This is a genomic window from Clostridium sp. D53t1_180928_C8 (genome assembly GCF_015667795.1).
Classification (GTDB): domain Bacteria; phylum Bacillota; class Clostridia; order Clostridiales; family Clostridiaceae; genus Clostridium.
Genome location: NZ_JADPEL010000012.1, coordinates 1 through 57,671 on the forward strand (window position 1 = coordinate 1; position 57,671 = coordinate 57,671).

At 28.7% G+C, this 57,671-nt stretch carries 53 protein-coding genes, 2 tRNA genes and 2 rRNA genes (1 of these 57 running past the window's edge); 53 read left to right on the plus strand and 4 right to left on the minus strand.

Annotated features, from left to right (window positions below):
• The 3 genes from I4V51_RS09770 to I4V51_RS09780 form a co-directional block, all read left to right on the plus strand.
• Positions 1–76: ribosomal RNA gene (locus I4V51_RS09770) — 23S ribosomal RNA — on the plus strand; the annotation flags it as partial.
• 117 nt (positions 77–193) lie between these two features.
• A 5S ribosomal RNA gene (gene rrf, locus I4V51_RS09775) occupies positions 194–310 on the plus strand.
• A gap of 5 nt (positions 311–315) precedes the next feature.
• Positions 316–391: transfer RNA gene (locus I4V51_RS09780), tRNA-Phe, on the plus strand.
• Between the two features lie 191 nt (positions 392–582).
• Here I4V51_RS09780 and bcp read toward each other — a convergent pair.
• Positions 583–1,044: a thioredoxin-dependent thiol peroxidase gene (bcp, locus tag I4V51_RS09785; protein ID WP_195988256.1), complete on the minus strand. Its 462-nt coding sequence runs from the start codon at positions 1,042–1,044 to the stop codon at positions 583–585.
• 138 nt (positions 1,045–1,182) lie between these two features.
• Between bcp and I4V51_RS09790 the strand changes: the two genes are divergently transcribed.
• Positions 1,183–1,929: a peptidylprolyl isomerase gene (locus I4V51_RS09790; protein ID WP_195988257.1), complete on the plus strand. Its 747-nt coding sequence runs from the start codon at positions 1,183–1,185 to the stop codon at positions 1,927–1,929.
• A 97-nt stretch (positions 1,930–2,026) separates the two neighbouring features.
• On the opposite strand, the gene I4V51_RS09795 is transcribed toward I4V51_RS09790, so the two are convergent.
• Together I4V51_RS09795 and I4V51_RS09800 are read right to left on the minus strand one after the other, a co-directional pair.
• Complete coding sequence (locus I4V51_RS09795; protein WP_195988258.1) at positions 2,027–2,668, minus strand: HAD family phosphatase; 642 nt, start codon at positions 2,666–2,668, stop codon at positions 2,027–2,029.
• Positions 2,669–2,733: 65 nt separating this feature from the next.
• Positions 2,734–2,809 (minus strand) — tRNA-Pro (locus tag I4V51_RS09800).
• 146 nt (positions 2,810–2,955) lie between these two features.
• Here I4V51_RS09800 and I4V51_RS09805 point away from each other — a divergent pair.
• The 4 genes from I4V51_RS09805 (at position 2,956) to rsmI (ending at position 6,415) form a co-directional block, all read left to right on the plus strand.
• Positions 2,956–3,258, plus strand: a complete 303-nt coding sequence (locus tag I4V51_RS09805; RefSeq protein WP_195988259.1) for a hypothetical protein — start codon at positions 2,956–2,958, stop codon at positions 3,256–3,258.
• Positions 3,259–3,480: 222 nt separating this feature from the next.
• Entirely contained in the window at positions 3,481–4,704 is a 1,224-nt protein-coding gene (locus I4V51_RS09810; protein WP_195988260.1) for a C40 family peptidase, read from the plus strand.
• 120 nt (positions 4,705–4,824) lie between these two features.
• Entirely contained in the window at positions 4,825–5,565 is a 741-nt protein-coding gene (locus I4V51_RS09815) for a tRNA1(Val) (adenine(37)-N6)-methyltransferase (protein ID WP_195988261.1), read from the plus strand.
• A gap of 4 nt (positions 5,566–5,569) precedes the next feature.
• Positions 5,570–6,415: a 16S rRNA (cytidine(1402)-2'-O)-methyltransferase gene (gene rsmI, locus I4V51_RS09820; RefSeq protein WP_195988262.1), complete on the plus strand. Its 846-nt coding sequence runs from the start codon at positions 5,570–5,572 to the stop codon at positions 6,413–6,415.
• 72 nt (positions 6,416–6,487) lie between these two features.
• Here rsmI and I4V51_RS09825 read toward each other — a convergent pair whose 3' ends face one another.
• A complete protein-coding gene (locus I4V51_RS09825; RefSeq protein WP_133015918.1) occupies positions 6,488–6,733 on the minus strand; it encodes an AbrB/MazE/SpoVT family DNA-binding domain-containing protein in 246 nt (81 codons plus the stop codon).
• 454 nt (positions 6,734–7,187) lie between these two features.
• Here I4V51_RS09825 and I4V51_RS09830 point away from each other — a divergent pair, with 454 nt between their 5' ends.
• From I4V51_RS09830 to I4V51_RS10050, 45 genes are all read left to right on the plus strand, one after another.
• Entirely contained in the window at positions 7,188–7,775 is a 588-nt protein-coding gene (locus I4V51_RS09830) for a DUF1836 domain-containing protein (RefSeq protein ID WP_195988263.1), read from the plus strand.
• Positions 7,776–7,961: 186 nt separating this feature from the next.
• Positions 7,962–10,271, plus strand: a complete 2,310-nt coding sequence (locus tag I4V51_RS09835; protein ID WP_195988264.1) for an ATP-dependent DNA helicase — start codon at positions 7,962–7,964, stop codon at positions 10,269–10,271.
• A gap of 66 nt (positions 10,272–10,337) precedes the next feature.
• The gene (locus tag I4V51_RS09840) at positions 10,338–11,189 is read left to right on the plus strand and encodes a YihY/virulence factor BrkB family protein (RefSeq protein ID WP_195988265.1); all 852 of its coding nucleotides are present in this window, start codon (positions 10,338–10,340) and stop codon (positions 11,187–11,189) included.
• 87 nt (positions 11,190–11,276) lie between these two features.
• Complete coding sequence (locus tag I4V51_RS09845) at positions 11,277–11,636, plus strand: single-stranded DNA-binding protein (RefSeq protein WP_195988266.1); 360 nt, start codon at positions 11,277–11,279, stop codon at positions 11,634–11,636.
• Between the two features lie 270 nt (positions 11,637–11,906).
• The gene (locus I4V51_RS09850) at positions 11,907–12,206 is read left to right on the plus strand and encodes a DUF6514 family protein (protein ID WP_195988267.1); all 300 of its coding nucleotides are present in this window, start codon (positions 11,907–11,909) and stop codon (positions 12,204–12,206) included.
• A gap of 82 nt (positions 12,207–12,288) precedes the next feature.
• Complete coding sequence (gene acpS, locus I4V51_RS09855) at positions 12,289–12,669, plus strand: holo-ACP synthase (protein WP_195988268.1); 381 nt, start codon at positions 12,289–12,291, stop codon at positions 12,667–12,669.
• 120 nt (positions 12,670–12,789) lie between these two features.
• Complete coding sequence (locus I4V51_RS09860) at positions 12,790–13,401, plus strand: germination lipoprotein GerS-related protein (RefSeq protein ID WP_195988269.1); 612 nt, start codon at positions 12,790–12,792, stop codon at positions 13,399–13,401.
• A 355-nt stretch (positions 13,402–13,756) separates the two neighbouring features.
• The gene (locus I4V51_RS09865; RefSeq protein ID WP_195988270.1) at positions 13,757–14,017 is read left to right on the plus strand and encodes a hypothetical protein; all 261 of its coding nucleotides are present in this window, start codon (positions 13,757–13,759) and stop codon (positions 14,015–14,017) included.
• 8 nt (positions 14,018–14,025) lie between these two features.
• Positions 14,026–14,379 (plus strand): type II toxin-antitoxin system PemK/MazF family toxin, encoded by a 354-nt coding sequence (locus I4V51_RS09870; protein ID WP_005212255.1) that lies wholly within the window; start codon positions 14,026–14,028, stop codon positions 14,377–14,379.
• Positions 14,380–14,624: 245 nt separating this feature from the next.
• On the plus strand, positions 14,625–15,449 hold the full coding sequence (locus I4V51_RS09875; RefSeq protein WP_195988271.1) for a transketolase: 825 nt from the start codon (positions 14,625–14,627) through the stop codon (positions 15,447–15,449).
• Positions 15,449–16,393 (plus strand): transketolase family protein, encoded by a 945-nt coding sequence (locus tag I4V51_RS09880; protein ID WP_195988272.1) that lies wholly within the window; start codon positions 15,449–15,451, stop codon positions 16,391–16,393. Before I4V51_RS09875 ends, I4V51_RS09880 begins: the two co-directional genes overlap by 1 nt.
• A 175-nt stretch (positions 16,394–16,568) precedes the next feature.
• Positions 16,569–17,420 (plus strand): YitT family protein, encoded by an 852-nt coding sequence (locus I4V51_RS09885; RefSeq protein WP_195988273.1) that lies wholly within the window; start codon positions 16,569–16,571, stop codon positions 17,418–17,420.
• Positions 17,421–17,446: 26 nt separating this feature from the next.
• Complete coding sequence (locus tag I4V51_RS09890; RefSeq protein ID WP_195988274.1) at positions 17,447–18,286, plus strand: YitT family protein; 840 nt, start codon at positions 17,447–17,449, stop codon at positions 18,284–18,286.
• 117 nt (positions 18,287–18,403) lie between these two features.
• Entirely contained in the window at positions 18,404–19,090 is a 687-nt protein-coding gene (gene ftsE / locus I4V51_RS09895) for a cell division ATP-binding protein FtsE (protein WP_195988275.1), read from the plus strand.
• Positions 19,080–19,970: a permease-like cell division protein FtsX gene (ftsX, locus tag I4V51_RS09900; protein ID WP_195988276.1), complete on the plus strand. Its 891-nt coding sequence runs from the start codon at positions 19,080–19,082 to the stop codon at positions 19,968–19,970. Before ftsE ends, ftsX begins: the two co-directional genes overlap by 11 nt.
• 151 nt (positions 19,971–20,121) lie before the next feature.
• A complete protein-coding gene (locus tag I4V51_RS09905) occupies positions 20,122–21,396 on the plus strand; it encodes a S41 family peptidase (protein WP_195988277.1) in 1,275 nt (424 codons plus the stop codon).
• Positions 21,397–21,410: 14 nt separating this feature from the next.
• Complete coding sequence (locus I4V51_RS09910; RefSeq protein WP_195988278.1) at positions 21,411–22,685, plus strand: PDZ domain-containing protein; 1,275 nt, start codon at positions 21,411–21,413, stop codon at positions 22,683–22,685.
• 176 nt (positions 22,686–22,861) lie between these two features.
• On the plus strand, positions 22,862–24,829 hold the full coding sequence (uvrB, locus tag I4V51_RS09915) for an excinuclease ABC subunit UvrB (RefSeq protein ID WP_195988279.1): 1,968 nt from the start codon (positions 22,862–22,864) through the stop codon (positions 24,827–24,829).
• Between the two features lie 336 nt (positions 24,830–25,165).
• Complete coding sequence (locus I4V51_RS09920) at positions 25,166–25,858, plus strand: response regulator transcription factor (protein ID WP_195988280.1); 693 nt, start codon at positions 25,166–25,168, stop codon at positions 25,856–25,858.
• Between the two features lie 199 nt (positions 25,859–26,057).
• On the plus strand, positions 26,058–26,981 hold the full coding sequence (locus I4V51_RS09925; protein ID WP_195988281.1) for an ATP-binding cassette domain-containing protein: 924 nt from the start codon (positions 26,058–26,060) through the stop codon (positions 26,979–26,981).
• Positions 26,974–27,855 carry an ABC transporter permease subunit gene (locus I4V51_RS09930; protein WP_195988282.1) on the plus strand — a complete coding sequence of 294 codons (882 nt, stop codon included), beginning with the start codon at positions 26,974–26,976 and terminating at the stop codon, positions 27,853–27,855. The genes I4V51_RS09925 and I4V51_RS09930 overlap by 8 nt, the downstream gene beginning before the upstream one ends.
• A gap of 76 nt (positions 27,856–27,931) precedes the next feature.
• Positions 27,932–28,645, plus strand: a complete 714-nt coding sequence (locus tag I4V51_RS09935; protein ID WP_195988283.1) for an ABC transporter ATP-binding protein — start codon at positions 27,932–27,934, stop codon at positions 28,643–28,645.
• Positions 28,638–30,254, plus strand: coding sequence for an ABC transporter permease (locus I4V51_RS09940; protein ID WP_195988284.1), 1,617 nt, complete (start codon positions 28,638–28,640; stop codon positions 30,252–30,254). The genes I4V51_RS09935 and I4V51_RS09940 overlap by 8 nt, the downstream gene beginning before the upstream one ends.
• Positions 30,255–30,478: 224 nt before the next feature.
• A complete protein-coding gene (locus I4V51_RS09945; RefSeq protein ID WP_195988285.1) occupies positions 30,479–31,363 on the plus strand; it encodes a HAMP domain-containing sensor histidine kinase in 885 nt (294 codons plus the stop codon).
• Positions 31,364–31,655: 292 nt separating this feature from the next.
• Entirely contained in the window at positions 31,656–32,501 is an 846-nt protein-coding gene (locus I4V51_RS09950) for an HAD hydrolase-like protein (RefSeq protein ID WP_195988286.1), read from the plus strand.
• A gap of 28 nt (positions 32,502–32,529) precedes the next feature.
• A complete protein-coding gene (locus I4V51_RS09955; RefSeq protein WP_195988287.1) occupies positions 32,530–33,555 on the plus strand; it encodes a sugar kinase in 1,026 nt (341 codons plus the stop codon).
• A 63-nt stretch (positions 33,556–33,618) separates the two neighbouring features.
• Positions 33,619–35,418 (plus strand): beta-glucuronidase, encoded by a 1,800-nt coding sequence (gene uidA, locus I4V51_RS09960; RefSeq protein WP_195988288.1) that lies wholly within the window; start codon positions 33,619–33,621, stop codon positions 35,416–35,418.
• A 133-nt stretch (positions 35,419–35,551) separates the two neighbouring features.
• Positions 35,552–36,241: a GntR family transcriptional regulator gene (locus tag I4V51_RS09965; RefSeq protein WP_195988289.1), complete on the plus strand. Its 690-nt coding sequence runs from the start codon at positions 35,552–35,554 to the stop codon at positions 36,239–36,241.
• Positions 36,242–36,446: 205 nt separating this feature from the next.
• Positions 36,447–37,298 (plus strand): SDR family oxidoreductase, encoded by an 852-nt coding sequence (locus tag I4V51_RS09970; RefSeq protein ID WP_195988290.1) that lies wholly within the window; start codon positions 36,447–36,449, stop codon positions 37,296–37,298.
• A gap of 14 nt (positions 37,299–37,312) precedes the next feature.
• Complete coding sequence (locus I4V51_RS09975) at positions 37,313–37,921, plus strand: bifunctional 4-hydroxy-2-oxoglutarate aldolase/2-dehydro-3-deoxy-phosphogluconate aldolase (protein ID WP_195988345.1); 609 nt, start codon at positions 37,313–37,315, stop codon at positions 37,919–37,921.
• Positions 37,922–38,012: 91 nt separating this feature from the next.
• Complete coding sequence (uxuA, locus tag I4V51_RS09980; RefSeq protein ID WP_195988291.1) at positions 38,013–39,065, plus strand: mannonate dehydratase; 1,053 nt, start codon at positions 38,013–38,015, stop codon at positions 39,063–39,065.
• A 19-nt stretch (positions 39,066–39,084) separates the two neighbouring features.
• Entirely contained in the window at positions 39,085–40,482 is a 1,398-nt protein-coding gene (gene uxaC / locus I4V51_RS09985; protein ID WP_195988292.1) for a glucuronate isomerase, read from the plus strand.
• 118 nt (positions 40,483–40,600) lie between these two features.
• Complete coding sequence (locus tag I4V51_RS09990; RefSeq protein WP_195988293.1) at positions 40,601–41,995, plus strand: MFS transporter; 1,395 nt, start codon at positions 40,601–40,603, stop codon at positions 41,993–41,995.
• A gap of 138 nt (positions 41,996–42,133) precedes the next feature.
• Positions 42,134–43,903 carry a glycoside hydrolase family 3 N-terminal domain-containing protein gene (locus I4V51_RS09995; RefSeq protein WP_195988294.1) on the plus strand — a complete coding sequence of 590 codons (1,770 nt, stop codon included), beginning with the start codon at positions 42,134–42,136 and terminating at the stop codon, positions 43,901–43,903.
• Positions 43,904–44,198: 295 nt separating this feature from the next.
• Complete coding sequence (gene uvrA / locus I4V51_RS10000) at positions 44,199–47,024, plus strand: excinuclease ABC subunit UvrA (RefSeq protein WP_195988295.1); 2,826 nt, start codon at positions 44,199–44,201, stop codon at positions 47,022–47,024.
• 74 nt (positions 47,025–47,098) lie between these two features.
• Positions 47,099–47,548, plus strand: a complete 450-nt coding sequence (locus I4V51_RS10005; protein WP_195988296.1) for an FHA domain-containing protein — start codon at positions 47,099–47,101, stop codon at positions 47,546–47,548.
• An 85-nt stretch (positions 47,549–47,633) separates the two neighbouring features.
• Positions 47,634–48,857, plus strand: coding sequence for an FtsW/RodA/SpoVE family cell cycle protein (locus tag I4V51_RS10010; protein WP_195988297.1), 1,224 nt, complete (start codon positions 47,634–47,636; stop codon positions 48,855–48,857).
• A 5-nt stretch (positions 48,858–48,862) separates the two neighbouring features.
• Positions 48,863–50,416, plus strand: a complete 1,554-nt coding sequence (locus tag I4V51_RS10015) for a penicillin-binding transpeptidase domain-containing protein (RefSeq protein WP_195988298.1) — start codon at positions 48,863–48,865, stop codon at positions 50,414–50,416.
• Between the two features lie 196 nt (positions 50,417–50,612).
• On the plus strand, positions 50,613–52,478 hold the full coding sequence (gene uvrC / locus I4V51_RS10020; protein ID WP_195988299.1) for an excinuclease ABC subunit UvrC: 1,866 nt from the start codon (positions 50,613–50,615) through the stop codon (positions 52,476–52,478).
• A 78-nt stretch (positions 52,479–52,556) separates the two neighbouring features.
• Positions 52,557–53,471, plus strand: a complete 915-nt coding sequence (gene murB, locus I4V51_RS10025; RefSeq protein WP_195988300.1) for a UDP-N-acetylmuramate dehydrogenase — start codon at positions 52,557–52,559, stop codon at positions 53,469–53,471.
• Between the two features lie 180 nt (positions 53,472–53,651).
• Positions 53,652–54,371: a protein kinase family protein gene (locus I4V51_RS10030; RefSeq protein ID WP_195988301.1), complete on the plus strand. Its 720-nt coding sequence runs from the start codon at positions 53,652–53,654 to the stop codon at positions 54,369–54,371.
• Between the two features lie 14 nt (positions 54,372–54,385).
• Positions 54,386–54,958, plus strand: a complete 573-nt coding sequence (locus I4V51_RS10035; protein WP_195988302.1) for a hypothetical protein — start codon at positions 54,386–54,388, stop codon at positions 54,956–54,958.
• 116 nt (positions 54,959–55,074) lie between these two features.
• The gene (locus I4V51_RS10040) at positions 55,075–55,497 is read left to right on the plus strand and encodes a hypothetical protein (RefSeq protein ID WP_195988303.1); all 423 of its coding nucleotides are present in this window, start codon (positions 55,075–55,077) and stop codon (positions 55,495–55,497) included.
• Positions 55,498–55,743: 246 nt separating this feature from the next.
• Positions 55,744–56,628, plus strand: coding sequence for an RNase adapter RapZ (rapZ, locus tag I4V51_RS10045; RefSeq protein ID WP_195988304.1), 885 nt, complete (start codon positions 55,744–55,746; stop codon positions 56,626–56,628).
• Positions 56,625–57,671, plus strand: the 5' portion of a protein-coding gene (locus tag I4V51_RS10050; RefSeq protein WP_195988305.1) for a YvcK family protein. 279 nt of this gene lie beyond the right edge of the window; 1,047 of the gene's 1,326 nt are visible here — the first part of the coding sequence; it begins with the start codon at positions 56,625–56,627; its stop codon lies beyond the right edge, outside the window. The genes rapZ and I4V51_RS10050 overlap by 4 nt, the downstream gene beginning before the upstream one ends.

Below are 57,671 nucleotides of genomic sequence, written 5' to 3' on the forward strand. Positions count from 1 at the left end.
AAGGTTGATAGGTCAGAGGTGTAAGTGCGGTAACGTATGTAGCTGACTGATACTAATAGGTCGAGGGCTTGACCAATAAAATAGAATAATTCATGTGCAATTTTGAGATAACAATATCTCTAAAGGAAACTCACTCAAACGAGTTGAGGAGTACAAGGTTTTAACTAAATCGAAGATTTAGAAAACCATAGCATCTGGTGATGATGGCGTAGAGGAAACACTCCTTCCCATTCCGAACAGGAAAGTTAAGCTCTACAGCGTCAATGGTACTGCACGGGTGACTGTGTGGGAGAGTAGAACGTTGCCAGGTAATGTGGCTCGATAGCTCAGTCGGTAGAGCAGAGGACTGAAAATCCTCGTGTCCCTGGTTCGATTCCTGGTCGAGCCACCAGGAAAAAAGCACTAACTTAAGTTAGTGCTTTTTATTTTGCTTTAAATAAATAAATTACAATATAACTAAACTACAAACTAAAGCTTATATGCGGTGATGATGAAAATTAATGATATAAAATTTATTAAGTAATTTAACATCTTCTGGTTATATCATTAATTTTCTGTTTTACTGTAGTTCGAAGTTTTATTCTATAGTTCGTTTAAATCTTGAAGAACAGTATTAACATGTTCTTTAACTTTAACTTTTCTATACTCTTTAACAAGAATACCTTCTTCATTAATTATAAAAGTACTTCTTTCTATCCCCATAACTTTTTTACCATACATGTTTTTCTCTTTAATAACATTAAATAATTTACAAACTTCTTCATTTTCATCACTTAAAAGTATGAATGGAAGATTAAATTTTTCAATAAATTTAGCATGAGATTTTAAAGAATCTCTACTTATACCGATAACAATTGCATTTTTATCAGTAAAGTTAGTAGTATTATCCCTAAAGTCACAAGCTTCAGTTGTGCAACCAGGAGTATTATCTCTTGGATAAAAATAAAGTATTACCTTTTTACCTTTATATTGACTTAATTTATGTTCCTTATCATCAGAACCCATTAGTGAAAAATCAGGAACTAAAGAATTAATTTCTACCATATTGACCTCCTAAATTTTAATAATAATTATTATTATATAATAATAGAAAAATATAATCAATAAAATAATTGTAACTATATACATTGATAAAAATCTGATATAATTATATACATCATATACAAAAAAGGAGAATTTTATATGGAAAACAAAATTTTAGCTACTATTTCAGGTATTGAAATAAGAGAAAATGATTTAAATGCAATAATAATGAGATATCCTGCAGATAAAAGAGGAATGTTTAACTCTGAAATGGGTAAAAAGCAATTATTAGAGCAAATGATTTCATTTGATTTAATGTACAAATTAGGAACTGAAATGAAAATAAATGAAACAGAAGAGTATAAGGCAAACTTAGCTCAAGTTGAAAAAGATTTACTTACACAAGTAACAATTAATAAAGTGCTATCAGAAGTAACTGTTACTGATGAAGATGCTAAGAAATATTATGATGAGCATAAAAATGAATTTGAACAACCAGCAACAGTATCTGCAAAGCATATATTAGTTGATAATGAAGAATTATGCTCTGATGTTAAGAATAAAGTAGAAAATGGAGAGTTATCTTTTGAAGAAGCTGCTAAACAATACTCTACTTGCCCATCTAAAGAACAAGGTGGAAGTCTTGGAGTATTTGGTAGAGGAATGATGGTTCCAGAATTTGAAGAAGCTGCTTTTGCATTAGATTTAGAAAAAGTAAGTGAACCAGTTCAAACTCAATTTGGATATCACTTAATTAAAGTTGATGCTAAAAATGAACCAAAGACTTTAGAATTTGAAGGTGTTAAAAATCAAATTATACAAAAGTTAATTCAAGAAAATCAAGAAAAGAAATATTTAGATTTAATAAAAGAACTTGAAGCTAAATATGATGTTAAGAGATTTTAGTTTAATAGAAATATTAAACTAGCAATAAAAAATCACATGTTAATACAAATGCGTATACATGTGATTTTTTTTGATATTAAGTTTAAATATTTAATGATTAAAGTAATTCTTCATAACTATATATGTACTTGTCGCATTCTTTTTTTAGGATATCAACTTGATGTTTAGCATGTTCATCATATACACCAGTAACTTTCATACCAGCTAATTTAACACCTTCAACAGCAGCGATTATATCTTCATATACCATACATTCAGAAGGCGGTACTCCTAGTTTTTTAGCTGCCAATAGATATATATCAGGATTGCTTTTACTTTTCTTTACTTCATCTGTAATTGTAATAGCATCAAATAAATGAAAAGCATTGTTAGCTTTTAATGTTGCAGTTAATAAAGGCATAGAATTACTAGTAGCTAGTCCTATTTTTATCCCTAAATTTTTTAGTTTTTGTAAATATTCAAGAGAACCATTTTTTAATTTTACGTTATTTTTATAATGATCATATGCCATAGAGTTCCAAGTAGACATTATGTCATCGATTGAATCTTCAATAGAAAATCTATTTTTAAAATATTCAGCAGTTTGAGAAAAACTTAGATGAGTAATTTCATCAGTTAAATTATTCGGAACAGCATGTCCTTTTTTAGATAAATAATCTATATCTATTTGGTGCCATACCCACATAGAATCAACAAGTGTACCATCTAAATCGAATATAGCAGCTTTTATATTATTCAAATAATCATCTCCTAACTTTAGAAAAATATATAACAAAAAAAGAGATAGATCAAAACCTATCTCTTTGGTCGGGGTGACAGGGATCGAACCTGCGACCTCATGGTCCCAAACCACGCGCGCTCCCATCTGCGCCACACCCCGAAGTACATTTAATATTATATTTGTAATTTGTAACTATGTCAACACTTTTATTAAAATATATTTATAAAATTTATTTGGTTGATAAGTTATAGTAATAATTATTGTGTTATAATTTTATATTGTAAATATTTTTGTGAGGTGAGAATATGAATATTACAGTTATAGTAATGTTTCTAGGGAGCTTAGGATTCATTCTATTAGGGGCATTTTTATTGAACAACAAGTATATAAAGAGTATAGATACTACAGATAAAGAAGCCTATAATGAAGTTAAAGCAATGAAGGTTAGTGGATATACTAATTTAGGAATAGGGGGAATAGGGTTAATATGCTCTGTTATATCTTTTATTTCTGGAGCTGTTAGTAAAACAGTTGTTATTATATTTGTTTTGTGTATAGCTTTATTATCTACCACTCAATACATATTAAATAAAAAAATCAGAAAATAAACGATAAATATTATTTATTAATACTTGCTATAAATTAGCAAGTATATTATTTTTATATGGTTAAAAAAGGGTATTGATTTTCCAGGAAATAAAATAATAGTATACATTTACATTGAGTAAATTAGCAGTTTTTAAAATTTACCATTGTCCAAAGTTTCCATAAGTGGTATAATGGTAAGGAAAACAAAGGAGAGGGGGAAGGTCAGAGACCTACGGACAAAAATGAAGAAAAAAATAATATCAGCTTTATTGGCTGCAACTTTAGTTATTACTTCAGCAATGCCTGCCTTTGCAACACCAAATCAAGAAGTAATAGAAAATCAGAAAAAATATGATGAATTAACGAAAAAGATAGAGGATATAAATACTCAAATATATGCTTTAAATGGGGAAATAGAACCTTTAGTACAAACAATTGAATCTAATAATACTCAAATGGAACAAATAAAGGTTGAAGTAGAAAATACAGAAAAAGAAATTGAAACTGCGAAAGAAGAGATTTCTAAGACTGAAGAAGTTTTAGGAAAAAGAATCAGAGAGTTATATAAATCAGGTGGACAAAGTAGCTACATAATGCTATTATTTAGCGCTGATAGTTTTAATGATTTAATTAGCAAGATTGAATCAACTAACAGATTAGTAAACATAGATAAAAAGATGGTTAAAGAATTAGAGGACAAGCAAGATACTCTAAATGAAAAAATTGCATCTTTAGATGAAAAAGATAAAGAGCTTACTAAGGTAAATGAAGAAACTCAAAAGTCTTTAAGCGAATTTGAGTCTAAGAAAGCTGAACAAGAAAAATTAGTTGCACAAGTACAAGCTGAACAAGCAGAATTTGAAAGAGAATTCTTAGCTGTTTCAGAAAGACAATTAGTTACGCCACAATTTGCAGTTATAGAGAATGCATCAAGTTCAATTGCAGATTTAAATAGTGCAATTAGTCAATTAAGAAACATTAGAGATAACCAAATTAAGAGTGGGATTGTTAAAGAAGAAATTAATGCTAAAATAGAAGCAGCACAAAGTAAAGTATCACAACTTCAAGCTGCGATAGATGCTCAAAACTCTTCTAGCAAACCAAATAGAGGAGATTCAACAGTATCTGCAACAGGCAATGCGATAGTTGATTATGCATATCAATTCTTAGGATGTGATTATGTATATGGAGCAACTGGTCCAAATACATTCGACTGTTCTGGATTTACTCAATATGTATTTAGGAATGCAGCAGGTGTAAGCTTACCAAGAACAACATTTGATCAAATAAATGTTGGAACACCTGTTTCTTACAATGATCTTCAACCAGGGGATTTAGTATTCCCACATACTGGACATGTTGGTATATATGTAGGAAATGGACAAATGATACACGCGCCAAGTACTGGTGATGTAGTTAAGGTTTCAAGCGTATATAAATTCTATACAGCAAGAAGAGTATTATAATTTGTATTTATAGGCTAGGATTTTATTAATCCTAGTCTTTTTTGTATATAATATGTATAATAAAAGTACTTAGTTTACAATTGAATAATATTACGAAGCAATTTATTTAAGGAGTGTTTTATGAACGTTAAGATAAACATTGATGAGGGAATAGATGATTTACAGCTAAAAGGATTAAAATTAATTCAAAAGCAACAAGGGTTTAGATTTGGAGTAGATGCAGTTTTATTATCAGATTTTGCAAATATAAAAAATAAGCATAGAGTTGTTGATTTATGTACTGGTACAGGTATTATTCCTTTTTTAGTTTATGGAAAATATAATCCTAAAGAGGTTATAGGATTAGAAATACAAGATGATATGGTTGAAATGGCTAATAGAAGTTCTGAACTTAATGATATAACTGACATAGTGAAATTTGTTCATGGTGATTTAAAAGATAAGAAACTAATAGACTCGTTAGGAAAATTTGATGTAGTAACAGTTAATCCACCATATAAATTAAATAATGCAGGAATAGTTAACCCAAATGATAAATTAGCAATAGCTAGACATGAAGTAATGTGTACATTAGAGGATGTAATTGTATCGGGTAGGAGATTGCTTAAGGATAATGGAAGAATGTTTATAGTACATAGGCCAGAAAGATTAGCTGATATTTTTGGATTGATGAGAAAATATAAAATAGAGCCAAAGAGAGTTAGAATGGTTCAGCCTAATACTAAAAAGGCACCTAACATAGTTTTAGTAGAAGGACAAAGAGACGGTGGAGCATTTTTAAAATGGGAAGAAACATTATATGTATATGATGATAATGGAAATTATAGTGAAGAAATAGATCGTATTTATGGAAGGAAGTAATTATATGGAATATGGAAAGGTATATTTAGTACCTACACCAATAGGTAATTTAAAAGATATAACATTAAGAGCATTAGAAGTGCTAGAAAGTGTAGATGAAATTGCAGCTGAAGACACAAGACAAAGCTTGAAGTTATTAAATCATTTTAATATAAAGAAGCCACTTTTTAGTTATCACCAACATAATGAACAAGGAAAAAGTGATGAAATAATATCTAAGTTAGAATCAGGCAAAAATATAGCAATAGTTACAGATGCAGGTACACCAGGAATATCAGATCCAGGTAGTGTAGTAGTAAGAAAATGTATAGAAAATAATATTTCATTTGAAGTGTTACCAGGGGCTACAGCTATAACAACAGCATTAGTTTATTCAGGGTTAGATACTACAAAATTTATATTTAGAGGATTTATTCCAAGAGAAACTAAAGAGAGAAAGATATTAGCTGAGGAAATAAAAGATAAAAAAGAAACATTAATTTTTTATGAATCACCACATAGACTTATAGACACTTTAGATTACTTAAAGCAAACATTAGGAGATAGAAATATAGCTGTTTGTAGAGAGTTAACAAAATTACATGAAGATATATATAGAGGAACTATTGGAGAAGCATATAATTGGTTTTTAGAAAATAAGCCAAGAGGTGAATTTGTATTAGTTATTTCTGGCAAAAGCGAAAGTGAATTTAGAGCAGAAAAAGAGCAGGAGCTTAGTGGCATAACAGTTGAACAACATTTAATTAACTTAATTAATGAAGGAATAGATAAAAAGGAAGCTATTAAAATAGTTGCAAAAGAAAGAGAAATGCCTAAAAAGGAAGTTTATAAAATAGCAATTGATTTATAAATTAATAGAGAGACTACTATATTAGTAGCCTCTCTTATTTATCTAATAAAAGTATGTATAGTAATAAATTAATTACTTACCAACTTTTAATTCTTCCATACAGTTTTTGCAGATGTTTTTACCTTTGTAATTAACAACATCTCTAGCATCACCACAGAAGATACAAGCTGGTTCATATTTCTTTAATATGATTTGTTCACCATCTACATATATTTCTAAAGCATCTTTTTCAGCGATATCTAAAGTTCTTCTTAATTCTATTGGAATAACAATTCTTCCAAGTTCATCTACTCTTCTAACAACTCCAGTTGATTTCATTTTAAATTCCTCCTTAAACAAGTTTCGACATTTAGCAGATTAATGTTACCAGATATGTAATTAAAAGTCAATAATAAACTTTAAAAAAAAGTTTTAATTACAAAATTCTTGCTAAATTAATTCATAAATAAACTATACTACCATAATTTTGAAAAGTCAATAACATTTTATAAAATAAATGACAAAATAAACACAATAAAACACAGCTTGTACTCTAATATTGTAGAATTACAGTGGACAAGTTTAAAAAAATTAAATATCTTACAATAAAAAAAGAAAAAAAAGTAAAAAATATTAAGAGTGTAAGAATAGTTTTAATAAAAGCTGTTAAAAATTAATATTATACTAACAAAAAAATAACACATAAGATAGACGAAAGTAACTTGTAATAAGTTTATAATTACTATATAATATATATATGATTGAATATAGAAGAAAAATGAGGTGAAATAATATGGTTAATAAGATTGATAATAATTATATAAAAGAGTTAGCAGAAGAAATATCTAATACATCGATGATATCTTATGAAGAGTTACCAAAATATGATCTTTTTTTATCTCAAGTCATAGATTTTTTAAATGATAAGTTCGTTGAAGATAAATATACTAATAATATAGTTCAAAACTATATAAAAAGTGAAGTTATTAGTAAACCAGAAGACGGTAAAAAAAGAGGATATACTAAGATACATTTAGTGCAACTGGTATTATTAAGTTATATGAGACCTATACTTACAACAGAAGAAATTAAGAAGGTTTTCAGTTTAGCTTTTAATGAGATAAATGATAGATCTGATGATATTATAGATTGGGAAACAGCATATAAACTATTCTTCGAAACTCAAGGAGAAAGTTTTGATAAGCAGTTAGATGCTACAGCAATAAATGATGAAAAATTAGAAGATATTATTAAAGAGTTAGAATTAGATGAAAAAGATGAAAACAGTATTAGAACATTTGTTATAGTGTTATCTTTAATTGCTCAGGCTAGTGCTATTAAAAAACTAGTTCAGAAAATAGTAAAAGAATATCATTCTTAAATTGGATTCTAAATCTTTGATTTAGTTAAGTGAGTTTGGATGAAAATTCAACTTTAATTTGATTAGTTGAGGTTACACACAGTACAATTACTTTATTTAAGAATAATGAATTTCTAATATTAAGCTACCGATTAACTTGGTAGCTTTTTTGTTATAATAAAATAGTAAGATAAGAGAGGTCATGTTATGAATGAAAAATTACTATTTAAAGAATCAGTTAGAGGAATAGTTGAATATGTATTAAAAAGTGGTAGCTTAGATGATAGATTTGTATCTAGAGGTCGTGCTGTTGATGGTACAATTGCTCATGGAAAGCTTCAAAAAGATAATGCGTTAGTATATGAAGATTATGAGAAAGAAGTAAAGTTGCAGCATGAATTTAAAAGAGAAAATGTAATTTTATTAGTAGAAGGAAGAGCTGATGGAATTATAAAGGAAAAAGACAATATAATTATAGAAGAGATAAAGTCAACTTATATGGATTTAAGTTATTTATATGAGGATTACAATTTATTACATTGGGCTCAAGGGAAGTTTTATGGCTATATTTATTGTATTAATAACAATATAAAAAATATAACTATAAGATTAAGTTATTTTAACTTAAATACTGATGAAGTGAGATCTTTTGATCATATATATACTGTAGAGGAATTAGAGGTATTTGTATATGAATTAGTAAATAAATATTTAGAAACATTATCTTTAAAGGAAGAGTTTAAAGATAAGAGAGATAAAAGTATAAAGGAGCTAAAATTCCCTTTTAATACTTATAGAAAGGGGCAAAGGGAGTTAGCAGTAAGTTGTTATAGTAATATAAGAAAAAAAGGTATATTATTTGCACAGGCTCCTACAGGAATAGGAAAAACTATATCTACTATTTTTCCAGCAATAAAGGGGATAGGAGAAGGTAGTGGTGAGAAAATAATATACTTAACCGCGAAAACAATAACTAGGACGGTAGCAGAAGAAGCGTATATTAAGTTATTTAAAAAAGACTTAAAGTTTAAGGTAGTTACTATTACTGCTAAGGAAAAAATATGCCTTAATGATGAAGTAAAGTGTAATCCAGATGATTGTATTTATGCAAAAGATTATTTTTCAAAAATAAATAATGTAATAAATATTTTAATAAAAAGTAATAATAAATTTTTTAGAAATGAAATAATTAAATATGCTAAAGAATATAAAGTATGTCCTTTTGAACTTTCTTTGGATTTAAGTAATTGGTGTGATGGAGTAATTTGTGATTATAACTATGCATTTGATCCAAGAGTAAGGTTAAAAAGAATATTTGAGGATAGAAATGAAGATAATATATTATTGATAGATGAGGCCCATAATCTAGTTAATAGGGCTAGGGAAATGTATAGTTGCACTTTAGAAAAAAGTAAGGTTATGGATGTTAATAAGGTCATAAAAGGAAAAGCGCCGAATTTGTATAAAATTTCAAATTCTATAAATAAAGAAATGATAAATATAAGAAGAGAGCTAGAAGAAATAAATAAGCGTTTTAAATATCATAATGAACAGTATAAAGAACTAATAAAGCTTTTAAGAGCCTTTGTTAATGAAGCTGATGGTTATTTAGTTAAAAATAAGGGTACAGATGGATATGAAGAAGTATTAGATTTTTATTATGAGTCAAGAAATTTTATTGCTGCAAGTGAGTTATATGATAAAGAATATACAACTATTTTAAAGAGTGATAAAAATGAGTTTACTATAAAGATATTTTGTATTAATCCAGCAAAAAACTTAAGACAGGTTCTTAAAAGTGCATATTCAAGTATAATATTTTCTGCTACATTATCTCCAGTAAAATATTATGTGGATTTAATAGGTGGAGACGAAGAAAGTTTTAAATTAAGGTTTGATTCACCATTTAATAAAGAAAATTTATCAACATATTTATATCCGTTAGATATGAGATACGTTAATAGAGAAAAAAATATTGATATATTATGTAATGTTATAAATAATTTTATAAATGAAAAAAAAGGAAACTATATGGTGTTTATGCCTTCTTTTGAATATCTAAACAAAGTATATATAAGATATATAGAATTGTATGGAGAAGAGGGTGCTATAGTACAAGAAGAAAATTTGACTGAAATAAAAAAAGAAAAGTTTTTAGATAATTTTAATGAAGGTAATAATATTGCTGGATTTACAGTTGTAGGTGGAATGTTTTCAGAGGGAGTAGATTTACCAGGGGATAAATTAATAGGAGCTGTAATTGTTGGAGTTGGATTTCCTATGGTTTCTATTGAAAACAATATAATATCAGAATATTTTGAAGCAAATGGTTTTGATTATTCTTATACTTATCCAGGAATAAATAAGGTTCTTCAATCAGTAGGAAGAGTAATAAGGACAGAATATGATACCGGAAGAATATTATTAATAGATAGACGATATTCAAGTGCTAAATACAAGTTAATTTTGCCTAAGGAATGGGAAATAAAAGATTATAAATTTAAATGTAAAAAATAGAAATTAACTGTATAATATGGTATAGATTATATTTTTGAAATATTAGAAAGGAAATATGGTGATATTATGTCGAAAAAAGAGACTAACAGAAAAAAAGGTTTCTTTGAGTTTATAATTTATTTCGTAGTAAAAATAAGAGATGATGATATATTTGCCTTGGCTGCACAGTTAGCCTATTATTTAATATTATCATTTTTTCCATTTTTAATTTTCCTGTTAACATTAGTAGGATTTAGCAATTTAGATTCGATGGAGGTATTAGGAGCATTAAGAGCAGTTTTACCAACTAGTGCATTTGAACTTATTTATAACGTAATTATAGAAATTATAGAAAAACAAAACACAGGATTATTAGGAGCATCATTATTGTTAGTTATTTGGTCAGCATCATCTGCTTTTAGAGCAGTAATTAAGGGAATAAATAAAGCTTATGGATTAAAAGAGAACAGATCGTTTATAAGAAGAGCTATAATAGCAATATTATGCACATTTTCATTAGCTTTTGTAATAATGTTGACATTAGTAATGTTAGTATTTGGACGATTAATAGGAGATTTATTAGCTTCATATATACCTTTCCCAGAGGTTGTATATAAAGTATGGAATTTTTTTAGATATGCAATTGGAATATTTATGATGATATTTATATTTGCTAGTATATATAGATATACGCCTTCAAAGAGACTAAAATGGAAGGAAGTTGTTCCAGGGGCTATTTTTTGTACATTAGGATGGTTAGTTGTATCTTTAGGTTTTTCATTTTATATAAATAATTTTAGTAATTACTCGAAGATATATGGGGGATTAGGAGCTGTTATTATATTAATAACTTGGCTATACCTTACTTCAATAATTCTTATTTCTGGTGGCGAGATTAATTCAGTTATAGTTATTAGAAAAACAAACTTATTAAATTAATGATTTATACATTCATTATACTTTCCATGAATAGAAAAATTTTAAGTGGTTATACTCAAAAGTGAAATATTCAGGAGGTGTAATTAAATGAATAAAATAGTATTATTAGGAAAACTTATAAAGGACCCTGAACTAAAGACTATAGATAATGGCGAAAAAGTTTTTACTAGGTTCATAATAGCGGTGGATAGAAATTTCAAATCAGCTGATGGAACTAGAAAAGCGGATTTAATTCCAGTAACTATATGGGGAAGAAAAGCAGAAGTTGTTTGTAAGTATATGACTAAAGGAAGCTATATTAGTCTAAGCGGAAGATTAAAAACAGGAAGTTATGAAGATAAACAAGGAAATAAAAAATATATAGCAGAAGTTGTTGCTGAAGATTTTAAATTTGTTGGAAATAGAAGAGATTTTAGAGAAAATAACGAAGTTAGTGGCGAAGAATAGGGTGTTAAATAGAGATTGTTATAAAACAATCTCTATTTTTTTAAAGAAAATTTCTTATAGTAGTATAACTTTCGACATTTATTATAATAAGAAAAATAATACTAGTAGTAAATAAAGTTATAATATTAAATGAAAAAAGTGTAATAAATTACAATTATGTTGAAAGCTAAGGAAAAATTTATTTTATATGGCACCACCATTTGACATAATTTTAATTCAATGTATGGTATTGTTTTATTATTAAATAATATGTAGAGGGGTAAGGGAATTATGAAGATAAATAAAACATTAAGCACAATAGTAAATATTAATGAAAAAGAAGTTAAGTATATTTATAGAATGATTGAAAAAAGAATAAGAAATAGACAAGTATTTGGAATCGAAATTGAAAGACAAGATTTTAGTGATGGACAAGTAGTAAATCTAGAAAGAGATTATGTAAGTTTAGTAGCAAGTGAAGAAAAAAGAGCTAATGATATATTACTATTATTATTTAATAATTTAGTTTCACCTATACATCTAGTAGATATTGTTGGTGAATATTCTGATTTATGTGCAGCTGAATTTTAAAATTATATTTACATAAAGGATGGTTACAGAAGATAATTAGATTATTCTTATGGATATATAATTTAACAAAAGAGGTGATTTTATGATATTGGGAGTTGGAACAGACATAATAGAAATTGATAGAATAAGTAAAGCAATAAACAATACAACAATGTTTTTAGAGAAGGTATTTACTGAAAGGGAAATTGAACAACTAACTAAGACTAAACTTAGAGTGGAGAGTGTGGCAGGAAACTTTGCAGCAAAGGAAGCGGTAAGTAAAGCATTAGGAACTGGAGTTAGAGGATTCAACCTTAAGGATATAGAAATATTAAGAGATGAATTAGGAAAACCTATAGTAGAGATATCTGATAAAGTAAAAGAACTAATAAAAGTTAATAATTATTTATTTAATGTTTCTATTTCTCATAATAAAACCTGTGCAATTGCATTTGTAGTACTAGAATCGCAACAATCTACATAATATTTATAGGCTTATAATTAACATAAATAATATTTTTTAAGTAACTTAACAATAAATTATGAATAAAATCCATAAGTATTTAATATTAGTAATAATGAAATAGTGATTATGGGAGGATCTATGAGAAAAAAAATTATTATAACATTATTACTTATTATACCTTTTATATCTATTGCTCTTGTTGTTATTTTTAGGGGGGTAATTTCACCAAATAACGAGGAGATAATTAGAGATTTGAAAAATATTAAATGTTATGAAACAAAAGTTGAGTACATAGTGAAGAATAGCAAAGGAGAAGAAAGAGAGGAGACGACGCAGTATTATTCGAAAGATGATGGTGTAAGAATTGAATTTGCCGATGAAAAAGTTAAGATTTATAAATCAGATGGAATTCATGTAAAAGATAATTCATCCACTGGGGAATATATAGTAGATAATGAGATGGATATACTTCATTCCATGGCATTTATGAATAAGATATTATCTTATCCGTTAAAGAGTGAATCTGTAAAAGAGGGACAAGAAGAGTGGGGAGATAAAATATATATACAGGTGGATACAGAATTATTTTTAAATAATGAGCATTTTAATAGTGCTAGAATTTTTATAAATAAAAAAACAAAAACACCTATTGGAATTATAGTTTATGATAAAGATGGTAATGATTCAATGAGAATAATATATGAAGATTTTAAGATTCTTAAAGAAGTTGAAAAAGAGTTATTTAATTAAAGTTTTAAGACAAGTATAGATGAATACTGAATTTAATCTAAAAATTCAGTATTCATAAAACAAACTTAATTTTTAGATAAAATTATAGTAAACCAATGATTAAATATAGAGAAATATTATAAAGAAAATTTAGCCGATGTAGTATTTAGTTAAATCTAGCTGTATTTTTGATAGTGACAATCTAAGTACATAGTAATCATCTTATGAGAAATGATTTTGATATACTTTATAAAATTGAAAAAAATGTAAAAAATTATAAAATTTACGCATATAGTGACATTTCTATTTACAAAATGACATATTTTGAAATATAATTTTCTTATACATAGGAAATAGAACTCCTAGGAGGTCAAATATGTCAAAAAATATAGATAATACAATAATTCGTAAATTTAGAGATGATTTTGAAAAAAGTAGTAAATTTATTAAAGATAGTTTAATAGTATATAGTGAGGAGAATGAAGCAAGTGAGTTCTTTGAATTAATGAAAAATGGATATAAGGAAATGTCGAAAATTAATTTAGAACTTTCATATGATGCTCATTCATCACAAAAGTCACTTAAATACAAGTTCGATGATATAAATGAATATGAGAAATGGCTTTGCGGAGTGTGATATTTTTAATGACGACTATGGTTGTAAAAAGAGGGGATATTTTTTATGCAGATTTAAGTCCTGTTATAGGCTCTGAGCAAGGTGGTATTAGACCTGTAATTATAATACAAAATGATATAGGTAATAAGTATAGCCCTACTGTAATAGTAGCAGCTATAACTTCTCAAATTAATAAGGCCAAGCTTCCGACACATGTTGAGATTTCTTCAGAGGAATATGGATTAAATAGAGATTCTGTTGTGTTATTAGAGCAAATAAGGACTCTAGACAAAAAAAGGCTTAAAGAAAAGATAGGTCATATGACAGAGGCTGATATGAAAAAAGTAGATAAATCATTACTTATTAGTATAAGTCTAGCTTAAATATTTAATTTAACTAACTAAAAAAGACAATACAGTTATGTATTGTCTTATTTTTGTATAAATTTAGTAATAATATATATAAAGCAATATATGTGATATACAATTTAAAAACAATAATGTATACTTTAGTTTAAAATAGTGTATACAAATAGAAAATCATATGTTAAAATAAATTTGGGTAATTTACATAATTAAAGAGTATAATAAAGTATATTAATATAAATTGTTACGACGGAGGCTTTTAAATGGTTAATAATGTAGAAGAATTAAAATCAATATCTAAACTAATCAGAAAAGATATAGTTTCAATGTTAACAGAATCAGCATCAGGACATCCAGGAGGATCTTTATCTTCAGCTGATATTGTGACTACACTTTTCTTTAAGGAAATGAACATAGATCCAAGTAATGCAAAAAATCCAGATAGAGATAGATTCGTATTATCAAAAGGGCATGCGGCACCAGTTTTATATAGTGCTTTAGCAAGAAAAGGATTCTTCCCAGTAGAAGAATTAAGTACTTTAAGAAAATTTGGATCAAGATTACAAGGACATCCAAGTATGAAGTGTTTACCTGGTATTGATATGTCAACAGGTTCTTTAGGTCAAGGAATTTCTTCAGCAGTAGGAATGGCTTTAGCTGGGAAAATAGATAACAAGGCATATAGAGTATATACTATTTTAGGTGATGGTGAATTAGAAGAAGGTCAAGTATGGGAAGCTTCTATGTGTGCTGCACACTATAAATTAGATAACTTAACTGCTTTTATAGATTTTAATGGACTACAAATAGATGGAAATATAGAAGATGTTATGAATCCATCACCAATAGATAAAAAGTTTGAAGCTTTTGGATGGAATGTATTAGTTATAGATGGACATAATTATGATGAAATAATAGATGCTATAGAAAAAGCAAAAGAGTGTAAGGATAAACCAACAGCAGTTATATGTAAAACTGTTAAAGGAAAAGGTGTATCATTCATGGAAAATGAAGCTGCATGGCATGGTACAGCACCAAGTAAAGAGCAATGTGAAAAGGCTTTAGCTGAGATTGGAGGAGAGAGATAATGAGTAAGAAAATCGCTACAAGAGAAGCATATGGAAAAGCATTAGCAGAATTAGCAAAAGAAAATGAAAATGTAATAGTATTAGATGCTGATTTATCTAAGTCTACAAAAACAGCTGACTTTAAAGCAGTTTGCTCAGAAAGATTCTTCAATATGGGAATAGCTGAAGGTAATATGATGGGGGTTGCTGCAGGTTTATCTACTTGTGGAAAGATTCCTTTTGTAAGTACTTTTGCAATGTTTGCTGCAGGTAGAGCTTTTGAACAAATAAGAAACTCAATCTGCTATCCTAAATTAAATGTTAAAGTTTGTGCTACACATGCGGGATTAACAGTTGGAGAAGATGGAGCATCTCACCAAACTGTTGAAGATTTATCATTAATGAGAAGTATACCAAACATGGTAGTTATTTCACCTGCAGATGCAGTTGAGACTATGGCTGCAATTAAGGCTATAGCTAAATATGATGGACCTTGCTATGTAAGATTAGGAAGAGCTGCAGTTAATGTTATAAATGATGAAAACACTTATGAATTTAAATTAGGAAAAGGTGTTGTAGTATCAGAAGGTAAGGATGCTACTATAGTTGCAACTGGAATTATGGTTGATGCTGCTATAGAAGCAAGAGAAATTTTAGCACAAGAAGGAATTGATGCTAAAGTTATAAACATACATACAATCAAACCTTTAGACAATGAATTAATCATTGAATCAGCTAAGGAAACAGGAGTTATAGTAACTGCTGAAGAACATAGCATAATTGGTGGATTAGGGTCTGCTGTTGCAGAAGCTGTTACTGAAAAGTACCCAGTACCAGTTTTAAAGGTTGGAGTTAACGATACTTTTGGAGAAAGTGGTAAGCCAGATGAATTATTAAAGGCTTATAATTTAACTGCACAAGATATAGTTAATAAAGTTAAAGAAGCAATTACTTTAAAAAAATAGATTTATATATACCACAAAACAGTTATTTTACCACTTAAAACTGCGATAAAAAAATCGCAGTTTTTTTATGGTTAAAAAAGGTATATAATTATTAAGGATATTAAATAGATTAGGATAAAAATTATATTTGTGAGGGAAAATAATACAAATAATCTAAGTTTTAAGGAGAATTTATATGAGTAAAGGGAATTTTAAAGATTTTGTGTTAATAACTATTGGAATTCTATTAGTTGCAATATCTGTAGTATATTTTTTTGATCCAAATAATATTGCGGCTGGAGGAATAACTGGTTTAGCTATTGTAATAAATCATTACATACCATTTATATCTATAGGTCCTCTAGTTCTAATGATGGATGGAGTTTTATTTATAATTGCATTAATAGTAATAGGACCTAAGTTTGGAGCTAAAAGTATATATTGTAGTCTTTTATTATCAACCTCTATGTGGGTTATGCAAAAATTTCTACCATTTAATGTTACAGATGATTTGATGTTAGCAACAATATTTGGTACATTAATAGCAGCGGGTGGAATGGCAATTGTATTTAATGCTAATGCTTCAAGTGGAGGAACTGATATAATTGCTAAAATACTTAATAAATTTTTCCATTTTGATATAGGTAAATCATTACTTATGGTAGATTTCTTAGTAACCTTACTTGGTGCTATGACATTTGGTATAAAAATGGGTCTATATGGTTTATTAGCTGTAATAGTTAATGGAGTTGTCATTGATAGAATAATATCAGGATTTAAAGTAAAAAGCGAAATAACTATAATAAGTGAGAAAAATAAAGAGATTAGTAAATATATATTAAAAGATTTAGAAAGAGGATGTACTTTTATCAAAGGTGTTGGTGGATTCACTGGGAAAGATACTGCAATGTTATATACTGTTTTAGATAGAAGTGAATTTATAAAGTTAAAAAAGCATATTAGCGAAATTGATAAATTTGCTTTTATTACAGTTGGGGAAGTACATGAAGTTATGGGTGAAGGATTTAAAGGAATTGATGAGGATTAAAAATTAAATAAAGATAGGAGATACTTATGCAGAAAATTAAAGAATACTTATTAACTACATTAGGAATAGCATTAACAGCAATAGCTCTAGAATACTTTTTCTTTCCATGCGATATTGCAGCTGGAGGAGTATCAGGGATAGGATTAGTTGTTAATAAACTTTTAGGTTTAGACACTAGTATGGTTGTGCTTGTTCTTAATATTGTACTATTTATATTAGCATTTGTTGTTTTAGGTAAATCTTTTGGAGGTAAAAGTATTTATGCAACAATAATGCTTTCAGTATTTATGTGGATAATTGAAAAGTTTTTCACACCAGGAGTTTTAACTGAAAATATGTTTTTAGCTAGCTTCTTTGGGTCAATTATACTTGGTATGGGAGCAGCTATAGTATTTCATCAAGGTGCATCTACAGGTGGAACTAGTATTATAGCCGCAATTATTAGTAAATTTACTCCAATAGGAATAGGAATATCAGTATTACTTACAGATTCATTTGTGTGTATATTAGCTATTAGTGTATTTGGTGTAGATAAAGGATTATTTGGATTCTTTAGTGTAATTTTAATAGGATTAGTTATAGATAAGTTTATAGATGGATTTAACAGATGTAAGCAAGTATTTATAATTACATCAAAAGAAAAAACCATAGTTAATCATATAATAAAAAGTATTGATAGAGGTTGTACAGTTTTAAATGGTCATGGTGGATATACAGGAAGCGATGTAAAAATAATTTACACAGTATTAAGTACAAAAGAATTTATAGCATTAAAAAAATATGTAAAAGAAATAGACCCAGATGCATTTGTAACAGTTAATGAATCAACAGAAGTTCTTGGAAAGGGATTTACTGATTTTCAATAGAAATCTAGTAATATGAGGTAATTGAAGCTGAAGTATTGGTATTATGCCTTTTTGTATGATATAATGGCTTTAGAGTTTTTAAAATTGTTAAACTTAAAGTTGTAAGAGGTGTTATTTATGATAGAATTTAAGGACGTGTCCAAGATATATGATAATAATGTTAAGGCATTATCAAATGTAAATATAAAAATAGATTCAGGAGATTTTGTTTTCTTAGTTGGACCATCTGGTGCTGGTAAATCTACTTTTATAAAAATGTTATTAAAAGAAGTAGATCCAACAATGGGAGATATTATAGTAGCAGATAAGGAATTATCTAAAGTAACTAGAAAACAAATACCGTATTACAGAAGAAAAATCGGAATGGTATTCCAAGACTTTAGATTAATACCTACTTTAAATGTATACGAAAATGTTGCATTTGCAATGAGAGTAGTAGAAGCTTCTCAAAGGGAAATAAGAAGAAGAGTACCTATGGTATTATCACTAGTAGGATTATCTCATAAATATAAAATGTTCCCTAATGAGTTATCAGGTGGAGAACAGCAAAGAGTATCTTTAGCAAGAGCTATAGTTAATAATCCAGCTGTGTTAATAGCCGATGAACCTACAGGAAACTTAGACCCGGAAACAGCAAAAGAAATAATGGGATTATTAGAAGATATAAATAGAGCAGGAACAACTATATTAATGGCAACTCATGCAAAAGACATAGTTGATAATATGCAAAAGAGAGTTATAGCTATTGATAAAGGAACGATAGTAAGAGACGATAGAAAGGGGATGTACGAGAATGAAAATTAGCACGTTAAATTACTTTATAGTAGATGCTTTAAAGAGTATAAAGAGAAATAGGACAATCAGTGTAGCTGCTATGATAACTGTATTAATAACTTTTTTCGTTTTTGGTACATTTACTTTATTAGCATTAAACTTTAATAAAAGTATAGAAGATGTAGCATCTAAAATTCAAATTCAAGTATATTTAAAAGATGACATAAAATTAGTTGATCAAAAAGAGATAGAACTTAAATTGATGGAAGATCCTCAAGTAAGTGAAGTTACATATGAATCTAAAGATGAAGCCTTCTTAAATTTAAAAGAAAACTTAGGAAGCAATGCTGGATTATTAGAAGGATATGATTTAACTAATAACCCATTACCAAGTTCATTTATAGTTAATTTAAAAGATCCTTCATATGCTGGAGAAGTATCAAAATCAGTTGAAAGTATGACTGGTGTTGAAGGTATAGGAAATCAACAAGACGTAATTAACACAATAAGTAAGTTTGTTGATGTAGTTCAAATCGTGGGTATAGGATTATTTGTAGTATTTGTAGGTGTTTCAGTATTCTTAATAATGAATACAATCAAGCTTACAGTTTACTCAAGAAGAAGAGAAGTCGGAATAATGAAGTTTGTTGGTGCAACAGACTGGTTTATTAGATGGCCTTTCGTTATTGAAGGTATAATAATTGGTGCAGTTGGGTCATTGGCATCAAGTATAGTATTATACTTTGCATATAATGGTATATTTAAGTGGATTGTTTCATCTATGTTTATAGTAAACTTAGTACAACCACAATTTGTTTTAACAACTTTATTAGCGTGCTTTGTTGGAGGCGGTATAGTAGTTGGAGCAATAGGAAGTATATTTGCATTAAGAAAATTCTTAGTTGTTTAGTATATAGAATTTGTTAATTAGGCAAAAATAAAGATATATATAGAAATCATATAAAACTACAACTCATTACATTTGTTATGGGTTGTAGTTTTAAGTGAATAAAGGGTAATTTTAGCTAATATAAATTATTTAGAGAAAGGAAAGAAAAATAATGGAGAATTTTAACGGAGAGGAAAATAAACCAAGGAAACCCCAAAAAACTACAAAAAAAATATTTAAATACTTAATTGGAGCAGGAGTTTTATTAATAACATATGGAGGAGTATTTTATTTAGGAAATACATTGGCTACTAAAGGTGTTATTATGGGATCTGTACCAGAAAAAGCGGTTAGTGACCTAGGAGATATTCAAGATACTGAAAAATATTCAAATTTATTTAACCTAAGAAGTATGTTATTTTCTATGTACGATGGAGAAATAGATGATGAGGTGCTTTTAGAAGGGGCTATGAAAGGAATGGCTGAGTCTTTAGGAGATCCATACACTGTATATATGGATAAAGATGAATTCACAACATTTATGGAATCAAGCCAAGGAAGTTTTTATGGAATAGGAGCGCAATTAGGTGTTAGAGATGGTAATGTAAGTATAATATCTCCAGTCGAGGGATCACCAGCAGAAAAAGCAGGTTTAAAGGCCGGAGATATAATATTAAAAGTTGATGATTATGAAGTGGTAGATTTAAACACAGAAGCAGTTGTATCTAGAGTTAGAGGAGAAGAAGGTGTTCCGGTTACTTTAACTATAAAACGTGAAGGTGTAGATGAGCCATTAGAAATAGAAATAGTAAGAGCTGAAATAAAGACTGAATCAGTAAAAGGAGAAATTTTAGAAGATGGAATAGGCTATATTCAAATAACAACTTTTAGTGATGAAGAAGTAAGTGATAAGTTTAATGAAAAATTAAATGAATTAAAACAACAAGGAATGAAAAAACTAATATTAGATTTAAGAGGAAACCCAGGTGGATACTTAAATGAATGTGTTGAAATAGCTTCTAATTTCATTCCTGAAGGAGAAGTTGTTACTTACACTATTGATAAGTATAACAAAAAGGTAATATCAAATTCGATAGGCGGAGATGCAATTGGAATGCCAATGGTTGTACTTGTTGATGGTGGAAGTGCTAGTGCTTCAGAAGTTGTAACTGGTGCTTTAAGAGATCATCAAGCTGCAACAATAATTGGAAAAACAACTTTTGGTAAAGGTATAGTGCAACAACTTAAAGTGTTACCTAATGATATGGGAGGGCTTAAAGTTACAACATCTAAATATTACACACCAAATGGTGAAAATATTCATGGTACAGGAATAGAGCCAGAAATAGTTGTAGAGATTCCACAAGAAATATTACAAAAGGATTATGATAGAAGCATTGATCCACAATTTCAAAAAGCATTAGAGGTAGTAAGAGAGAAGAATTAATTAGGAGGCTCAGAATGGATTTAATAATTCATAGCTTAAAGTCTATAGCAGTAGCAATAATTGAGCCAATGCATTTAGTTATGCTTGTAGTTTTTGGGATAATATTTTATTTTAAAAATGTTAGAATAGTTTCTATTCAAAAAATGACATTAGGAGAGGGGATAAATTCCCCTCTAGAACTTACATTATCTCAAATTGTATTAGGAATATTAGCAGGTGCAATTGGAAGTATAATATTATCTGTACTTGGAGTTACATTTAGTGAGAGCTCAGGAATAGAATTTATATTTATGATATCAATATTATCTTTATTTTATAAAAAGAAATACATATCATATGCCTACTCTTCAGCTATATTAGGTATTATAGGAATTGCTTTAAAGCTTGCCAGTGATTTTACTGGAATGAAGTTGTTTCTAAATGTTGATATATTATCATTGATGACTTTCATAGGAGTTATATATATAATTGAAGGATTTTTAATTATGTTTGATGGAAGTAGAGGAGCAATACCAGTGTTCACAAAAAAAGAGGACAAAATAGTTGGAGGATTTTCATTTAGTAGATATTGGCCAATACCGGTTGCAATACTTATGATTTTTAGTAATAGCATACCTGGAGATGAGTCAGTTTATTCTAATGTGGCTTCATGGTGGCCTATTATAAATAATAAAGCAATATTAGGTTTATTAAGCACTATTATGATAGCAAGTATTCCTTTATACGGAATATTAGGATATAGTAACATTACCTTTACGCAAGAAAAGAAAACTAAGTCCCTTAGATGTGGTACAGTAATTTTAATATATGGTGTATCAGTTGCATTGGTGGCACAATTAGCAGGTATTAATATATTAGGTGAAATAATAGCTGTAATATATGCTCCATTAGCATTTGAGGTAATTATGCGATATGAATACAGAGTTGAAAAGAAAGGTGAATGCTTATATGTTAGTGATGATGAAGGAATAATGGTCCTTGAGGTAACTCCAAATTCACCAGCATACGAAGTAGGAATTAAGCGTGGAGATAAAATAATAGAAATTAATGGACAAAATATTAGCTCAGAAGGAGATATATTCAAGGTTGCTAGAGATAGTATACTTAAGGTTCCAATGAAAGTTAAAAACAATTCGGGACAAGTATTAGAATATATTATACAACCTAGAAATAAAAGGTTAGGAATGCTTTTAGTTCCTAAAATGGTTAAAAAAGAAGATATGTTTGAAATAAAACCAGATGACTTAAAAAATATAATAAATGATCTTAAGAATAAAAATAGAGACTAATATAATTTAGTCTCTATTTTTTCTTAGGAAGCGTTATTGGTTATAAAAGTTTAAAAAATGGTGAATATAAGAAATAAAATCTATTTATATTTTCTTATTTTAAAGGTAATATTATTTTAGATAATTTAAGTTTAAGGTATATTTAAATTAATAAATAATAATTTGGAGGTGAGTATATGGGAGAATTTAAAATTCATTCTAAATTTAAACCAACAGGAGATCAACCAGCAGCTATTAAAAGTTTAGCTAATGGAATAAAAGATAATGAAAAATATCAAACTCTTTTAGGAGTTACAGGATCAGGTAAGACATATACAATGGCAAATATAATAGAAAAAGTTCAAAAGCCAACAATAGTTTTAGCACATAATAAAACATTAGCAGCTCAATTATGTTCAGAATTTAAAGAGTTTTTTCCAGATAATATAGTTGAATATTTTGTTTCTTATTATGATTATTATCAACCAGAAGCATATGTTCCACAAACAGATACATTTATTGAAAAAGATGCATCTATAAATGATGAAATAGATAAATTAAGGCATTCAGCTACATCGGCATTATTTGAAAGAAAAGATGTTATAATAGTAGCTTCAGTTTCATGTATTTATGGATTAGGTAATCCAGATGAATATAAAAAACTTACTATATCTTTAAGAGTAGGAATGGAAAAGGATAGGGATGAGATAATAAAGAAGCTTATAGAAATTCAATATGAAAGAAATGATATTGATTTTTCAAGAGGTACTTTTAGGGTAAGAGGAGATTCTTTAGATATTATTCCGGCATCATCATCTACAAAGGGAATTAGAATTGAATTCTTTGGTGATGAAATAGATAGAATAAGAGAGTTTGATGTTTTAACAGGAAAAATATTAGGCGAAAGAGAGCATGTTGCTATATTCCCAGCATCTCACTTTGCTGCATCAAAAGAAACATTAGATAAGGCGATAAAGGAAATAGAAGATGAGCTTGAAGAAAGATTAAAAGAATTAACATCACAAGATAAATTATTAGAAGCTCAAAGATTAAGACAAAGAACTAATTATGATATAGAAATGATTAAGGAAATGGGATATTGTAGTGGAATAGAAAATTATTCAAGGGTATTAGATGGAAGAGCACCAGGTACTCCACCTAAAACCTTATTAGATTATTTCCCAGATGATTACTTAATGTTTATTGATGAAAGTCATGTTACGTTACCTCAATGCAGGGCAATGTATGCAGGTGATAGATCAAGAAAAGATACATTAGTTGAATATGGATTTAGGTTACCATGTGCATATGATAATAGACCGTTAAAATTTACTGAGTTTGAAAAGAAGGTAAATCAAGTTGTTTTTGTATCTGCTACGCCAGCACAATATGAATTAGACCACTCAACTAATATAGCAGAGCAAATTATAAGACCAACAGGACTTTTAGATCCAATAGTTGAGATAAGACCAGTTACTGGACAAATAGATGATCTTTATGCTGAAATTTTAAAAACAACAGAAAGAGGGTTTAGAACTCTAGTAACAACTTTAACTAAAAGAATGGCAGAAGATTTAACTAAATACTTAACTGAATTAGGAGTTAAAACAACTTATATGCATTCTGATATAAAAACTATAGAAAGAATGGAAATAATAAGGGATTTAAGATTAGGAAAGTTTGATGTACTTGTTGGAATTAACCTTTTAAGAGAGGGATTAGATATTCCAGAAGTTGCTTTAGTTGCAATTTTAGATGCTGATAAAGAAGGATTTTTACGTTCTGAAACATCAATGGTTCAAACCATAGGAAGAGCGGCAAGAAATTCTGAAAGTAAAGTAATTATGTATGCAGATAGAATTACAGGTTCAATGGATAGAGCAATTAAGGAAACTAATAGAAGAAGAGAAATTCAAATGAAATACAATGATGAGCATGGAATTGTTCCTAAAACTATAATAAAAGGAATTAGAGATGTAATTGAGGCAACGAAGGTTGCAGAAGAGTCTGTTGATTATGGTATTGATGAAGCTGTTGAGCTAACTGCTAAAGATAAGAAGAAGTTAATTAAACAATATACTGAAGAAATGAAAGATGCAGCTAAAAATCTTCAATTTGAAAGAGCCGCTGAACTTAGAGATATGATTAATAAACTGAATTCTTAGTACTAACAAAGTGATAAATGTGGATAGTGTTTAGTTTTTTAATTTTATGATATCATAGTATATAAAACTAATTTCCTAGGAAATTATATTAAATATTTTTATCCATACCATTTATAACTCTCATAATTAAAAATGATATAAATATGTTATAATAAAAGACGAAAAGTTTTGAAATCAAATGTATATAGTAATTAATGTTAATATACATTTATAATGAAATTCCATAGCCCATATATATTAAAACTGATTCTTATTTATGAATCAGTTTTTTTGTTTTGCAAATTATATTTGTTTGGTATAATTTGTATAGTAGTTAATATAAGGGAGAATAAAAATATGAATTCAAGTAAAAAGATATTAGTTGTTGAAGATGATTGGGATATTAATAAACTTTTATGTAAAATACTAATTCAAAATGGATATGAGGCTAGGGGAGCTTATTCTGGAAGTGAAGCAAAGATGTGTATAGAACAATTTGAATATGATCTTATAATTTTAGATTTAATGCTACCTGGAATATGTGGTGAAGAATTATTAGTTGAAATAAGAAAAAATCATGTTATGCCTATAATAGTAGCATCAGCTAAAACTAGTTCGGAAGATAAAATATCAGTACTTAAAATGGGTGCAGATGATTTTATAAGTAAACCCTTTGATATTAATGAAGTATTAGCAAGAGTTGAAGCTCAATTAAGAAGATATACTAAGTTTTCTAATATTAATAATATACATAAAATAAAACACAAAAATTTAGAGTTAGATATAGAATCAAGACAAGTACATGTTAAGGGAGTAGAAATTAACTTAACCGTTAGAGAGTTTGATATATTAGAACTACTAATTAGTAATCCTAATAAAGTATTTACTAGAGCAAATCTTTTTGAATCAGTTTGGAAAGATGATTTTATTGGTGATGATAATACTGTAAATGTACATGTTAGTAATCTAAGATCTAAGATTTCAAAAATAGATAAGGAAAATGAATACATCCAAACAGTATGGGGAATTGGATTTAAATTAAAAGAATAATCCACATAAAGCGCATGCCTCTGGGGTTAATCAAAATATTGGATTAACCCTAGAGGCATACTTTATTTTAAACTTAATACTTTCTTAATGTTTTCTTTAAGCTATCTTACAACTATGAGTATAGAATGTAATTAAGTTAAGAGAGTAAAGAAAAATAAATGAAAAATATAAATAGGTTTAAGCTAGGGGGTAAATATAAATGAAAGAAGTTATATTAAAGACATATAACATTACCAAAAAATATGGAAGTCAAGTAGCAGTAAATAATGTTAATATGACAATTAAAAAAGGTGATATATATGGGTTTATTGGTCAAAATGGAGCAGGTAAAACTACATTAATAAGACTTATTACAGGATTAATTCACAAAAGTGGCGGAGAAATAGAGCTTTTAGGAGCAAGTGGTGAAGCTGAATTAAATAAAGTAAGAACAATGGTAGGAAGCTTAATTGAAACCCCTTCATTCTATACAAATATGACAGCAAGGGAAAATCTTGAAGTTTCTAGATTAGTTAGAAATATACCAGGGAAGAAGTGTATAGATGATGTATTAGAGTTAGTTGGATTAAAAGATGTTGAAAAGAAGAAGGTTAAAAATTTTTCATTGGGTATGAAACAGAGGTTAGGAATCGCTAATGCGTTAATGGGTAATCCAAAGCTACTTATATTAGATGAACCTATAAATGGACTTGATCCAATGGGAATAGTTGAAATAAGAGAACTTTTAAAGAAAATAAATAAAGAAAAAGATATGACAATATTAATATCTAGTCATATATTAAGTGAGTTATCAGAGCTTGCAACTACCTATGGAATAATATCAGAAGGAAAGTTAATTGAAGAAATAACAGCTAAGGAACTATCAGAGAAATGGAGACAGTATATAAATTTAAAAGTTGATGATACATCTAGAGCAGTAACTTTATTAGAAAGAGAGTTGGGAATAACTGATTACGAAGTTTTAGAAAATAAGAATATAAAGGTATTTTCTAATTTAGATAATGTAGGAGAAGTAAATTCTATGCTTTCAAAGTCAGGAGTTATTGTTGAAAGTATAAGTATTAAGGGAGAAAACTTAGAAGAATACTTTATGAATACAATTGGAGGTGCGTTAAATGCTTAAGGCAATACAAGCAGAATTATATAAATTATTTAAAGACAGAACATTTAAGGCACTAATAGTTGTTACAATTTTACTATCTACAATGACAATAGTTATGTCCTCACCAATTTTTGATAACATACTTAATGATAGCTTAGGTGATATGCCTCAAGATCAAAAGGAGGCAATTATGCAACAAATGACAAACATGTCAGACAGTGATGCAATTGTGACACCAGGGCAGTTGGGAATGCATTTACAAGCTAAGGACATTATGAATCCAACTTCTATAGAAGTATATCATGCTTCATTTGGATCAGGTGTTATGGAGATATTAATAGGAATATTAGTTGCAGCATTAATGGCAAAAGAATATTCACAAGGTACAATTAAAAACTTCTTAGCTTATGGGAAAAAAAGAGAAGAGTTTTATTTAGCAAAGTTTGTATCCATGATTGTAGCAATTATAATAATTTTAGTTATTATGACAATATTACCAACAATAGCAGTTACTATTATGAATGGCTGGGGACAATCATTTGAGTTTTCACAAATATTAGGAATGATAAAAACATTTATAGTATCGGTAGTAGCTAGTTCAGCAGTAGCAGCATTAGCAATGGTTATAGCAACATTAGTAAAGAGTAATGGAGCTACAATTGGAATAACGGTAGCAATATTTATAGGAGTTCCAACGTTTGCTGGATTTTTATATGGAATATATCCTTGGTTTGATAGAGTTTATGAAGTGTTACCATTTTATAATTCAGCATTAGCAACATCTATTAAAGCTGGAAATACAGACTTACTTAGGTCTTTACTAATTGCATTAGTAACAATAGTAATTTCGTTATTTGCAGGAATAAGAATATTTAAAGCTCAAGATATTAAATAAAAATGTGCTTCAAGGGCAATAAAAAATGAAAGCGACAAAAATCGCGTGCCCCTGGGGCAATAAAGGAGATTATCTTATGTTAGAAATTAAGAATTTTTCAAAGGAATATTCAAAAGGAAAAAGGGTAGTTGATAATATATCATTAACAGTTAAAAGTGGAGAGATATTTGGATTTATAGGGCATAATGGTGCAGGAAAAACAACTACCATTAAAGCTGTAGTTGGTATTTTAGAATTTTCAGAAGGAGATATATTAATAGATAATAAGTCTATAAAAAAGAGGCCTATAGAGTGTAAAAAGCTAATGGCGTATATTCCAGATAATCCAGATCTTTATGAGGCTTTAACAGGAATTCAATATTTAAGCTTTATAGCAGATGTGTACAAGGTAAGCAAGGAACAAAGGGAAAAGTTAATTAAATATTATGGAGATAAACTAGAGTTAACTAAATATCTAGGTGATTTAATATCCTCCTATTCACATGGAATGAAACAAAAGCTTGCAGTAATATCAGCATTAATTCATAAGCCAAAGTTATTAATTCTTGATGAACCATTTGTTGGACTTGATCCTAAGGCAGCTCATACTCTTAAAGAAATAATGAGAGAAATATGTAATGAAGGAAGTGCAATATTTTTCTCAACACATGTATTAGAAGTAGCAGAAAAATTATGTGATAAAATTGCAATTATTAAAGGTGGAAAGATAGTTGCAGTAGGAAGTACTGAAGAGGTTAAAGGAAATAATTCATTAGAAGATGTATTTATGGAGTTGATTGATAATGAGTAATTTATTTATTTTACTAAAAAATTCATTTATAAATAGCACAGGAATTAACTCTTTATCTAAAGGTGTAAGTTCTTCTAAGGAAAAAAGAACGCTATTAATTACTACAGGAACATTATTGTTAATAGCAGCAGTAATATGCTTCATGACAACATCATATTCAATAGGACTAGCTATAGTATTAAAGCCAATGGGGTATTTAGATTTAATATTAATAATTGCTGTGTTATTTTCATGTATTTTAAGCTTTATAACATCAATCTATAAAGCTCAAGGGACATTATTTAGTTCAAGGGATTATGATTTATTAATGGCTCTTCCAATAAAAAATAGCACAATATTAACTAGTAAAATATTAAGCTTAATGTCTATAAGTTATATAGGAACAGCACTTATAATAGTACCAGCATCAATAGTCTACTTCATTTATAATGGAAACCTATTATGGGTTTTCTTTATTATATTAGTAATAGGATTAATATTTATCCCAATGATTCCTATAATAGCAGCCTCAATAATAGCTGTAGTTATAACTTTTATATCATCAAGATTTAAGCACAAGAATATTGCAACTATAGTTGTTGGAATGATAGCTTTTCTATTAATTATGGTAGCTTCTATGAATATGCAAAATTATATCAATGCATTTATTGCAAATAGCGATTCAATAGTAAAAGGTATATCTAGTATATATCCGCCAGCAATGTATTTGAAAGAAGCATTAATAAATTACGATATAGCTTCTTTAATAAAGTTTGCACTAATATCAATAATTCCATTTGTGATATTTATATTTGTTTTTAGTAAAATATTTAAAACTATAAATGGAAAGTTAGGAGAAAGTTATAAGAAAGCAAACTATAAAGTAGCTAAATTAGAAAAAAGTAGCGTAACAAAGGCTTTGGTAAATCAAGAGTTAAGAAGATATTTTGCAACACCAATTTATGTTATGAATACAGCAGTGGGAATGGTCTTATTAATTGGAGGGGCTATAGCTACATTGTTTATAAGTAAAGAAACACTAGTAGAACTTTTAGGATATCCTGAAATAGCAAATATGATTCCAATAGGAGTATTAGTTGTATTAGTTTTTACTATTGGATTATCTTGTATAACAAATTCATCTATATCATTAGAAGGAAATAGATTATGGATATTAAAATCATTACCAATAGAGCCTAAGGATATATTTAAGGGTAAAATAATAGCTAATTTAGTAATAACAATTCCAGCATCAATTATAGCTAATATAATATTTTATATAGGATTAAAATTCGAGATTAAATATCTAATATTGAATTTATTAATAAGTATAGTATTTGCAGTTATATCAGCTGTTTTAGGCTTAATAATTAATTTATATTTTCCTAAAATGGAGTGGACAAACCCTACAGTAGTAGTAAAACAAAGTGCAAGTGTAATGATTACTTCTTTAGGAATAATGATATTATCAATAGCAATTGTTGGACTATCACTTTGTTTAATTAAAGTATTTAGTATTACTAATATAATAGTTATTTTAAGTGTAGTTTTAGTTATATTCTTAATAGTTTTATTTGTTTCAATTAAAGTATTAAATAATATGTGTACTGAAAAATTTAATAGATTATAGAAGGAAAATTGCCTCTGGGAAAAGTCATTATTATAGATATTTTCTACAGGGGCAACTTGTTTTAATTTATAGATTATTGGAAATATTTTATATATAGAATATAATAGATTTAAGAATATGGTTGTATGATTACTATAAAATAAGTATTGGGACTTTGTACATAGTGTATGATATTGTATTTAAAATTCTATATACAGTGTATTAAGGTAGATATAGGAGAAATAATGGGTATAATATGTATTTTAATAGCAATAATTATTGTTTTAATTGCTATTATTATAGGATATAAAAGAGAATTTAGAAGAATAAGAAAAGAAATTAATAATAATTTAAATGATTATATAAATATAAAAACAAAATCTGTAGATAAGGATTTAGAAGCTCTAGTTGCAGAAGTAAATTTAATATTTGATTCAAAACAAAAAGTTGTGGCAGAAAAGAAGAAAACTGAAGAAGAATTAAGAGCAAGTATAGCAAATATGTCACATGATTTAAGAACTCCATTAACATCAATAATGGGATATTTACAAATGATCAGACTAGAAAATATTTCGGAAAATGATAAAAATGAGTATATGGATATAGTAGAAAAAAGAACAAAGTCATTACAACAGCTTATAAGTAGTTTTTATGATTTATCAAGAATAGAAGGAAATGAGTATAACTTCCAATATAAGAAGGTTAATTTAAACAACATATTATGCGAAAATATAGCTATATTTTATAATGATTTTATAAATAATAATATTGAACCTATTATTGAAAGTGATGAAGATATTAAGGAAATTATATCGGATGAGGGTGCAATTACCCGTATTTTCTCAAATTTAATAGGAAATATGATTAAGCATGGTGAAAACTTTGTAAAAATAACATTAAAACAAGAAGAGGATGTAATAATAACAGAATTTATTAACAAAGCAACAGAATTAACTGAAGAAAATGTGGATAAACTCTTTGAAAGATTTTATACTGTGGATAAATCAAGGAGTGATAGAAATACTGGATTAGGGTTATATATAACAAAGGTACTAGTAGAAAAACTAGGATATAATATAACTGCTACAATAGATAATGAAAATTTAGTAATAAAGATAATATGGAAATAAATAATATACATTCATAAATGCAAGTAAATTAGATAATAACTATTTACTTGCATTTATTTTATATATAAATAATGAAATAGATTAAAAATTATTGAAATAAAAATACTAATATGCTAGTATACTAGTAAGAGGAAAAATTTTGTTGTTAAAAGGCTATATTATAGATTAGTGTTAATGTGATTGCATAAATATTTATTGTTAAACTACACCATTCATAAAATATGATGTCCACATAAAAGCATTAACACTAACTACAGAAATCTCTTAAAATAACTAATAGTAGGTGAAATTTATGAGTAATTTTTTAGATAACTTTATTAAGAAAAAAGACTTTCTAATTTGCATAGATTCTGATGGATGTGCAATAGATACTATGGATATTAAGCATATAAAATGCTTTGGACCATGTATGGTAACAGAATGGAATCTTGAAGAATGGAAAGATGATATATTAGAAAGATGGAATGAAGTTAATCTTTATACATTGACTAGGGGAATAAATAGATTCAAAGGCTTAGCTGTAGCTCTTATAGAAATTAATGATAAATACATACAAATAGATGGGTTAGATGAATTTGTAAGATGGACTGAAGAAACTAAGGAGCTTTCAAATGAGTCTTTAGAAGCTGAAATAGAGAAAACAAATAATATTTGTGTAAAAAAGGCGTTAGAATGGTCTAAGTCTGTAAATAAATCAATTGATTTGTTAAGCGATGATGAAAAATGCCCATTTGAAGGGGTAAAAGAAGCTATTATAACAGCTAAAAAAGTTGCAGATATAGCAATAGTATCATCTGCAAACGAAAAAGCAGTTTTAGATGAGTGGAGTCAACATGGTCTTTTAGAAAGTGTTGATATAGTTTTAACTCAAAATATTGGCTCAAAAGCTTATTGTATAAATAAACTTATTGAAAAAGGATATAGCAGAAATAATGTATTAATGGTTGGTGATGCTTTAGGTGATCTTAAAGCTGCTGAAGAAAATGAAGTTTTATACTATCCAATAATGGTTAGAAAAGAAAAAGAATCATGGTTCAGATTTACTAAAGATGTTTTAGAAAGATTCACTAATAATTTATATAATGGTGAATACCAAGAAAAAGTTATAGCAGAATTTAAAGCAAATTTATCTAAATAAAGCTATCTAACAAGGGGATGTAGTAAGGATGAATGATTTAGGTTTTAGAAGTAAAAAAGTATTGGGGTTTGGAGAGATAATGTTAAGGCTTACTCCACCCAATAACCAAAAAATAATACAGGCAAATTCATTCGAGGCTGTGTATTCAGGTGGAGAAGCAAATGTAATAGCAAGCCTTGCTATATTAGGGCATGATACTAAGTTTGTAACTAAACTTCCTAATAATTATTTAGGAAAGAAGGTTATTAGCAAGTTCAGAGGTTATAATGTTGATGTAAACGATATTGTTATAGGTGAAGGTAGATTGGGTGTATATTACTCTGAAATTGGACATGGCCTTAGAAGCACTGAAGTTATATATGATAGAAAATATTCAGCAATATCTATGGCATCAAAAGATGAATTTAATATAGATGATATGTTGAAAGGTGTTGGATTAGTTCATCTATCAGGAATAACTCCAGCTTTGAGTAGTGATTTAAAGGAACTTATAATAGATATTTCAAAGGCTTGTAGAAAACAAGGAATTTTGCTTTCTTATGATTCAAATTATAGATCAAAGTTATGGTCTATAAATGAAGCCAAGGAAGTGTTAGAAGAAATATTACCATATATAGATTTTGCATTTTTAGGACATCTAGATATGGTTAATATATTAAAATTTGAGGATAACAACTTAGAGTTTGAGGAAAAATTACAATATCATTATGAAATGCTATTTAAGAAATATCCAAACTTAAAATATGTAGCATGCACTAGAAGGACTGTAAATTCAATTAATAATAATACATTAAAAGGATATTTATTTAATGGAAAAGAACTATTAAAATCTAATTCATATACTTTTGATATATTAGATAGAGTTGGTGGAGGAGATGCGTTTACAGCAGGAATATTACATGGAATTTTAAATGAAATGCCAAATGAAAGAATTGTAGAATTTGGGACATGTGCTAGTTCATTAAAACATTCAATAATAGGTGATATAAATATAATTGATGAAGATACAATTAATTCAGTTATAGATAATGGATTATGTAATGTAAAAAGATAATAAAATCATATAGATTTTTATAATAAAAAAGGGTTGAAAAATTATATTTTAGGAGGAATTATTATGTTATATCCAATAATGACAGAATCAAGACAATTAATAGACTTAAATGGTATATGGAGATTTAAATTAAATGAAGGAAATGGCTTAACAGAAGAGTTAAGTAAAGCACCATTAAAGGATACTATAGAGATGGCTGTACCATCATCATATAATGATTTAGTAGAAAGTCAAGAAGTAAGAGATCATGTTGGATGGGTATGGTATGAAAGAAGTTTTACTATTCCTAAAACATTACTTAATCAAAGAATAGTATTAAGATTTGGTTCAGTAACTCATGAGGCAAAGGTATATTTAAATGGGAAATTATTAGTTGAGCATAAGGGTGGATTTACTCCTTTTGAAGCAGAGATAAATGATTTATTAATAACAGGGGATAATAGATTAACTGTAGCAGTAAATAATATAATTGATGAAACTACGTTACCAGTAGGATTAGTAAAAGAAGTAGAGGTAAATGGCAAGAAAGTTATAAAAAATTCAGTTAATTTTGATTTCTTCAATTATGCAGGTATACATAGACCGGTAAAAATATATACAACGCCAAAAAGTTATGTAGAAGATATAACTATTGTTACTGATTTTAAAGAAAATGATGGATATGTTGATTATAAGGTGAAAACTATAGGTGAAGGTAATGTTAAAGTAACTATAATTGATGAAAAAAATAATATAGTTGCAGAAGGCGTAGGAGAGTCAGGCAAGCTAACTATAAGTGATGTACATTTATGGGAGCCTATGAATGCATATCTTTATAAGTTAAAAGTAGAATTAGTAAATAATGATGAAAGTGTTGATACTTATTTTGAAGAGTTTGGAGTAAGAACAGTTGAAGTAAAAGAAGGAAAATTCTTAATTAATAATAAGCCATTCTATTTTAAAGGGTTTGGTAAGCATGAAGATTCTTATGTAAATGGAAGAGGAATAAATGAAGCTATTAATGTAAAAGATTTTAATTTAATGAAGTGGATTGGAGCAAATTCTTTCAGAACAGCTCATTACCCATATTCTGAGGAAATAATGAGACTTGCAGATAGGGAAGGTATAGTTGTAATTGATGAAACACCAGCTGTTGGATTACATTTAAACTTTATGGCAACAGGTTTTGGTGGAGATTCTGCTAGAAGAGATACGTGGAAGGAAATTGGAACTAAAGAAGCTCATGAAAGAGTTTTAAGAGAGTTAGTTTCAAGAGATAAAAACCACCCATGTGTTGTAATGTGGTCTGTAGCAAATGAGCCAGATTCTGATTCAGAAGGTGCAAAAGAATATTTTGAACCATTAATAAAATTAACAAAAGAATTAGATCCTCAAAAGAGACCTGTTACTGTAGTTACTTACTTAATGTCTACACCGGATAAATGTAAGGTTGGAGATATAGTAGATGTATTATGTTTAAATAGATATTATGGATGGTATGTAGCTGGTGGAGAACTAGATGAAGCTAAAAGAATGCTTGATGAGGAATTAAAAGGCTGGGAAAAAAGATGTCCTAATACTCCAATAATGTTTACTGAATATGGAGCAGATACTGTTGCAGGAATGCATGATACAGTTCCAGTTATGTTTACTGAAGAATATCAAGTAGAATACTATAAAGCTAACCATGAAATTGTAGATAAATGCAAGAATTTTATTGGAGAACAAGTGTGGAATTTTGCTGATTTTGCTACAAGTCAAGGTATTATAAGAGTTCAGGGAAATAAAAAGGGTATATTTACTAGAGAAAGAAAGCCTAAGATGATAGCTCATTCTTTACGTGAAAGATGGACTAGTATACCTGAATTTGGATATAAAAAATAAAATATTAATATTTTATTTTTAAATTAGGTATACAGTGTATACCTAATTTTTTTTATGTTATAATGTAATATACTAGTGTACTAGAGTTCAAAGTTAAGATTTTTAAGGAAATATTATTAGGGGGTAATTTAAAGTGATTCTTTATGACAAATTAGATAAAGAAACTGGTAAGGATTATGTGTATAGGGTATTAAAGGATAATATTATGTGCTTAGAATTAAAGCCTGGTGAGCTATTAAGTGAATCAGATTTAGCTAAAAAATTAAATGTATCAAGAACACCTATAAGAGAAGTGTTAATAAAGCTTAAGGCTGAAAAGTTAATAGAGGTTAAGCCACAAGCAGGTACTTATGTTTCATTAATTGACTGGAACTTAATAGAAGAAGCTATTTTTATTAGATATAATTTAGAAAAAGAAGCACTAAGAGAAGCTTGCGAAAATTTTTCTGAAGATATATTAATGGAAATGGAAAAATGTTTATTCGCTCAAAAACTAGTTGCGCAAAAAGGTAATAATTTATTAGAGTTTCATAATCTAGATAAAGAATACCATAGGCTATTATTTGTTGGAATAAATAAATCTAATGTATGGGAATCTATTTGTAATATAAGTACTCATTATAATAGAATGAGATTATTAGCAGAAATGAAACTAAATAAAGAGTTCATAGTAGATCAACATATAACTTATTTAGATATTATAAAAAATAAAGATAGTAATATTATTGATGAAGTTGTATCACATCATATAAAAGATCCAGTTGAACAATGGAAGAAATTAATAAAAGAAGAGCCTGAAATATCTAAATATATAGTATATTAAAAAATGATATATTATATTAATAAAATAATAAGTTTATTAAGAAAAATTAAAAAGTATAATATAGGTAAAAGTCATATAGTATTAAATTTAATATTATATGACTTTTTATTATAGAAAAAAATTTAAATGTTTTCAAAAAAGCTATTGTAATTCATATATTAATATGCTAGTATACAAGTATAGTAGTTGCAAGGAGGAATGGAAAATGAAATTACCATTTAATATTGATTTAAAAGATAAAGTTTGTGTTGTAACAGGTGGGACAGGAATACTGTGCGGAGCGATGGCAGATGCACTTGCAGAGTGTGGAGCAAAGGTTGCAATATTAGCATTAGGACAAGAAGCTTGTGACAACAAGGCAAAAGAAATAAATGAAAAAGGCGGAATAGCAATCGGTATTGATGCTAATGTTTTAGATAAAGAAAGCTTAAAAAAGGCTCATGAAATAATTAATAAAGAGTTCGGACCAGTTGACATATTAATAAATGGAGCTGGAGGAAACCATCCAAAAGGTACTACAACTAAAGAATATTTAGAAATGGAAGATTTAGAAAATGAAGAACTAACAACATTTTTTGATTTAGATCCAAAAGGAGTAGAATTCGTATTTAATTTAAACTTCTTAGGAACATTACTTCCATCACAAGAATTTAGTAAAGACATGTTAAATAAAGATGGTGCAACAATAATTAATATATCATCAATGAATGCATTTACACCACTTACAAAAATACCTGCATACTCAGGAGCAAAAGCAGCAGTAAGCAACTTTACTCAATGGCTTGCAGTACATATGTCAAAGGTTGGAGTTAGAGTTAATGCAATAGCACCAGGATTCTTTGTAACAGCCCAAAATCAAAAATTATTATTTAATGAAGATGGAACACCAACAGCAAGAACTGAAAAGATATTAAATAGTACACCTATGAGAAGATTCGGTGAAGCTGATGAATTAATAGGAACATTATTATACTTAGTATCTGAAGAAGCATCAGGATTTGTAAATGGAGTAGTTATTCCAGTAGATGGAGCATTTTCTGCTTATTCAGGAGTATAGGAGGACAAGTGAAAATGATTTTAAATGAATTAAAAGCAAACGGAATTGTAGCTGTAGTTAGAGGTAAAAGTCATGAAGAAGCTAGAGGTTATATGGAAGCTTGCTTAAGAGGTGGAATTAAATCATTGGAGCTTACTTATACAATACCAAATGTATGTGAGCTTATAAAAGAGTATAGTTCACATGCAGAAGCATTAATTGGAGTTGGAAGCGTTTTAAATGCTAAAATGGCTTCCGACGCAATTGAAGCTGGGGCAAAGTATGTTGTAAGTCCAGGATATAGTGAAGAAGTTAATAAAGTATGTAAGGACATGAATGTTCTTTACTTACCAGGCTGTATGACAGTAGGTGAAATAATGAAAGCTATGGATGCTGGAAATAAAATGATTAAATTATTCCCAGGAGATGCTTTTGGTGCAAAATATGTAAAAGCAATAAAGGCACCTATTCCAAACGTTGAAATAATGCCAACTGGTGGAGTTTCAGTAGATAATATTGAAGAGTGGTTTGCAAATGGAGTTTCTTGCGTTGGAGTTGGAAGCTCATTAATAAAAGGATCTCTTGAAGATATAGAAAATACAGCTAAAGCTTTTATGAAAAAGATGGACAAAATTAACAGTTAATTTTTTTTAACAAGGCTGGTATACTAGTATTCGTAAAGGTATACTGGGAAGTTAAAAAAGGGGATTTACTTAATAAAGGGAGGACAAAATCATGGAAATGACATTCAGATGGTATGGAAAAGATGATCCAGTTAAAATTGAATACATCAAGCAAATACCTGGAATGAAGGGAATAGTTACGGCTATATATGATATTCCAGTTGGAGAAGTATGGCCATTAGAAAGAATTTTAGAATTAAAAAAAGAAATAGAAAGTCATGGCTTAAAGCTTTCAGTAATAGAAAGTGTACCGGTACATGAAGATATAAAACTTGGTTTACCAACAAGAGATAAATATATAGCAAATTATATACAAACAATCAGAAACTTAGCAGAAGCAGGGGTAGATACAATATGCTACAACTTTATGCCAGTATTCGATTGGACAAGATCAGATTTAAATTATAAATTAGAAGATGGTTCTACATGTTTAATATATGATGAAGAACAAGTTAAGAAAATGGATCCAGCTTTAGGTGAATTAGAGTTACCAGGATGGGATACATCTTATGGTGAAGGTGGATTAAAAGCTTTATTAGAACAATACAAAGATATTGATGAAGAAGCTTTATGGAATAATTTAAATTACTTTATTCAACAAATAATGAAAGTTGCTGACGAAGTAAGAATGAAAATGGCAATACATCCGGATGATCCGCCATGGGGAATATTTGGATTACCAAGAATTATAACTAATTTTGAAAACTTAAAGAGATTTATTGATTTATATGATAGTCCATATCATGGAGTGACTTTATGTACAGGATCTTTAGGATGTACAAAGGTTAACGATATGGTTGAAATGGTTAATTATTTTGGTAAGGAAAGAAATAGAATACACTTTGCCCACCTTAGAAATGTAAAAATAACTGGTGAGAGTAGTTTTAATGAAGTTGCTCACTTATCAGAAGCAGGTTCATTAGATTTCTATGAAATAGTAAAAGCATACTGCGATTACGACTTCCAAGGACCATACAGACCAGACCATGGAAGAATGATATGGGGTGAAACAGGTAGACCAGGATATGGTTTATATGATAGAGCATTAGGTGCAGTGTATATAAATGGATTAATTGAGGCAATTAAAAAGAACAATAAAAATTAATTTATAAGGGGATAATGAAATGAAGAATTTTATGGATAAAGACTTTTTACTAGAAAATGAAGTAGCAAAGGTTTTATACCATAATTATGCTTCAAAGGTGCCAGTGTTTGATTATCACTGTCACCTAGTTCCTATGGAAATAGCTACAGATCATAAGTTTAAGAATTTAACTGAAATGTGGCTATACCATGACCACTATAAGTGGAGAGCTATGAGAAGCTTTGGTATAGATGAAGAATACATAACAGGAAATGCAAGTGATTATGATAAATTTTATCAGTTCGCAAAAATGATGCCATATTTAATTGGAAATCCTATTTATCATTGGTCTCATTTGGAGCTTAAAAGATTCTTCGGAGTAGAAGAAACCTTAAGTGAAAAAACAGCTGATATTATATGGGAAAAATGTAATAAGGCTATAGAAGAAAATGAATTAACGGCTAAAAAGTTAATTGAAATGGCTAATGTAGTTTATATTGGAACTACCGATGATCCTATAGATGATTTAAAATATCATAAGGAAGTAAAAGAAGATATCAACTTTAAATGTTCTGTTAATCCAAGTTTTAGACCAGAAAAGGCAATGAAGATACAAAATGAAGGGTTTAAAGATTACATAGATAAGTTAGCTGAAGTTAGTAATATTGAAATTAAATCTTTTGATGATTTAAAGAAAGCATTAGAAATAAGATTAGATTACTTTTATGAAAATGGATGTATGATTACGGACCACAGTTTAGAGAGGGTTGTTTTTTATACTTTTTCATGTGAAGAAATTAACGAAATATTTATTAAAGCTTTAAACAGACAGGATATAACTAATGAAGAAGCATCAAAATATTCTATAGCGTTATTAATAGCTTTAGGAAAAATGTATTCTGAGAGAAAAATGATAATGCAATTACACATAGGTGCATTAAGAAATAATAATACAAGAATGTTTAATAAGGTTGGTGCGGATGCTGGTTTTGATAGTATTGATGATGGAGAAATAGCTTATTCACTTTCAAGAATACTAGATGAATTAGACAAGGAAGATAATCTTCCAAAAACTATTTTATATTGCCTAAATCCAAAGGATAATGAAGTTATTGGTACTATGATTGGTAATTTCCAAGGCGGAAATATATCAGGTAAAGTACAGTTTGGATCAGGATGGTGGTTTAATGATCAAAAGGATGGTATGGAAAGACAAATGATGGCGTTATCACAACTTGGACTTATAAGTCAATTTGTTGGTATGGTAACAGATTCAAGAAGTTTCTTATCATACACAAGACATGAGTATTTTAGAAGAATATTATGTAACTATTTAGGTAATTTAGTGGAATGTGGTCAATATCCTTGGGATGAAGAAATATTAGGGGAGATTGTTGAAAACATTTGTTATAAAAATTCTGAGAAATATTTTAAATAATTAAAGTCAATATTTAAAGGGAATATAAGCATATTAAAATTCCCTTTAAATATAAAATATTATTTTATATTTAATGTAAATGTATACAAGGAAAAAATTATTTTGGGAGGATTGGAAAATGAGGTTTCTTGATTTAATAAGCAAAAAAGAAGAACAAGTGAAATCGTTTAATACTGGGGATAAAATAGGTTATGCATTAGGAGATTTTGGTTGTGCAGCATTTTTTGCATTTGTAAGTAGTTATTTAATGGTTTTCTATACAGATGTTTTAGGAATTGGTGCTGCGGCAGTTGGAACATTATTTGTTGTAGCTAGAATATGGGATGCCATAAATGATCCTATAATGGGAGTTTTAGTTGATAAGGTAGGAGTTACAAGACATGGTAAGTTTAGACCGTATGTTGTTAAGTTTGGTTTACCTATGGTTATAGTTGGAATACTAGCATTTACTGCAATTCCAGGATTACCAGAAGGTATGAAGTTACCTTATGCTTATGTAACATATATTTTATTTGGTATGTTATATACAGCAGTTAATATACCTTATGGTTCATTAGCATCAGTAATGAGTAGTGATCCAAATGAGAGAACGGCATTATCAACATTTAGAAATATTGGATCTATGGGAGCAAACCTTCTAGTAATGTTAATTGTTCCAAAGATAATTTTTAATGCTCAAGGAGCTGTAACTGCTGAAGGGTTTATAATTTGTGCAGTAATACTTGCAATAATTTCTTCTGTATCATTTTTCTTAAATTTTAGATTAACAAGAGAAAGAATTGTTCACCAAGCTAATAAAAACAAAAAGAGCATGGGGCAAACTTTAAAGGGATTAGTAAAAAATAGAGCTTTCATAGGAGTAGCTTTAGCTTCATTTGCTATGATGGCAGGTATGTTAACAGTTAATACATTAAACGTTTACTTATTTAAGGATTATTTCAAGGCACCAGGTTTAACAGCATTTGGAGGAATGGTTGGTATGCTTGCTAGTTTTGTAGTTATTCCTTTTGCAGGGGTGATTGTTAAAAAGTTAGGAAAGAAAGAAACTGCAGTTGTAGGATCTATAATACCAACAATAGTTTATGTAGGAATGTTATTTATACCAAACTTAACAGCTCCAGTTTATATTGTATTATCTTTTGTAGCTGGATTAGGATCAGGATTAATAAACACAATAATATGGGCATTAGTTGGTGATGCTATCGATTATCAAGAATACATTACTGGAGAAAGAAATGAAGGAACAGTTTACTCTTCATATTCATTAGCAAGAAAATTAGCACAAGCTATATCTGGTGGAATTGGTGGATTTGCATTATCTATACTAGGATACCAATCAGGAGCTGCAGAGCAAAGTGCAGCAGTTGGATTAGGAATTAAAAATATAGCTCTTGGTGGAGCAGCAATAGGATATGTTGTAACTGCATTAATTTTAATATTTGTATACAACCTTTCTAAAAAGAAAGTTATTGAAATGAATAATGCATTAATAAAAGTGAGAGAAGCAGTATAGCAAATAGCTTATTAAAATATAAAAATTAAGTTATACATTAAAAAATATATTTTGTAAGAAAAAGCAAGAGACTAGTATACCTCTACAGGTATACTAGTATTCCAAAATAAATTAAAGATGATAATGGAGGAATTAAAGATGGTAAATTTAAAATTAAAACCGTATAATCTTGATGAAGAATCAATAAAATGGGTAGAAGATACAATTGCAAATATGACACTAGAAGAAAAAATAGGACAACTATTTGTAAATATGGGAGCAAGCCGTGAAGAAGATTATTTAAAAAGCATTTTAGATAGTTATCATATAGGAGCTGTTCGTTATAATCCAGCTAAGGCTGAAGAAGTATATGATCAAAATAGAATATTACAAGAAAATTCTAAAATTCCATTATTAATAGCAGCAAATACAGAGATGGGTGGAAATGGAGCATGTACAGATGGTACATATGTAGGTATGGAAGTAAAAGTTGCCGCAACCCAAGATCCACACTACGCTTATGAATTAGGAAGAATATCAGGTATTGAAGCAGCTGCTATAGGATGTAACTGGAGCTTTGCACCAATTGTTGATATAAACAGAAACTGGAGAAATCCAATAATATCTACTAGAACTTGGTCTGCAGATGTTGACCAAACTTTAGAGTTATCTTTAGAATACATGAGAGGAATAATGGAGTCTGGAATTTTACCAGCTGCTAAGCATTTCCCTGGAGATGGTATAGATGAAAGAGATCAACATTTATCATTTGCTCCAAATACTTTATCTGTTGAAGAATGGAATGCTACTTTCGGAAAAGTATACTCTGGATTAATTGAAGCAGGTCTTCCGTCAATAATGGCTGGACATATTGCTTTACCAGAATACGTAAAACACTTTAATCCAGAAGCTACAATTCAAGAAATGAATATGCCTGCAACTTTAAGTAAATATGTATTAACAGATTTATTAAAAGGTCAAATGGGATTCAATGGATTAGTTGTAACTGATGCATCTCATATGGTTGCTATGACTTCAGCTATGAAACGTAAAGATATGTTACCAACTGCAATTGCAGCAGGTAGTGATTTATTCTTATTCTTCAATGATCCAGATGAAGATTTCCAATGGATGATGGAAGGATACAAAAATGGAGTTATAACTGAAGAAAGACTTCATGATGCATTAAGTAGAATATTAGGTTTAAAAGCTTCTTTAGGATTACACAAGAAAGCTAAGAATGAAATATTACAAACAAAAGAACAAGCTATGGCTAAGATTGGCTTAGAAGAAAATAAAAAGGCAGCATTAGAAATAGCTGATAAGGGAATAACTTTAGTTAAAAATAATGAAGTAATATTCCCAATTTCACCAGAAAAGACTAAGAAAGTATTACTTGTAAATGCTAAAGGTTTTGACGGTGGATTTGGTAAATTTATAGCTCTTATGCAAGGACCACAAAAAGGACCTGTTGATATAATGAAAGAATTATTAGATCAAGAGGGATTCCAAGTAGAAATATACGAATCACCAATAGATAAAATAATGAAATTACCAAAGGAAGAAATGGGGGCTGCTCTTGGAAATGTTTATGCTGGTAAGCGTCCAATTTCTGAATTAACTTCAAAATATGATTTAATTATAAATGTAGCTGATGTAGGGGCAAGTGTTGACCAACGTCTTCAATGGCCACCAAGTAAAGGTACTCCAGATATTCCATTCTATGTGAATGAAATACCTACTATCTTTGTTTCAGTACAATGCCCATTCCACTTAGCTGATGTACCACAAGTTAAGACTTATATAAATACTTATGATAGTAAAGATTATACGCTTAAAGCGTTAGTTGATAAAATGATGGGACGTTCAGAATTTAAGGGAGTTAGCCCAGTAGATGCATTCTGTGGTCTTGGAGATACTAGATACTAATAAAATTAAAGAAAAGTATTAAACAAAGTAAAAAACTATTAAATAATAAAATAACTATTACAATTCCAACTACACATTTAAAATATTATAGAGAAAACGAATAATAGATAAAAAGCATTTTCTTCTTTATTAAGAAAATGCTTTTTTGTTTTAAAAATTATAAAAAACAAAAGATAAATTTCATTGACAATAAAAATTAATAACTCTAAAATTAAATAAAGAATGTTTGTTCGAGAGTAAAATATACTATTTCTGACAAAAATAAATAATGAAGTATATTGAAGAGGGTTAAAAGATGAAAGATAAAATTATAGTAAAGGGTGCAAGAGTACATAACTTAAAGAATGTATCATTAGAGATACCAAGAGATAAATTAATAGTATTTACAGGATTATCAGGATCAGGTAAATCTTCATTAGCATTTGATACTTTATATGCAGAAGGTCAAAGAAGATATGTTGAATCTTTATCATCATATGCGAGACAATTTTTAGGACAAATGAATAAGCCAGATGTTGATTATATTGAAGGGTTATCACCAGCAATATCTATAGATCAAAAAACTACAAGTAAAAATCCAAGATCTACAGTTGGAACAATAACAGAAATATATGACTATTTAAGACTATTATATGCAAGAATAGGTATTCCACATTGTCCTAAGTGTGGAAAAGTAATTAGTCAACAATCAGTGGATCAAATTGTGGATCAAATAATGGATCTTGGGGATAGAACTAAGATTCAAGTTTTAGCGCCTATTATTAGGGGGAAAAAAGGAACTCATGAAAAAGTATTAGATAATATTAAAAAGAATGGATATGTAAGAGCTAGAGTTGATGGAGAAATATATGAATTAGCAGAAGAAGAGATAAAAATAGAAAAAACTAAAAAGCATAACATAGAAGCAGTAGTAGATAGATTAGTTATAAAAGAAGGAATTGAAGGTAGATTAAGTGATTCTTTAGAAGCTGCTTTAAAGTTAGGTGAAGGATTAGTAATCATAAATATAATTAATGATAGAGACATACTATTTAGTGAAAATTTTGCTTGTCCTGAATGTGGAATTAACATACAAGAGTTTGAGCCAAGAATGTTTTCGTTTAATGCTCCTTTTGGGAAATGTGAAAAATGTGATGGGTTAGGAACATTAATGGAGATAGACCCGGACTTAGTTATTCCAAATAAAAGCCTAAGTGTAATGGAAGGTGCAATAGCTACTTGGGGTGAAGGTAGATTAAAAGAGGATTCTTGGACTTATGCAATATTAAAAGCATTAAGTGAAGAATATGATTTAGATTTAAAAAGACCTATAAAGGAATTATCAAAAGAACAATTAGATTTATTATTATATGGAACAAATGGACACAAATTAATAGTTACATATACTAAAGATGGAGTAAAAGGCAAGTACTCATATGCATATGATGGAGAAATAAATGCACTTGCAAGACGATATAGAGAAACAAATTCAGATGTAATTAAAGGCGAAATTGAACAATATATGAGTAACAAACATTGTCCAAAGTGCAAGGGGGCTAGATTAAACAAGGAAGTTTTAGCAGTTACAGTTGGCGATAAGAATATATACGAATTTACGCAAATGCCTATTAGAGAGGAATTAGATTTTATTAATTCATTAAATTTCACTGAAAAGGAAAGAATAATAAGTGATCAAATAGTTAAGGAAATTAAGAGCAGATTAAAATTCTTAGTTGATGTTGGATTAGATTACTTAAACTTATCAAGAAGTTCAGGAACGCTTTCAGGTGGTGAAGCCCAAAGAATTAGACTAGCAACTCAAATTGGTTCAGCATTAATGGGTGTTTTATATATTTTGGATGAACCTAGTATTGGATTACATCAAAGGGATAATGATAAGTTGATTCAAACACTAAAAAACCTAAGAGATGTTGGAAATACTGTTATAGTTGTTGAGCATGATGAAGATACTATGAGAGAGGCTGATTTTATTGTAGATATTGGTCCAAGGGCAGGAGAGCATGGAGGACAAATTATTGCAGCAGGAACTGTAGATGAAATTAAGGCATGTAAGGAATCTATAACTGGTCAATATTTGACTGGAGAAAAAGAGGTTAAGGTTCCAGAAGTAAGAAGACAAGGTAATGGTGAATTTATTACAGTTGTAGGAGCTAAAGAAAATAATCTTAAAAATTTAACAGTTAAATTCCCGTTAGGAGTTTTAACTATGGTTACTGGTGTTTCAGGGTCAGGTAAGAGTACATTAGTAAATGAAATTCTTTATAAAGGATTAAATAAGATAATAAATAAAAGTAAGAATCCAACAGGTGCTTATAAAGAAATAACAGGTTACGAAAATATAGATAAGATTATAGACATCGATCAAAGTCCAATAGGAAGAACACCACGTTCAAATCCGGCAACTTATACAGGAACTTTTGATATAATAAGAGAATTATTCTCCCAAACACCAGAGGCTAAGATGAGAGGTTATAAGCCAGGAAGATTTAGTTTCAATGTAAAGGGAGGAAGATGTGAAGCTTGTTCTGGAGATGGAATTATAAAGATAGAAATGCAATTTTTATCTGATGTATATGTTCCTTGTGAAGTGTGTAAAGGTAAGCGATATAATAGAGAAACACTTGAAGTTAAATATAAAGGAAAAAATATTGATGATATCCTAAATATGACTGTAGAAGAAGCTTTAGAATTCTTTGAAAATATACCAAGAATAAAAAATAAGATTCAAACATTAAAAGATGTAGGGTTAGGATATATAAGATTAGGTCAACCATCAACACAATTATCTGGTGGTGAAGCACAAAGAATTAAACTTGCATTTGAATTATCTAAGAGAAGTACAGGAAAGACTTTATATATATTAGATGAACCAACAACAGGGCTTCATGTTGATGATGTTAATAGGCTAGTTGAGATATTACAAAGATTAGTTGATGCTGGAAATACTGTTGTAGTAATTGAGCATAATTTAGATATGATTAAATGTGCTGATTATATAATAGACTTAGGTCCAGAAGGTGGAGATAAGGGTGGTACTTTAGTAGCGCAAGGTAAACCAGAAGAGATAGTTAAAAAGGAACAATCTTATACAGGGAAATATCTTAATAAGTTATTAAGATAACTTAGATGGCTTGTTATTTTTTACAATAAGATTTAATATATAATGGTAAATATACATTAATTTGAGGTGAAAATATGAGTTTGGGAAAAGTAGTCACTTTTATAGCAGGAATAATTTTTATAATTTTGTTATATGTCATTATATATTATGCATTAAAGATAATGTATAAGGATGTTAAAACTGGTGGAAAACGAAAAAATAACAACTCAGGAATAAGGTATGGTATAGAGGTTATTCAAAAAGGGGTAAACTCCACACTGGAGCAAGGCTCTGTAGTACCTATTAGAGGAGTAACAACCTTAGGAAGAAAACAAGAAAATACTATAGTTTTAACTGAACCTTTTGTATCAGGAAATCATGCGAGGATATATACTAAAAATAACAATTTATATGTTGAAGACTTAAATAGCACAAATGGTATATATGTTAATGGTGAAAAAATAGAGGATAAGTTCAAGCTTATTGCTGATGATGAAATTAAAATAGGAAGTGCCATTTTTAAAGTTTTAAAATCAGGTAAGTAAAACTCTAAATCTGTGATTTAGTTAGTTGAACTTTCATCTTTGACGATAGGAAAAGATGTTTCATTTAAAGAATAGAGGTGAATTTATGAAAGCATTAAAGCGTGAAAAAAGATTACTTAGATTAGTATATCTGCTATGCTTACTACTTTTCACAACTTTAGGGTTTTTAGAACAACCTTTTGATAAATTTGCATTAATAATGGGGGTAGTCTTATGTGTTTTAATAGGCTATTCCCACTTTGTAATTAGAAGATTTTATCCGGATGGAGATAAATTCATATTAATTTTTGCAAGTGTGTTGGCGGTAGTAGGAGTAGCAACATTATATAGAATAAATAGAGTAACTGCAATTAAACAATTAGTTTGGATTGCACTAGGAATAATATCTTATATTTTAATTGTGGTAATTTTGCCTGACTTAAGAAGCTTTGCAAAATACAAGAAAATATATATGATAGTAACTTTAGTATTAATGCCATTAGCATTAATATTTGGTACAGAACAATATGGTGCAAAGAACTGGATTATAATAGGAAATGCAATATCTTTTCAACCTTCTGAATTTGGGAAAATAGCATTAGTATTATATTTAGCTTCAGCCTTAGCTACATATGAAGATAAAAATAACTTTAAAGAAGATTTCAAAGAACTATGGAAGCCAGCGTTAGTAGCAGGATTTTCTATGGGATGTATGGTACTTCAAAGAGACTTAGGAAGTGCATTAATATTCTTTGGTATTTCTATAACATTATTATATGTTGCAACATCTAAGAAAAAATATGTGTTTACTGCATTGGGATTAGCGGCAGTTGGATCAGTTGCTGGATATTCAATGTTTGGACACGTAAGAGAAAGAGTAATGATTTGGCTTGATCCATGGAAATATAAATTAGGAGAATCATATCAGATAATTGAAGGAATGTATTCAATTGCAGCAGGTGGATTATTTGGTGTTGGATTAGGTCAAGGCCATTTTCAGAACTTACCTGTTAAAGAAAGTGATATGATTTATGCAATTATTTGTGAAGAGTTTGGAATAATCTTTGCAATTGGATTAATGATAATATACTTTTTATTATTCTATAGAGGAATAAGAGCAGCCTTTGTTACAAATGATAAATATTCACAACTAATAGCAGTTGGATTTAGTACAATGATAGCCTGTCAAACATTAGTTATAATAGGAGGAATATTTGCAGTAATTCCATTAACAGGAATAACATTACCTATTATAAGCTATGGTGGTTCATCAGTGTTAACAATATTCTTTGCTTTAGGAATATTACAAAAAATATCAGAGGAGGCATAAAGGGTATGAATGATTTAGCAAAAAGCGTTAAAAGCGTAATGACTATATTTTTAATTTTCTTTATAGCATTAATATCCTATATTGCTTATTTCCAATTGATTAAAAGTCCAAAGATTAATGATATGCCTGGAAATACTAGGGTTATTGCTACAAAAAATGAAGTTTTAAGAGGAACTATATATGATAGAAATGGAACTCCTCTAACAACAAGTGAAAGAGTAAATGAAACATCTCAAAAAAGGGATTATTTATACAATGATTTATATGTTCATGCATTAGGATATACAAGTGCTGTTTATGGAACTACAGGATTAGAAGAAGAGTATGATAGTGAATTAAGTACTTATAATGCTTTTGGTAATAATTTTAGGCAGTTTTTAGATAGCATTAATATAAATGGTCTTATAGAAAGTATGAAAAATGATAAAGAAAGTACAGGAAGTTTTAATTTTTCATCTAATTTTAAAAACTTTATGAATGGAATAGATTTTAAAAAGTTAACAGAAGAAGCTGATAAGGTTGGAAATGGAGTTGTAACAACTTTAGATACAACATTACAACAAGTAGCTTCAGATGCATTAGGAGATAATAAAGGTGCTGTTGTTGCATTAAATCCTAAAACGGGAGAAATATTAGCGATGGTATCAAAACCTACATTTAATCCTAATAATTTGGCTGATGAAATGAATAAAGCTAATAGTGGTAGTGCAGATGAAACACCATTAATTAATAGAGCTATAAATGGGCTTTATCCTCCAGGATCTGTATTTAAAACTGTTACCTTAACAAGTGCATTAGAAAATATACCAACAGTAGTTGATAGAACATTTGATGATGAAGGAAAAATAAAGTTCCAAGATGGAACCTCATTAAGTAACTTTGGAAATAATGTGTATGGTTCAATAGATTTAAAACAAGCATATAAGGTATCAAGTAATGTTGTATTTGGAACATTAGCAATGGATCTTGGAAATGATAAGTTGAAAGCTACAGCTGAAAGTTATGGATTTAATTCAGTAATTACTGGACCAGGGGTATCTATAACATCAAGTAGATTCCCAACATTAAATAATGCTGAATTAGGTAATATGGCACAAAGTGGTATAGGTCAAGGAAGTGTTTTAGCAACTCCTATGCAAATGGCTTTAGTGGCAGCAACAGTAGCTAATGATGGTGTTATGATGCAACCTAAATTAGTTAATTCTATTGTTGATAAAGATAAAAATACAGTAAAAGCTATAGATGGTAAAGAGTTAAAGCAAGTAATGTCTAGTGAAATAGCCGAAACAATTCAAGAATATATGACATATTTAATTGATAGTAATTTAAATAAATGGCCAGCGTTTAAGGGAACTAATGCAGGTGGAAAAACAGGTACAGCAGATTATACTTTAGCAGATGGAAGTGAAGCAACTCCACATAGCTGGTTTATAGCAGCAGCACCAATGGATGATCCACAAATAGCAATTGCAGTAATAGTTGAAAATGGTGGTACTGGTTCAGGAGCAGCGGCAACAGTTGCTAGTAAGGTTGTTAGGCAAGCAGTTTTAGGAGACTAAAACTATAATTTAATATTAGATACAGTTAGTTGTATAACAAAAGAGAGTCTGATATTAGGATAAAATGAGTTAAGAGTTAAGAGAGAATAGTTAAGAGAAGTGGTGTTAATATTATAAGCTTCTGTAGAAGTTTAAGCCTTCAACTATTAACTCTTACTTCTTAGCTCTTAATTTTTATCTATGAAGGGGGAGAGACATGTTTGATTTTGAGTATCATATAAAAAATTTACCTGATAAACCAGGTGTCTATTTAATGAAAAATTCATTAGGTGAAGTTATTTATGTTGGAAAAGCAAAGATTTTAAAGAATAGAGTAAAAAGTTATTTTCAAAGTTCAAAAAATCATTCGGAAAAAGTAAGAGTCATGGTTAAGAATATTGCTGAATTTGAGTATATAGTTACAGATTCAGAAATGGAAGCACTTATTTTAGAATGTAATTTAATAAAGAAATATAGCCCTAAATATAATATATTATTAAAAGATGACAAGTTTTATCCTTTTATAAAAATAACTATTAAGGATGATTTTCCAAGGGTATTTGTAACTAGAAATTTTGCTAAGGATGGTAGCAAATATTTTGGTCCATATACTAATGGAACAGCTGTATATGAAACAATAAATTTAATATATAAGATATTTCCATTAAGAACATGTAAGTTAGCAATAAAGGAAGATGGAGATAAGGTAAGGCCTTGTTTAAATTATCATATAAAAAAATGCTTTGGACCATGTGGTGGGCATATAAGTAAAGAAGAATACGGAAAAATGATAAGCGATATAATTGATATTTTAAGTGGAAAAGAAACCTATGTTACCAAAATGCTTAAGGCAGAAATGGAGAATGCAGCAGAAAATTTAGAATTTGAAAAAGCAGCATCATTAAGAGATAAAATATTATCAATAGAAGCTATAGTTGAAAAGCAAAAAATATTTAAGACTATGGAAGGCGATGAGGATTTTATTAATATTGATCAAGATGAAAAAGATAGCTGTATTCAAGTATTTTTCTCTAGAGATGGTAAAATACTTGGAAGAGAACATTTTATATTTGAAAATACAGCAAATGAAAGCGTAGCAGAAATTTTAGAAGAATTTATAGCATCATTTTATGGAGGAACAGCTAAAGTTCCTAAAACAATATATGTTCCTGAAATTAATGAAGTAGAGTTAATGGAGGAATATTTAACAATTAAAAGAGGGTCTAAGGTATGGCTTAAAGTACCACAAAAGGGTCAGAAAAAAGAAATGCTAGAAATGGTTAAAAATAATGCTAAAATTACTTTAGAAAAATTCAAGGATAAATATCTAAAGGATAAAGAAATAAACAGAATATCATTACAAGAACTTCAACAATTATTAGAACTTGACGAGTGGCCTGCCAGAATAGAGGCATATGATATATCTAATATACAGGGTGTAGACTCTGTTGGAACAATGATTGTGTTTGAAGAGGGAAGAGCAAAAAATAGTGATTATAGAAGATTTAAAATAAAAACTGTAAAAGGTGCTAATGATTATGATAGTATGAGAGAAATCTTAACAAGAAGATTTAATCATGGACTTGAAGAAGTAAAGGCAATTCAAGAGAGAAATTTAAAACTATCTGCAGGCAAGTTTTCTAATTTCCCAGATTTGATAATGATGGATGGTGGTAAAGGACAAGTAAATATAGCATTAGAAGTATTAGAGAGCCTAAACATAAATATACCAGTATGTGGTCTAGTTAAGGATGATAAACACCAAACTAGGGGGATAGTATATAATAATAAAGAGTTAATAATTAATAGAAGCTCAAATTTAATGCAATTAATAAGAAGAATACAAGATGAAGTTCATAGATTTGCAATAACATATCATAGAAGCTTAAGGGATAAAAGAACATTGCATTCAATTTTAGATGATATACCTAATGTTGGAGAAAAGCGAAGAAGAGCTTTATTAATGAAGTTTGGTAGTGTAGATAATATTAAAAAAGCTACAATAGATGAGTTATTAGAAGTACCATCTATAGATAAGAAATCGGCAAAAAGTATTTATATTTACTTTAATGGCAATAATTAAGAGGAAATTACTTGTTTAATGTTATAATATACTTTATACTATTAAACTGTAAATATTTTATATTTTAAGGAGCTTATCATGAATAAATACGGTAAATTTGTAGGGCTATTTAGAGAATTTTACAATGAAGATAATATTAAAATAGATGAGAAGTTAAGTAGTTATGTCAATTTTAGAGTTGGAGGACCGGCAGATATTCTGTTAATTCCTGAATCAAAGGAGCAAATAAAAAAGAGTATTTGCATTTGTAAGGAAAATAACATTCCGGTTTATGTTATAGGTAATGGTTCTAACATATTAGTTAGAGATGGTGGATTTAGAGGTGTTGTTATATCACTAAAAGGCGTACACAATGTAACTGTAAATGATGAGAGAATTGAAGCTGAATGTGGTGCAATGTTAAAGGAAGTTTCTGATAAAGCAATGGAAAATTCATTAACTGGATTTGAATTTGCATGTGGAATACCAGGAACTATTGGTGGAGCAGTGTTTATGAATGCTGGTGCTTACGATGGAGAAATTGCACATGTTATTGAAAGTGCTGAAGTACTAGATGAAAATTGTAATGTAATAAAGCTTACAAATGATGAATTAGATTTCGGATATAGATCTTCTTTAGTTATGAAAAAGGGATATACAGTTTTATCAGCTATGTTTAAATTACAAAAGGGTAAAGTAAAAACTATAAAAGAATTAGTTAATGACTTAACTAATAAGAGAGAATCTAAACAACCACTTGAATATCCATCAGCAGGAAGTACATTTAAAAGACCAACAGGTTATTTTGCTGGTAAGCTTATTCAAGATGCTGGTTTAAAAGGATACTCTATAGGTGGAGCTGCTGTTTCTGAAAAGCATTCAGGATTTGTAATTAATAAAGGAAATGCGACAGCAAAAGATATTACTGATTTAATAAAGTATATTCAAGATGAAGTAAAAAAACAATTCGGAGTTGATCTTCATCCTGAAGTAAGAATAATAGGTGAAGAATAAGAAGTTACCATTTGGGTAGCTTCTTTTTTTACGTAAAATACAGAAACATAATAAAAAAATGTAACACACCTTCTTATAGTTTCATAGGATGTATTAAGGGGAATTAAGGATATTCTATCAAGCTAATGAGGAGGATTTATATGAATTATTGTATAAATAAGTCATATAATATAAAAAAATATGGATAAGTATTTTAAGAAAGGTGAAAAAGTAGAAGGATATACTATTACCAAGTTAATAGGACAAGGTAGGTATGGAATTGCGTATTTAGCGACTAATGATAAAGGTGAAAAGTGCGTAATAAAGCAGCTAAAGAAAAAAATGCTTAAAGAAACTAGAGAAAAACTTTTTTATGAAGAAAGCATATTAAATAGATTGGATGATCCGAAGTTTCCTAAATTTATATCTAAATTTAAAGATAAACGTAGAGAAGGATATATATTAGAATATGTTGAAGGAAAGGTTTTTGAGGATCTATTAGTTAAGGAAGGAAAGGTTTTTTCAAAGGGTGAAATTTATGAAGTGGCATCTAAGCTTTTAGATTTAGTAGAGGTATTGCATAATGAAAATATAGTTCATAGAGATGTTAGATTGCCTAATGTAATAATAAAAGAAAATAATGAGTTAGCCTTAATTGATTTTGGTCTAGCTAGATATATAAATAATGAGAAATATATAAAACAAGAAGATTACTGGTATATAGGTGACTTTTTAATTCATCTGTACTATTCTTCATATAAACCAGATTCAAAAGAAGAAAGACCCTGGTATGAAGAGTTAAATCTAAATGAAGAGGAAAAAGTTTTCCTAAAGAAATTAATGGGAATAGAGCAGGAGTATGAAAATATAGAACAAGTTAGACAACAACTTGAAAAAGTTAAAAGCACAAATGATGATTAAAATGGGGTGATATTATGATTAAATTGATTGATTCGTCTAAAATATATCCTGAAAGTTTTAGAGTGAATTTATATACTATAAACCCATTCAGAGTTATAGGATTGATAGATGTTAATATTGAGTATGATGATGGATTAGAAAGAGTGACATTGCCATTCTTTAGATCATCAGGAACAAATAGTGGTAAGATTAGGGGGTTATGGTACCCTATAGTTGGAATAAAAATATATGATGGTGATTTTACAGAGTTTACAGACTATATAAATTTTGTATTAGCTAATACAACAAGAGATGGAATTGCAATGGAGGGATGGTTAGCTAAATCAGTATTCTTTTCTAGAAGATCAGGAAACAGAGATATGATAAGAGGATTTTCTAATGGAGAACACCATAACTCTTTATTAAGTATAGGAAAACAATTAAGAGACCTATATCAATCAGGAAATTATAAAAAAATGCATTCTTTAGATTCAGAAACATTAAATAAAATAGTAACTGCAAATAAGGTGTATTATGGTAATAAGCATACTCAAAGGGAAAATTTTGAAAGATTCGTAAAAGAAATATATGAAGAGAGAAATATATAAAAAAAGAGTTTTAGAATTAAAAATGTAACACAAGAAAAGAAATAATCATAATATATATTAAGTATAATAATAAATGATTTATATATTATACAGAAAAATATAGAGAGGTGTTTTATATGAATTACTATAGAAATAGATCATGTAGAGGGCATAGATATTATGGATATAGTCAATCAAGAAGTAATTCAGATTCAAATAGCAGGTCAAATAGCAGGTCAAATAGTAGATCAAACAGCAGATCAAGTTATAGTGGAAGTCAATCACAAAGTAATTCAAATAGTAGTTCAATGAGCAATTCAAGAAGCAGTTCAATGAGTAATTTAACTAGTAGAATAAGTAGTTGGATAAGTAATTGGACAAGCAGAAAATCAAGTAAGTCAGATTCTAATAGTCATTCAAGTAATAGCTCATATAGTAGTTCTTACAGTCATGATTCAAATAGTAGTTCTTACAGCAGTTCTTATAGTAATGACTCAAATAGTAGTTCTTACAGTAGTTCTTATAGTAATGATTCTAATAGTGGATCATATAGCAGATAATAGAATTAATTTAAATAAAGATATTATAAAAATAAAGAAGTATATAATTACTTCTTTATTTTTATATAAATACGATTTTTAAGTTTTATAATGTAATAGTTAAATTTTTGATATATATGATATAATTGAATAAGTTACTTTAAGGTGAAATTCCAAATTAAAAATTTGACAATTTAACTTTCACATTCGAACTAAATTTAGAATGTGTTTACTACATTAAAAAAAGAGATTTTTTGGAGGTATTACATGAGATTTATTATAGTTACAGGGTTATCAGGAGCCGGTAAATCAGAAGCGACTAAAAGCTTAGAAGATATGGGGTATTTTTGTGTAGATAATCTTCCACCAACATTAATAACAAAGTTTGCAGAGGCATGTAGACAAAGTGATGGAAAGATAGATAAAGTGGCATTAGTTATAGATATAAGAGGTGGAGTATTCTTTAATGATTTATTTGAAAGTTTAAGAGATTTAGAAAAAGAGCAGTTTAAGTATGAAATATTATTCTTAGATGCAACTGATGAAGTTCTTGTAAAAAGATTCAAAGAAAAAAGAAGAAGTCATCCATTATCAGGTGGTGGTAGAGTTATAACAGGAATTGAATTAGAAAGAAAGAAATTAAGAGAAGTTAAAGATAAGGCAGATATTATAATAGATACATCAAAGTATAAAATAGGTGATTTAAGAGAAGAAATGACTAAATATTTTGGTGATGAAACATTGCCAGAAAAGCAATTATCAATTACTGTGTTAAGCTTTGGATTTAAATATGGTATACCAGTTGATTCAGACTTAGTGTTTGATGTTAGATTTATACCTAACCCATTCTATATACCAGAACTAAAGCCATTTTCAGGGTTAGATACACCAGTTAAGGATTATGTATTAGAACAAGATGAAACTAAAAATTTCTTAGAAAAATTAAATGATATGTTAGAATTCTTGATTCCAAACTATCAAAAAGAGGGAAAAAGACAACTTATTATTTCAATAGGATGTACTGGTGGAAGACACAGATCAGTAGCTATAGCAAATGAGGTTTATGAGAATTTATATGAGAAAAACTACAATGTGTATATTGAGCATAGAGATATTAAAGAAGATGTTCATAAAGGGGATAAAAAGCTATGATAATGGATTTTTTGATGAAGCCAGGAATAAAAATGAAAAGGTGGATATTCCTTGGCTTTGTAGGGGTAGTGATACTTGTACTAGGTGTTGTTGAAATTTTTTCAAATAAAGATTATAACACAAATATAAAACTTTTATATTTATTTTTAAGTTTAATTGGAATTGTAATGATGTATATTGCATTTTCGGAATTTGTTAAATCATTTATTGCATTAATAAACTCTGAAAAAGTTAAAATAACAATAAATGATAAGAACATAGAAGAACTTGTAGATGAAAAGAGAGTTCATGTAGGTGGTCCTAAAGTAGTTGTTATAGGTGGTGGAACGGGGCTTTCTACAATGTTGAGAGGGTTAAAGTTATATACAAGTAATATAACAGCAGTAGTAACTGTTGGAGATGATGGTGGAGGATCAGGAAAGCTTAGAGCTGACCTTGGGATGTTACCACCAGGTGATATACGTAACTGTATTCTAGCATTAGCAGACACAGAGCCTATTATGGAGGATTTACTTCAATATAGATTCCAAGAAGGGTCGCTAAAAGGCCAGAATTTTGGTAATTTATTTTTAGCTGCCATGGCAGGAATAAGCGAAAACTTTGAAGATGCTGTTCAAAAAATGAGTTCAGTACTTGCAGTTACTGGTAAAGTATTGCCAGTTACACTTGATGATATGAAACTTATAGCAGAGCTTGAAAACGGAAGTATAGTAGAGGGTGAATCTATAATTCCAGAAGAGGTTATAAAACAAAAAAGTAAGATAAAAAAATTAAAAATAGATCCTGAAAGAGCTAAACCGTTGATGGATGCGCTTATAGCTATTAAAGAAGCAGATGCAATTGTTATGGGGCCTGGAAGCCTTTATACTAGCATAATACCAAATCTTTTAGTTGAAGATATAGTTGACTCAATTAATAAAAGTGATGCAATCAAGATATATATATCAAATGTAATGACTCAACCAGGTGAAACAGACGATTTTAATGTATCTGATCATATAAAAACGTTAATGAAATATAGTGGAAAGAATAGCATTCAATAT

What these genes read in the sequence shown, in the direction of transcription:
- uvrA (WP_195988295.1), top strand. Translation starts at nt 44,199, where the DNA reads ATGAAAGATAAAATTATAGTAAAGGGTGCAAGAGTACATAACTTAAAG.
- rapZ (WP_195988304.1), top strand. Translation starts at nt 55,744, where the DNA reads ATGAGATTTATTATAGTTACAGGGTTATCAGGAGCCGGTAAATCAGAA.
- I4V51_RS09890 (WP_195988274.1), top strand. Translation starts at nt 17,447, where the DNA reads ATGCAGAAAATTAAAGAATACTTATTAACTACATTAGGAATAGCATTA.
- bcp (WP_195988256.1), bottom strand. Translation starts at nt 1,044, where the DNA reads ATGGTAGAAATTAATTCTTTAGTTCCTGATTTTTCACTAATGGGTTCT.
- ftsE (WP_195988275.1), top strand. Translation starts at nt 18,404, where the DNA reads ATGATAGAATTTAAGGACGTGTCCAAGATATATGATAATAATGTTAAG.
- I4V51_RS09885 (WP_195988273.1), top strand. Translation starts at nt 16,569, where the DNA reads ATGAGTAAAGGGAATTTTAAAGATTTTGTGTTAATAACTATTGGAATT.
- I4V51_RS09810 (WP_195988260.1), top strand. Translation starts at nt 3,481, where the DNA reads ATGAAGAAAAAAATAATATCAGCTTTATTGGCTGCAACTTTAGTTATT.
- I4V51_RS09860 (WP_195988269.1), top strand. Translation starts at nt 12,790, where the DNA reads ATGAGAAAAAAAATTATTATAACATTATTACTTATTATACCTTTTATA.
- I4V51_RS09825 (WP_133015918.1), bottom strand. Translation starts at nt 6,733, where the DNA reads ATGAAATCAACTGGAGTTGTTAGAAGAGTAGATGAACTTGGAAGAATT.
- I4V51_RS09865 (WP_195988270.1), top strand. Translation starts at nt 13,757, where the DNA reads ATGTCAAAAAATATAGATAATACAATAATTCGTAAATTTAGAGATGAT.
- acpS (WP_195988268.1), top strand. Translation starts at nt 12,289, where the DNA reads ATGATATTGGGAGTTGGAACAGACATAATAGAAATTGATAGAATAAGT.
- murB (WP_195988300.1), top strand. Translation starts at nt 52,557, where the DNA reads ATGAATAAATACGGTAAATTTGTAGGGCTATTTAGAGAATTTTACAAT.
- I4V51_RS09995 (WP_195988294.1), top strand. Translation starts at nt 42,134, where the DNA reads ATGGTAAATTTAAAATTAAAACCGTATAATCTTGATGAAGAATCAATA.
- I4V51_RS09830 (WP_195988263.1), top strand. Translation starts at nt 7,188, where the DNA reads ATGGTTAATAAGATTGATAATAATTATATAAAAGAGTTAGCAGAAGAA.
- I4V51_RS09850 (WP_195988267.1), top strand. Translation starts at nt 11,907, where the DNA reads ATGAAGATAAATAAAACATTAAGCACAATAGTAAATATTAATGAAAAA.
- I4V51_RS09945 (WP_195988285.1), top strand. Translation starts at nt 30,479, where the DNA reads ATGGGTATAATATGTATTTTAATAGCAATAATTATTGTTTTAATTGCT.
- I4V51_RS09935 (WP_195988283.1), top strand. Translation starts at nt 27,932, where the DNA reads ATGTTAGAAATTAAGAATTTTTCAAAGGAATATTCAAAAGGAAAAAGG.
- I4V51_RS09835 (WP_195988264.1), top strand. Translation starts at nt 7,962, where the DNA reads ATGAATGAAAAATTACTATTTAAAGAATCAGTTAGAGGAATAGTTGAA.
- I4V51_RS09905 (WP_195988277.1), top strand. Translation starts at nt 20,122, where the DNA reads ATGGAGAATTTTAACGGAGAGGAAAATAAACCAAGGAAACCCCAAAAA.
- I4V51_RS09950 (WP_195988286.1), top strand. Translation starts at nt 31,656, where the DNA reads ATGAGTAATTTTTTAGATAACTTTATTAAGAAAAAAGACTTTCTAATT.
- uxuA (WP_195988291.1), top strand. Translation starts at nt 38,013, where the DNA reads ATGGAAATGACATTCAGATGGTATGGAAAAGATGATCCAGTTAAAATT.
- I4V51_RS09990 (WP_195988293.1), top strand. Translation starts at nt 40,601, where the DNA reads ATGAGGTTTCTTGATTTAATAAGCAAAAAAGAAGAACAAGTGAAATCG.
- I4V51_RS09840 (WP_195988265.1), top strand. Translation starts at nt 10,338, where the DNA reads ATGTCGAAAAAAGAGACTAACAGAAAAAAAGGTTTCTTTGAGTTTATA.
- rsmI (WP_195988262.1), top strand. Translation starts at nt 5,570, where the DNA reads ATGGAATATGGAAAGGTATATTTAGTACCTACACCAATAGGTAATTTA.
- I4V51_RS09870 (WP_005212255.1), top strand. Translation starts at nt 14,026, where the DNA reads ATGACGACTATGGTTGTAAAAAGAGGGGATATTTTTTATGCAGATTTA.
- I4V51_RS09805 (WP_195988259.1), top strand. Translation starts at nt 2,956, where the DNA reads ATGAATATTACAGTTATAGTAATGTTTCTAGGGAGCTTAGGATTCATT.
- I4V51_RS09940 (WP_195988284.1), top strand. Translation starts at nt 28,638, where the DNA reads ATGAGTAATTTATTTATTTTACTAAAAAATTCATTTATAAATAGCACA.
- I4V51_RS09955 (WP_195988287.1), top strand. Translation starts at nt 32,530, where the DNA reads ATGAATGATTTAGGTTTTAGAAGTAAAAAAGTATTGGGGTTTGGAGAG.
- ftsX (WP_195988276.1), top strand. Translation starts at nt 19,080, where the DNA reads ATGAAAATTAGCACGTTAAATTACTTTATAGTAGATGCTTTAAAGAGT.
- I4V51_RS09910 (WP_195988278.1), top strand. Translation starts at nt 21,411, where the DNA reads ATGGATTTAATAATTCATAGCTTAAAGTCTATAGCAGTAGCAATAATT.
- I4V51_RS10005 (WP_195988296.1), top strand. Translation starts at nt 47,099, where the DNA reads ATGAGTTTGGGAAAAGTAGTCACTTTTATAGCAGGAATAATTTTTATA.
- I4V51_RS10030 (WP_195988301.1), top strand. Translation starts at nt 53,652, where the DNA reads ATGGATAAGTATTTTAAGAAAGGTGAAAAAGTAGAAGGATATACTATT.
- I4V51_RS09875 (WP_195988271.1), top strand. Translation starts at nt 14,625, where the DNA reads ATGGTTAATAATGTAGAAGAATTAAAATCAATATCTAAACTAATCAGA.
- uxaC (WP_195988292.1), top strand. Translation starts at nt 39,085, where the DNA reads ATGAAGAATTTTATGGATAAAGACTTTTTACTAGAAAATGAAGTAGCA.
- I4V51_RS10040 (WP_195988303.1), top strand. Translation starts at nt 55,075, where the DNA reads ATGAATTACTATAGAAATAGATCATGTAGAGGGCATAGATATTATGGA.
- I4V51_RS09925 (WP_195988281.1), top strand. Translation starts at nt 26,058, where the DNA reads ATGAAAGAAGTTATATTAAAGACATATAACATTACCAAAAAATATGGA.
- I4V51_RS09930 (WP_195988282.1), top strand. Translation starts at nt 26,974, where the DNA reads ATGCTTAAGGCAATACAAGCAGAATTATATAAATTATTTAAAGACAGA.
- I4V51_RS10015 (WP_195988298.1), top strand. Translation starts at nt 48,863, where the DNA reads ATGAATGATTTAGCAAAAAGCGTTAAAAGCGTAATGACTATATTTTTA.
- I4V51_RS10010 (WP_195988297.1), top strand. Translation starts at nt 47,634, where the DNA reads ATGAAAGCATTAAAGCGTGAAAAAAGATTACTTAGATTAGTATATCTG.
- I4V51_RS09845 (WP_195988266.1), top strand. Translation starts at nt 11,277, where the DNA reads ATGAATAAAATAGTATTATTAGGAAAACTTATAAAGGACCCTGAACTA.
- I4V51_RS09880 (WP_195988272.1), top strand. Translation starts at nt 15,449, where the DNA reads ATGAGTAAGAAAATCGCTACAAGAGAAGCATATGGAAAAGCATTAGCA.
- I4V51_RS09920 (WP_195988280.1), top strand. Translation starts at nt 25,166, where the DNA reads ATGAATTCAAGTAAAAAGATATTAGTTGTTGAAGATGATTGGGATATT.
- uvrC (WP_195988299.1), top strand. Translation starts at nt 50,613, where the DNA reads ATGTTTGATTTTGAGTATCATATAAAAAATTTACCTGATAAACCAGGT.
- I4V51_RS09970 (WP_195988290.1), top strand. Translation starts at nt 36,447, where the DNA reads ATGAAATTACCATTTAATATTGATTTAAAAGATAAAGTTTGTGTTGTA.
- I4V51_RS09815 (WP_195988261.1), top strand. Translation starts at nt 4,825, where the DNA reads ATGAACGTTAAGATAAACATTGATGAGGGAATAGATGATTTACAGCTA.
- uidA (WP_195988288.1), top strand. Translation starts at nt 33,619, where the DNA reads ATGTTATATCCAATAATGACAGAATCAAGACAATTAATAGACTTAAAT.
- I4V51_RS09975 (WP_195988345.1), top strand. Translation starts at nt 37,313, where the DNA reads ATGATTTTAAATGAATTAAAAGCAAACGGAATTGTAGCTGTAGTTAGA.
- I4V51_RS10035 (WP_195988302.1), top strand. Translation starts at nt 54,386, where the DNA reads ATGATTAAATTGATTGATTCGTCTAAAATATATCCTGAAAGTTTTAGA.
- uvrB (WP_195988279.1), top strand. Translation starts at nt 22,862, where the DNA reads ATGGGAGAATTTAAAATTCATTCTAAATTTAAACCAACAGGAGATCAA.
- I4V51_RS09790 (WP_195988257.1), top strand. Translation starts at nt 1,183, where the DNA reads ATGGAAAACAAAATTTTAGCTACTATTTCAGGTATTGAAATAAGAGAA.